Here is a 49,604-nt window from a genome sequence, read left to right as displayed (position 1 = left end):
ACACACAGCAGTGCGCAAGGGTCGCCTCCACGACGGTAAGGTCATGGTCATGCGCTCGAACCTGCGCTGGTGCTCGGATGGCCTGGAGTTCACCTGCTGGAACGGTGAGATTATCCGGCTCGCCTTCATTATCGACGCCTTCGACCGTGAGATCATCGCCTGGGCGGCTGTCGCTAATGCCGGAATATCCGGCTCCGATGTCCGTGACATGATGCTGGAGGCTGTTGAGAAGCGCTTCGGCGTAGCCCGAGCGCCGCATGCCATCGAGCATTTGTCTGATAACGGTTCGCCTTATACCGCGCGGGAAACTCGGCTGTTCGCCCAGGCTCTTAATCTGACGCCATGCTTCACACCCGTCGCCAGTCCACAGTCAAACGGCATGTCCGAAGCCTTCGTCAAAACCCTGAAGCGGGACTATGTCCGCATCTCAACCCTTCCGGACGCGGAAACTGCGCTCCGGCAGATCGATGGATGGATCGAGGACTATAATGAAATCCATCCCCATTCCGCTCTGAAAATGGCTTCCCCTCGCCAGTTCATCAGGGCTATCTCAACCTAAGCCGACTGTCCGGTGAAACGGGGAGCACTCCACCTTCCGGTAAACGCCATAGATCGTCAGAGCCACGATGATCGCGGCGATGGCGATCCGGGTCCAATCGCCGCTCGAAAGCTCGTCCTGTTGGCCGCTGACCACATCGACAATCTCGGGAATAGCAGGACCGATCGTTGYGCCGGCACCAGCCGCACCGGTACCGCCGACCACTGCAACATCGGTCGCAGGAGCCTTCGTCTTTGCCTCAACGGTATTGCTCGAGACGAACTCACCCTTTGCCCAAAGACCGGCTTCGGCGGCACGGCGATTGACGAGCCCCTTCACCTTCTTGCCACCGGCATGAACCCACTTCATCAGCTCGACCGGAACGGCGTCATAGTCGCCCTTGTTGAGCTTCTTCAGCAGCGTGGACTTGTCGAGCTTGCTGGTGTTGAAATCGAAGAAGACCAGGACCGCAAACTGGTTGTCGGTCAGAGGCACCTTCACGAAGCGTTCGACGCGCTCCTCGAACTTCCGGAGATCCGCCATGAGAGTCTTCTTCATGCCTTCCCTCACCACCGGGGCCCTGGCGGCGGAGGTGTGGCCGTACCCGATCGTCAGAATGCCGGCTACGTCTCGATAGGCGCGGGTCTTGAGGCCTTCCTACTGCTTGATGTGCGAAAGCCCCGCCGCGTTGATGCGTCGTGTCATGATGATTTTCTCCGATGTTGAAGGGAACGTTGAACAGGATGCGGTGTTAGAGTGACATCGCACCCCACATCACTCGCTATGGTGCGCCGCTGCGAAGCTCGTCTCCTGGAACAGGCATGGTCGCAGCTAGAGGCCTGGGGAGGAGCAGTCGCCAGGCCTCTTTCATTTGATATTTACCTGATCCAGAGGAACAGATTGCTTGGAAGCAATTGCCGTTCTACGGCAGGTCTTGCCGTGAAAGCCCCCCCGACCCGCTGCGGTAGAGAGGTCAGGGAGGGAGATCGCAGCCCGACCGGGCCTCTCCTTTTACCCCTCAATTCCTAGGGATATCTCCGACATGGCGGCGTGTAGAATTGGCTCGCCGCGAAGAGTTTCCCACTCCCTAGCGGCGGGGCTCGACATAGGACCGTGATCTATGTCGGGCCTCTTTGTCTCCCACTTGGAACTTGCCCCGAGACGGCGAGTTTGGCTGTTGTCGCGGTCTCCCTGGATCGTGTCTCCTCCGCGGCGGTAGGACCGGTGGTAGTGGCATGTCGCCGGTCCTATGTCCTACTCCCAAAGGAGTAGGAACCGTTGCCACCGCCCTTTGTTTGAGAAGGTCGCGGCTAAGCTGCCATCGACCTCCACCGCGACCGCAGGACCGGCAGGTGTCCAAACTTGCCGGTCCTAAGCTTGTTTTGATGGCTCGTTCCCATCGATTTTGAAGGATTGTCACAGTTACATTTTTAAACGAGCATGTTGTTGCCGCACCCCAATGCCAACCCGTGCGGCATGAGAGGCCCGAATCCTGCTTGGCAGCCTGGTCGGGTCTCTTTCTATTTTGGCAAGCGCGAGCGCAGAACCGTCGCAGAAGCTGATCAGGCCGAGTTCATCCAGCCGGTCGCGCATCTCGCGCGCCGCCGCGACGACCGTCGAGAACGGCACGTCGGGACCCGGAACGAGATCGAAGACCAGGCGGCCGGGAACCTCCGGCTGCCCGGGCTCGCAATTCCAAGGATGTAGCTCAAGGGCGGCGATCTGGGCGACGGCCGCCAATCCCTCGATGCGGTCGATCTGCAGATACGGCTTCTTGTCGCCGAATACCTTCACCAATTCGAGCAGGTTCGATTGCCCCGGCATGGCATGGCGCTGGAAGAACTGCTCGCCGGCAATCCCGTCCGGCGCCCGGATGATGGAGCACGGCCTTCCCTTTATATGATCGATTATCCAGGAACCCACAGCCTCGTAGTAGCGGGCGAGCTCCTCCTTGGTGACGGGCTCGCCATCATTGGCATCGGGCCAGAGCGGCTTGTCCGGGCTGGAGATCAGCACGCCCATCACGTCGACCTTGGCGCCTTTGCGTCGGACAGGTCCTGCAGCCCGTGGGCGAGCCGCCGGCTCCGGCACGCCGGCCTTCGTCGGCTTCGCCGGCCGCTCCGCCTCGACTTCCTTCGCCGGTTTGTCCTGGCGCAGTCCCTTGAACGCGGCCTGACGAACGAGCCCGTCCGCCGTCCAGCCTGCGAACTCGATTTCCGCGACCAGCTCCGGCTTCAGCCAGGTGACCTCCGGCGTCTTCTTGGGCGCGCCGATTCCGGTGAACGGCGACTTCGTCGTCTCCAGTGCCTTCAGCTTCGGCAGCAGAGCCTTCACCTTGCTGGCGCCGTAGCCGGTCCCGACGCGGCCGACATAGACGAAATGATCGCCGCGGAAGACGCCCACGAGCAGCGAGCGGAATTTGCCATTGGTCGTGGCATAGGCGCCGATCACCACTTCATGGCCGGCGCGGCATTTCGATTTCGCCCAGGCCTCGGTACGCCCCGACTGATAAGGCGCATCCGCCTGCTTTGAGACGATCCCTTCCAGCGATAGCTTGCAGGCAGAACGAAGAACAGCATCGCCGCCGGTCTCGAAATGCTCGACATAGCGGATGCGCGGATCACTGCCGGCTTCGGCAAGCAGCGCCTGCAGCCTCGCCTTTCGCTCGACGAGCGGCATGGAACGCAGATCCTCACCGCCGTCGTAAAGAAGATCGAAGGCGAAGTAGACGAGATCGCCCGTCTTGCCCTCCGACAACGCTGCCTGCAGGGCCGCGAAATCCGGTGCGCCGTTCTCGTCGAGGGCGCAGATTTCGCCGTCGATGATGCAATCCGGCAGCGCGGAGGCAGCATCGGCGATCTCCAGATATTTGGCGGTCCAGTCGAGGCCCTTTCGGGTCTTCAGCGTCGCCTCGCCATTGAGCACGCGCATCTGGATGCGGTATCCGTCGAACTTGATTTCGTGGATCCAGCCGGCGCCGGCCGGCGGCCGCTCCAGCGTCTCGCAAAGCTGCGGCGGAATGAAATCCGGGAGGTCGACAGACGTGACGGTATCCGGTTCGTCGTCATTGCGAGCGGCGGCCTTCCGCTCGGCGGCGGCAAGACCGTGGTTACTGTCCCAGACCGCGTCGGCCTGGACATCGCCACCTTCGACCATGAACGGCTTGGGCTTCCGCCCCTTGCCGGTCGCGATTATCTCCATCGTGCGGCCAGAGGCGACCGAGGTTACGTTCTCTTCCAGGATCGCTGCGCCGTTGTCCTCGACGGAGAATTCGTCGTGATGCTTGATCAGCAGCCAATTGGTTCGCTTGCTGCGCTCGCGATCATTGCGCATCCGCACAAGCACGAAGCTGCCATGCAGGCGTTTCCCGTCGAGCGTGAACTTCAAATCGCCTTTCGCGAGAGCCTGTTCCGGACTCTTTTTGCCTTCAGGCTCCCAATAGCCCCGGTCCCAGAGCATCACCGTTCCGCCACCATATTGCCCTTTCGGGATCGTGCCCTCGAAATCGCCATAGTCGAGCGGATGGTCCTCGACTTCGACGGCAAGTCGTTTGTCGTGCGGGTCGAGCGACGGTCCCTTGGTCACCGCCCAGCTCTTGAAGACGCCGTCGAGCTCAAGGCGCAGATCGTAATGCAGGCGGGTGGCGTCATGTTTCTGGATGACGAAACGCCGGCGGTTGCTCGAGGCAATCTTCGTCTCGCCGCTCGGCTCCGCCGTCTTTTCAAAATCGCGTTTCGATCTGTAGGTGGATAACTTGTCGCTCGCCATCTGGGTGCCAGGTTGCCTTGAATTCTATGCTTAAGGGAGAGTCCTTCCGATCATTCCGAGCCGGTCCTTGACGCATCTTCCTGCTGCCTGACCTCTTTCAGCAGCTTTTCGCGCGGATCGTCGGAAAGTTTCTTCTTGCTTCGATTTTCGCGTCATCGATATCGACGGGCCGCCCGCTGTCATCGGGGAAGCCTTCCGYCGTCTGTCCAATCGAGGTGTCTTTCGGTCGGTCATTCAGACCTTGGGTGAGCTTTTTGTCTGCCATATCGAGGTCTCCTTTTTCTGAAAACTCCTGGGCAGCCCTTTTGTGCCGACCTGCAGGCGGAATGATAGGCGGGCGGGGCAACAATGGATGGAGACGCAGAGGAAAGCTTGCGTCTGCCGCAACCGGCCCCTTTCCGGGCTGTCGGAGATACGATCTGGTTCTGCTCTTTCTCGTCAAAAAGACGGTGTGAGAAACATGGAGGCGCCTGCGCTTCTCCGCCGACATCGTCAGCCGATTTCGCGGAACGTTACCGAATAGCGAAGCTGATCGACCGGCGGAATGGAATGCTCCCATTCGCTGCGCGCAGGCCCCGAGAGCAAGTAGACAGAGCCGGGTTCAGCAATCACCGAGGCGCGCTGCCATTTGTCGCCCGCACGGCGCCTCAGCCTGAAGGTGCATGGCGACAGTAACGAGATGCCGACAACCCTTCCGAAGACCTTCTTGTCCTTATGCCAGCCGATTGGTGCGCCTGGCGCATATTCGGTGACGAGAGCCTGCTGCAGTTGGTCTGGCGCGATGCCGGCAAAGGCTGCGGCGACGGATCGTACCGGCAGCAGGAACGACGGGATGTCGTCGATGCGACTGACCTTCTCGGTGTCAAAGTCGTACTTCCAGCCGTGGGAGATCACCCGACGCTTGCCTTCGAAGCCGTGGAAGTCGAACGGTTTCAGCGGCAGTTGCGGTATTTCATGCAGGAGGTCCGTTTGGACGTCTTCGGGAACGATATCGGGTTGGTAGCGGAAGCCCGGCGGCAGAGCCGGTTCCGCTTTCCCAAATAGATCTGCTTGCGCTGAGAAACCCATGGGCAATTCTCCGCCTCAGTGAACGCTCGGGATTTTAACGACCGCGGCAAAATCCTCTGCCACGAGTTCGCTGATCGCGATCAGCACCTCCTGGGCCGAAAAACCGGAGGCGATCGTCGTGCGAATTAGATCTTGCAGGTCTGGCTCGATGACATCGCGGCAATCTTCAAGCCGCTCGTCCGAAACCGTAATGCTGTGCAGTTCTTCCATCATGTGCCCTTTCAAATTATGCCGGCAGCTACCGCGCCGATGCCCTGCGATTGGTGGCGGGCAGAAGCCCTTCCCGCTGCATCTTCTTGCGGGTGGCCTTGCGCTGGCGGGCAATCGCCTGAGCCCTTTCGCGAACCCGACGGTCGGAAGGTTTCTCATAGGCCTGGCGGGCTCTCATCTCGCGAAACAGGCCCTCACGCTGCATCTTTTTCTTGAGCGCGCGCATGGCCTGTTCGACATTGTTGTCTCTGACGATGACCTGCATCTTGTTCTCCTTGTTCTTTTGTGGCTCAGCCCAGTTGCTCGGCGATGATGGCTTTGAGGTCCGCGCGGGTGAGCAGGCAGGGATATGGTTTGTGGTTCTTGTCCGGACGGTCGGTAACTTCGCCGCGCTCGCGCGGCTTCGGCGCCGCCGGCGTGGCGGCATGATGTGCTTTGCTCAATTGAAATCCTTCGCAAACACAGCGGGATGGCGCGGAAACGCGCCAGATCATGAACGTTCGAGACGTCGGCGTGGCTGTGTGAATATTTGAGTGATGTCTGAAAGATAAGAAGCGGGTGGGAGCATTACAAGGCGACCCGCCGCCAACAGGAACGTCGAACAATGGAAAAGGGCGCTCAACCCACGAGGGGAGCGCCCTTTTCTTCTCACCCGAACAGCCTCGAACGCCGGCGAGCAACGCCAGGCAGGAGGCCATCGATACGGGAGGTGCAGCGTAAATATGGGGCGCCGACCGCGATTTCAAGTGGACGTTCTGAGGCGATGCGTATGCAGTTACGAAGGTCAATCGCGGATCGTGTGATCGCCCGCGCTCGAAGACGCGGAATGCCGATCGATGACGATGCGGAGTATATGGCCCTCGTCGAGCAGTGGGTTGAAGGCGAGATTGAAATTGGGGAGATGCGTCAGCGCTACATCGACCTCCTTGCTCGCCGAGCCGCCGAACGAAAAGCACGACGGGAAGACCCCGCCTTTGCCGAAAGCTATCAATTTGCTGCGGCGCCAAGCCCTCTGGCGGATGCCAGCAACCGCACGACATCTACCGCCGACGATGAAGCAGCTGCTGTTTCGGGCGATGTTGCCGGAGGCCCGCCTCCAGAAAAGGCGAGCCCAAAAGCTTAGCGTCTATATGGAGGCCGCCCGCGCGGCTCGCAGCGTCTGCGGCTTCGGCGCGGCCTTCCAGGGCGCCATGACCGGCATCCCGGCTTCGAGGCAGGCGGCCATGAACGCCTCCCGCGCAATGACGGCCGGTACAATGCCATTCAGCGCGCCGCGGCAGGTTTTTATCGCGCGCTCGTGACGCTCGCCGTGCCGCAGAGGCCATTCGTTTTCCAGGAAATCAAGAGCATCATAGACGCCTGTGAAGGTGCGCTCCAGGCCACACTGCAGCCGGATCGTCACCGGACGCGTCCATGGAACATCGTTGAGCGGCATTTTCTTCCTCCTTCCAATGCCACCGGTCTTCTCCTCGGGGTGATATTGTAAGAGCAAGCAGACGCTTCAAGAGACGGTTTGCCGCGATCCTGCTCGCGCCGGCGGGGGTGAGGCTTGTCGGAGAAGAAAGAAAAAGACACGCTCGTCGCCCTCAACGACCATGGCGCCGATGACCGTGTGGTCATCGATCCGGCGGAAGTGATCTATGATCGGCTGGCGATCATAGATCATTGCTGTGCTGGTTTTGCCGCGGAACGATAACGGTTGAAGCGAGGCGACGGGCGCGCTAGCCCGCAGGACCTTCTGCAGATAGGTGAACCAGTTCCGCGCGATCCGGGTGCGGCCCAAGCGGCTCAACCGCAACGCCAGCCCGAGCGGGATCCGCGCCGGGTCGATGGCTACTAGCCGCCGCGGCCCCGCCTGAAACAGCAGCGCATCGGCTCGAAGGCCGGGATGGACGCGCTTGCCGTACCAGCCGAGGTTTTCAAGCACACCATCAAGAGGATGCCCGGTCGCGATGCCATGGCCTTGCCAGAGACCGATCATCTCATCGGGCATCACAGGCTGCAGTTCATCGAAGAAGCGCAGTGCCTCGTTCTGGGAGGCAAAGGCCGTCGGCGGCGGCTGAGAGCGCATATCGCCAGCTTCGTTCACCCCGCGCCTCCGACCGGCGTGATGACCTTGCCGCTTCCCTGGCAATCGGGGCATCTATTCCCGTCGACCTTGCCCGTTCCCTTGCATCGCCGGCAGGTATTCTCGGCGGCGAAGGGCGTATCTTCGGGTACAGCATCGGTGTTTTTCTCTTCATGAGCCTGATGGGTGGGGTCGGTCATCTTGCGCTCCGATCTACGAACATTGGTCAAGTCCAACAGTGCGTGGAAGGCGATGTTCCAGTTCTGACCAGCAGAGAACGACACGCCGAGAAACCTAAAATGCAAACGCTGCTTGCACGCGGCCGTCCGAGTGAGATGAGACCCTGAAACTTCCTGGCGGCAATGGCTGAAGGATTTCCGCTGCCGCGCGGGTCAGATCAAGCCATTCCATCCGCTGTTCACGCCGAAGCACGGCCATCTGCCGATCATGGAAAGGCGCGACATCGTCATTCGCGGTGGTCGTGAGGATCGCATAGGATTCCGGCCAATTGCGCGTCGCCGGTCGCCAAATCCCCGCAAAATAGAACCAGTCGCCGTCCGCAAGCGAAAAGCTGTAGTTCTTGCCGCGGCTCCTGTGGCGGAACACCGAGGCTGGCACGAGCGGCCGGTCTATAACTTTCATTCCGAAGGCCGCGAGTTCGAGTCGAACCGCTGTTTGATCGTCGCAGACGGGTTCTACGAATTCACCGATCCGAAGGACCCGAATAAAAAGCGGAAGGACAAGTGGCTTTTCAGAAAAGCCGACGAACCGATATTCTGCATCGCGGGTATTTGGCGCGAGACGGACGTCGGCGAGGCCTTCACTATGCTCACGATGGAGCGCGGACCCGACATCGCACCTTATCACGATCGTCAGATCGTCATTCTCGAACGTAGCGCCTGGGCCGACTGGCTTAATCCGGAAATATCAGCCAAGGCGCTGATCAAGCCGCTAGCTGCAGGAACGCTGCGTCGAACAAGTCGGTTGATACCGAAAGCCCGCTCGCAGGGCCGAGGAACCTGGGCGCCGATGCTGCGTTCGGCCATCTGAAAACATCTGGATGCCGATGTGGCGAGGTCGCCGTGCGCACCACTCATCATAGATCTGGTTCATGAGTTCCGGCACCGAATGCGAAACGTTCTGGCTGCAGGAGGATCTGGCCGGCGCCCGCCGACTGAACCGGATCCTGAGCTTKCTGCCGCGATATCGAACCGATCGCCGCTGGAACGCGCGGCTGCTGCAAGGCATAATCGAAAGCAGCCAACGGTGCATTCCTGACATCGCAGTCCTGCGTGGGCAGGCGAGCGTCCGCAGGATCGATACCGAAGCCGGTCCGATCAACATCCGGTTCACGGCTCCCCCACAACAACAAGCCTGCGGCCTCTACATCCATTTCCATGGCGGTGCATGGGTTATTGGAAACGCACGCCTTGAGGACCGATTGGCATGGCGGATCGCTCGAGACTGTGGAGTTCTTGTCGCTGCCATCGATTTCGAGAATGCACGTGACGACCGTCTTGATCGAACCGTTCTCCAGTGCGTTCGCGCAACGGAATGGCTTGTCGATCATCTTGGCGATTTCGGCGTCGAGCGCGCGGTGATCGGCGGGGAGTCCTCGGGTGCCCATCTCGGATGTGAGGGTCTCCTTCACTTGCGATCAGCGGGGAAGATCGGCCAAGTTTCCGGGTTTTATTCGATGTGCGGCGGTTTCAACCTGGACGGCTCACAAAGCCTGCACAACGCGTCTCCTGACAGCCTTGTCATCGACGCGCCGGCGGCAGTTGCGAACCTGCAGCGGCTGACGCCATCGCTTTCCAATGGCTTGAGCCACGGACCGATACATGCTGATCTCAGCGGCCTTCCGCCATCACTGTTCATCGCAGGATCGCTTGATCCCATCGTGGACGACAGTATCGAAATGAGCGCCAGATGGGCGCAACGGAACGGGAATTCGCGGTGCATCCTCGTCCCCGAGGCGCCGCATGGCTTCAACAGGTTCCCGACTTCTTTGGCTACGAAGGCCAACCGGTTCGGCCGTGATTGGATCAACAATGTCCTGTCGCAGCGAAAGGCCGAACAGGCTGGAGATGCTGGCGCCAAGCCCATGTAAGGCGTCATCGGACGATTGGGGCTGAATCGCCGCCATCGTCCGATCGGCTCTGCCTCGATGAGGTAAGCAACGTCTGGAGAGAGACGGGTCTCAGGCCGCGTGCATCGACGCCGACGTCGAACTGCCGGGGCATCGGTTTAAGCCTGCCGTGAGAATGGCCGTGCAGGTTGATCGACTTCTTGCCCATCTTGTTCCAAGTGCGGAATGGGTAATGACAAAGGACAAGCAGGCGGCCGTCAAGAAGGATCTCGGCGTAATGCTGCACGCTTGCCCAGCCCGCCGCGGTCGCAGTCGTCACGGGGTCGTTGTTGCCGATGACCAGATGCTTGCGCCCGTTCAGCCTCGACAGGAGCTGGTCGCAATCGCCTCCTCGCGCGGACATGAAGTCCCCCAGATGCCAGACCTCGTCCCCTTCGTCGACGATCGCATTCCAGTTCCGGATCAAAGCGGCGTCGTGGTCCACCATGTCGGGAAACCGCCGGCGGTCTATCCGCAGGACGCGCGGATCGGCAAAATGGGTGTCGCTGATGAAGTATATCATAGGCTTCCGATGTTACTCCCAGCCCCAATCAAATGACCTGTGTGAAGGGCGTCGGCGCAGGGAGACTACTCCGGACCCCACGTCCTGGCAGCGCTTTCGGATCTCTTCCCTGGCGATATGGCGCCAGCAGCTGATCTGGAAAGCGCCTTTCGATTTCTTCCTCGACCGATACGGTCCGTGACAGGGCCTCCTCGCGTTCCGCGCCTTCGCTCGCAGCTCCAGATCGATCATGGCTGAAAAAGCCTCGTCCTATGTCATCGCCTCAAGTCGGGCAGCAAGATCCGCGACGGGCACTTGGATCAAATCTGTCATGAAACCTCCCGAACTCCCAAAGCCATAAGTCCTGGTGCCGGCTCGAAGTTCCTCCTTGCCGGGAACCATAGCACGCGCCGGAGGTTTGCCCTTGGTCCAACAGAGGAGGTCGTCATGAGAGCATTTATCTACGCATCCATCATCCTTGCTACTGCAGGCTCCGCCGCTTTCGCGCAATCCGCCGCGGAAAAGTCCGGCGTCAACTCGGTCATGGGCGTCGCACCCAAGACGCAGGATTTCGTCACGGAAGCGACGAGCAGCGACATGTTCGAGATCGAGTCCAGCAAGCTGGCGGTCGAACGTTCGGACGACAAAACGAAGACCTTCGCACAGCAGATGCTGACGGATCATCAGAAGACGTCGGATGAACTGAAGGGGCTTGTTACCGGCGGCAAGGTTCAGGCGACTATTCCGACGGCGATGTCCTCCGCTCATCAGAGCATGCTGGACGATCTAAAGAAGCTGCAGGGCGACGACTTCACCAAGCAATACCATTCGGACCAGGAAAACGTCCACGAAGATGCGGTCGATCTCTTCAAGCGCTATGGCGAAGAGGGCGAGAACGCGGAACTGAAGGCGTGGGCGGCCAAGACCCGCCCGGCTCTGGAACATCACCTCCAGATGGCCGAGGATCTCAATGAGTAGCGAACCCGACCGGGATGAGGACGCGATGCTCGCCGCAGCCACGGCGGGCATTTAAAGATAGCAGGTTCCTTCATCGGATCTCAGTTCGCCTCGCGAAGCGATACAATCGGCAAGTATTGCGGGAGAAGGATTTTGGCTGACGCAATCGCAAATCCAGGACGGACATTCTCCAGGCGCTTTGAGCTGGCAGGATTTGCACTTGGCTTTGGTTTGGGCGGCTTCTTCGACGGCATTCTGTTGCATCAGATATTGCAGTGGCACCATCTGTTGAGCGGGATTGAGGAAGCGCGCCAGGATATCCGCGTCCTCATCCTGACAGACGGTCTCTTCCACATCCTGATGTACGCCATTACCGGCGTCGGCCTCTGGCTGCTGGTCTGCACGCGGGGAGAGTTCGCCGGCGTCGGCGCTGATCGTCGGCTGCTTGCGAATGCGATCTTCGGCTTCGGCATCTGGCACATCCTCGACGCCGTTCTGTCACACTGGATCCTCGGCATTCACCGCATCCGCATGGACGTTGACAACCCGCTGCTCTGGGATTTGCTGTGGTTCGCCGTTTTCGGGCTCGCCCCTCTGGCGATCGGCTGGATCATGCGTCGAGGTGACCCGGCGCCCAGACGGTGGATGGGTGGTTCACCTCTTTGCCTTGTGCTGGCGGTGATGGTTGCGGGGCCGCTTGCCGCACTGCCTGCTCCGAAAGAGACCACGGTCATGGTGCTGTTCCGGCCGGGTACAACCCCGGCCGAAGCTTATGCCGCGGTTCAAGCCGTCGATGGACGAATGGTTTGGGTCGATCAATCCGAGCAGCTCTGGGCGATCGATCTTTCGAATGGCGGGCGGGGGAGTGACCTTTATCGCCATGGCGCGTTGCTGGTCGGCAATTCGATCATCCCCGCCGGCTGTCTCAGCTGGATCAGGACATGATCCGCGCCGGCCATTCCAAAAGACGGCGCGACAGCGCAAAACTTCGTTGTAGCTGGAGGACACAGGCGGAACAAATGGTTGCCTCTGCTGTTTGGCGGTCCACATTACCGATTATCAGGAGCACCCGTGCGTTTCATTCCCACTCTGGCACATGGAATAGCCGACTACGTCGTCGGTTTGCTCGTGATTGCTCTTCCGTTTCTCCTGGGTCTCGATGGTGCCGTCCAAGCCACCATAGTTGTCTTCGGGGCGGTCGTTCTCCTCTACAGCGCGATCACCGACTATGAGCTGGGTCTCGTCCGTTTCCTGAGGATTCGGTTCCATCTGTTGCTCGATGCTCTCTTCGGCATCGTAATGCTGGTCCTGCCGACCACCTTCGGTATCCCGGCCGACGTCCGTTGGCCATTCTACGTGCTTGGTGTGCTGGCTCTGATGCTGACCATCACCACCAAAGTCAGGGCCGAAGGCACCGCCGCTTCCTGATCAATCGAGAGGAGACACTGATGAAAGCTTTGTGCTGGCACGGCAAGGGAGACATCCGTTGCGACAGCRTCCCGGATCCCGAGATCGAGGACGGCCGCGACGTCATCATCAAGATGACGTCCTGCGCGATATGTGGTTCCGACCTTCATCTCATGGACGGATATATTCCCTTCATGGAAAAGGGTGATGTCCTCGGGCACGAATTCATGGGTGAGGTCGTGGAAGTCGGCCGCGACAACAAGAAGCTCAAGGTTGGCGACCGCGTCGTAGTTCCCTTCACGATCTGCTGCGGCGAATGCCAGCAATGCCTCAAGGGCAACTGGTCAGTCTGCGAACGCACCAACCGAAACGCAGATAATGCGACCAAAGCGTTCGGTTATCCAACGGCGGGCCTCTTTGGCTATTCGCATCTCACCGGCGCCTATGCCGGCGGCCAGGCGGAATATGTTCGCGTGCCCTATGCCGATGTCTCGCCGATCGTTGTTCCAAACGGCATGACGGATGAACAGGCGCTTTTCCTTGGCGATATTWTCCCGACCGGCTGGATGGCGGCGACCAATTGCGAAATCGAGCCGACCGATATCATTGCCATCTGGGGCTGCGGCCCGGTTGGGCAATTCTGCATCAAGAGCGCGCTGATGCAGGGTGCGGCCCGCGTCATCGCGATCGACAACGTGCCGGAGCGGCTGGCGCTGGCGCAACAGGCCGGCGCCGAAACCATCAACTTCGACGAGGTCGATGGAACGATTCCGGATCGCATCAAGGAGATGACCGGCGGCCACGGCGCTGACAAATGCATCGATGCCGTCGGCGCGGAATCCCATGCCACTGCCTCTTTCGATGCCGTGGTCGACAAGGTCAAGGCGGYGGCCCTGCTTGGAACCGACCGGCCGCATGTTTTGAGAACCGCCATCATGGCCTGCCGGCCCGGCGGGATCGTATCGGTGCCGGGTGTCTATGGTGGCTTCCTGGACAAGATCCCTTTCGGCGCAGCGATGAACAAAGGGCTGACGATCCGTACCGGGCAAACCCATGTGAACCGTTACGCGCTCGACCTGTTGCGGCGGATCGAAGACGGGGAGATTGACCCGAGCTTCATCATCACCCACCGGGCAAAGCTGGAAGATGGTCCTGCCCTCTACGAGACTTTCCGCGACAAGAAGGACAACTGCATCAAGGTTGTGCTCACCCCTTGAGATGAAAGCGCAGCCCACGATCACCGACCGCCCGCCCCATGGTATCCTTGCCCACGGCCAACCCGTGGAGGACCGGCTTCGCTGCCAAGGCCGTCCAGAGATACGAGCGAGTCTTACCGCTCTATCGTACCCGTGCGCCTGATCTTCCGCTGCAAGAGAAGTATTCCGTAGAGAAGCGCTTCCGCCGTCGGCGGGCAGCCTGGAACATATACGTCCACGGGAACGACCCGATCACAGCCGCGAACGACGGAATAAGAGTAGTGATAGTAGCCCCCGCCGTTTGCACAGGAGCCCATCGAGATCACGTAACGCGGCTCGGGCATCTGATCGTAGACCTTGCGCAATGCAGGCGCCATCTTATTGCACAAGGTGCCGGCGACGATCATCAGGTCCGACTGCCTTGGGCTTCCCCGTGGAGCGACCCCGAACCGTTCGACATCATACCTGGGCATCGACATCTGCATCATTTCGATCGCACAGCATGCGAGGCCGAACGTCATCCACATCAACGACCCGGTTCTTGCCCAGGTGATGAGCTCGTCGGTGCTCGTGACAAGGAAGCCCTTGTCGGCGAGCTCCGCGTTGATCATTCCCATGGTGGGATCATTGCGCCGTTCTTCACCAGGAAATTGGAAGTTGGCTGGATCGGGTTGCGCGTTGTTGAAGCCGCCTGACATCTCGATCTCCGTCCGAAAAAGCTTCGAACAAGCAGACACGGTCATAGTTCTTGGAGGGATGAAGTGGTCAAACCCGCAGCTGCGTCAGATCAGCGGCCAGATGAGGCGCAATGGCAACCATCCCAATCTCGGGGCGGAGGCACCGGCCAATCTTCTCCCAAGAAGAACAGGAGGCCGGCGGGCAGTCGGCCTCCTGCCTGCGTTAGAGCTGCTCCGCCTGCGCGCCGCTGTTGGGTTTTGCAGGGCCAAGCACGGGCTTCTGTCCCAGCGCTTCCGTCATCGGCACGGGCTTGAACTCGCCCTTGCCATCCACGGATGTCCCTTGCGACCAGCGGCCAGCAACGGGATCACTGCCATCGGCCTGGAAGCCAAGGAAGGCATAGCTGAACTCCTGCTTTTCCTGCTCCTGCGGAAAGCTGTTCGGGATCGGGAAGGCACCTGCCGTTCCACCCAGTTCTTCCAGCGCCGCCAGCCACTGGTTTTGGTGCATGGTGTCGCGGGCGATCAGGAAGGACAGCATGTCCTTCATGCCTGCATCGTTCGTCATGTTATAGAGGCGTACGGCCAGCACCCGCCCCGTCGATTCCGCTGCGACATTGGCAGTCATGTCGGCGGYGATGTTGCCGCTCGCATAGATATGCGACATGTCAAAGGGCACGCCATCGGAATCGACTGGCATTGCCGACAACCCGGCTGAAAGCAGGTTCTTCATGTTGAGGCCGCCAAGCACCGCGCCGCCAACCGGATCGGCCGCGACCTCTTCCCGTATGCTGAGTGGGGCGCCCTCAAGGTTGAGCGCCACGGCCGTCGCCAGCATTTCGATGTGCCCCAGTTCCTCGGCGGCCGTGTTGATCAACAGGTCGCGGAACTTCGGATTGCCGCGGGCACCGCAGGCCTGGAAGAAATACTGCATGGCGACCCTGATCTCGCCTTCGACCCCGCCGATTGCCTGCTGCAATGCTCTTGCAAACAATGGATCAGGGGCCTCGACGCGAACCGGGTATTGCAACTTGCCGTCAGTGTAGAACATGGAAAGCCTCCTTCTGGATGGGAAGCCGCAAGAACAACTGATGGCTTTCGAAGTTCCAGGCGTCGCAATTTTAACCGTCCCGATCCGGGCGGCCGGATCGCGATCACCGCCTGCTCGACACCGCGAATCGAACGTTGCTAAACGGATCCTCAGCGAAGATCGCTTGCCTCTCCAAGTCGTTCACTGTTTGCATGCTCTGTTGGCCTCGATGACTTTAATCGCGCTGATGGCCGTCGACTGGTCTCGCCCGCCGAAGGCTCTTCCAACGTCGAAGAACGATAAGCCGAACTTCTCACGGACCTCCCACATCAGAAGCCGGYGGACTTCAACGACTGCTTTCAACGATGAACGACCGATGACTTCACGGTAAGGGATGCCGATCTGAACACATCTTTGCTTGATGTAGCTCACCTCCGGCCGCACCATCTTGTTGGCCAGATGGAATTGATACGCCTTCACATGAGCGTCGAAAGCGATGTTTGCGGTCYGCCAAACAGGAGGACGGCTCGTAATTTCCGTTTGAGCCGTGCCTCTCTTGGCACGTCGAGCGGCCGCTGCGTACTTAATTTGGCGGGTTCGATGGGCTTGCCTGAGCTGTGCTTGATATGGGGTCAATTTAGGGAGTGGGCCTGTCATCATGCGCCTAATAATTATCGTCTCCGAGAGCGCTTGGCTCGATCGGGAAGAGGAAGATGGTCTTTGATGAGGGCGTGCGGGGCTGTGAGCCGAAAAAGGCTCCCGCGATTCCTCAGTGTGGTGACGATCCAGCCGCGGGGGACTCTGTTGGTCCCGCAATCGTTGTCCAAAAGATGAGGATTTTCATATCATATTTCAAGGACAGTGACCCTGCTGCGCCGCCGATTAAATTTTGCGCCGATTGCAACTTTCTTTGGCACCAGTCGTTATTGGCGCCGGTGCAGGAGGCACTCCCAAAATGAACATGACCGTAAGATCCAGCGGGACCCGCTGGCTCACCCCTGTGTACGTGCGTATCGGGTATGGAATGCCGGAAGGTATCCGTAATTCTAAGGAAGCTCTTAACTATCTTCTCTTTCGCTGGCCGGCGATTAACGGGCCAGCCTACGAAAGAGCAAGAAGCCTTTGTACCACCATGCGAGTGTTCTACCATGCCGCGGCTTCAATTTACGACTGACACGTCACGGGGCTTCAACCACGTCAACCAGGCGGCACCTATCTTACCGCCTGCGGCCCGCTTACGCTCCGATACATCGCCGGCGATCTTGGAGGCACCGATGAGGCGRCCTTCGCAATCCCTGATCGGAAATATCGCGAGCGAAATTCCGACGACGGACGGTCTCGAAGTGGGCGACCCGCTCCCCCGCCCGGATGCGCGCGAGGGCGATGTCACGTTATCGAGGTCAGAACGCGATGAGACTTGCCGCTCTACTGTCAGTTGCCGATTGCCACGCCGTTCCATTCCGCCATGGCCTGCAGGCGGTGGCCACGAATGCCGAGAGCAGAGCGTTGTGAGCAGGACGGGACGAAAAGGTGGCGGGTGGCGGAGAAGATCGAGACAAAACGCTGCAGGCTTCCCGGCGACCGGAAGCCCTGCATTGCTCGCTCCCGTTTTCGCAGCGGCACATGGGAACTCTCCGCACGGTTGTTGAGGCCCTTGTGCGAACGGTGCTCTACCTGCGGCATCACCTGACGCTTTGCCGCTCCGTAGGAGCGCAACTTGTCGGTGATCATGCGCTTTGGTGCAACGCCCTGCTTCTTCAACAGGCGTGTCAACAATCGCCTGGCGGCCTTGGCGTTGCGACGGCGCTGGACGATTTCGTCGAGCACATAGCTGTCCTGATCGACGGCGCGCCACAGCCAATGCCTCTCGCCGGCGATCATGATGGCCATTTCATCAAGGTACCAGATGTCATCGCCGCTTGGCTGCTTGCGCCGCAGGCGGCGAGCATAGTCCGGCCCAAACTTCTTGCCCCAGCGACGGATCATTTCATAGGAGACCGCGACGCCGCGCTCCAGCAGCATTTCCTCGACGTGCCGCAGGCTCAGCGGAAACCGATAGTACAGCCACACCGCGTGGGCGATGATCTGCGGCGGAAAGCGATGATGTTTGTAGCTGATGGGAGAAGTGCTCATGCCCACCGCCGTATCCCGCAAAAGCCTCACCGCAAGTTAACGTGACTTCGCCTCATTGAGGTCGGCGGCGGCGCATGCCATGTGATTCCCGATATTCCAGCAGCGCGCGGCCAGGTAGGTCCACCCCTCACTGATGTCCGGTCCCGCACCATGATCGCGGGATATCTGCCGAATTCGATGAACAATCTGGTTCGCTGGATCGAGGCGCCAACGGAAGTCGTTCCGGGTACCGGAATGCCTGATCTGCAATTGTCGGCTGATCAAGCACGCTGCGTGGCAGCATATTTGCACTCGAGATCGCCGAGGTAGGGCTGTGACAATGATGCGGCATTCTTCAGATGCTCGGTTGCGTCGAGTCGATACTGCTACCACACTGGTCGCGTGATCATCAGCCATACGATCGCGAGGACCGAAGCAAAGGCCGGAAACCCGAAGAAAAACCACCGCCTGAACAGATCGTGGTATCGTTTTGGGAGCGGTTCGCCGGATTGCGCGGCTGCGACAGCAAGATTCCTCATTTCGATTTGCATAAGGACGACGGGCAACCAGAAGACACCGGTCAGAATGTAGAGAAGAATAGAGATAACGATCCATCCCTCGGTCAGCGAGTACCCTACGTTCCATGCAATGGCCACACCAGTAATGGGCTGAAGGACGACTGCTGTCGCTGTAAACAGGAAATCCGCCAGGACGACGATCCTGGCAACCGGTGCGATCGTTGAGGCCTTTCCGGTGAGATGAGCGGCGAGCATGAAGAAGGCGATACCCGCACCGGTTCCCAGAAGGACGCAGGCGCCTATAATGTGGATGAACTTCAGGACGAAATACAGCATCAACGTTCCTCCAGGATCGCCAGCGCCACAAGGTGAAGGACGAGGATCGGCCAGATCTTCAGTAGCGGACCAAGCGGTTCATTCCACAGCTCCGGAAGAAGTACAGTGCCCGCCGCCGCATAGAAAAGCGAAAGCAGCACCGCGCCCCATAAACCCAAGCGACTTGTTCGGCGCAGAGCGATAGTCGCTCCGATCAGAATGTCGGCGAGTGCTCCTGCAATGACGCTTGGTGCAGCGAACATTCCAGCGTTCGCCCTGTTCATCAGCGTCATTCCTTCGTCGTAGCCAGCCGTCAGCGAGATGATACCTGTCGAGATCCAGAAAAGCGGCAGGACGACGAAGATCATGGGCTTTAGGAAGAAAAGCTTTGCGAACCACCGCTCTTGAACGCTGGCCTGCCTGGCCTGCAGCGCCTCCCGCAGCGAGCGCGGTTCGATGCCGGTTGCCGCGCGCCATGCGGCGCCGTCGCCGGTGGCGCCGCGGAGGATTTCTTGTCGTGCCGTCGTGCGCATCGCTGGGCGCCAGCCAAGGCGGCCGGCGAAATCGCCGAGGGAGAAAAGCAAGAATGCAAGGATATTCGGTACCGGTACCGGCAGCGCCGGTCTCCAGCCGAACCACTGGCGGAACAGGGCAACCACCTCATGGAACGGGAGTTGCTCGGGGCCGGCCAATTCGAGAGCCAGTCTGGAGGGCGCCTCTGGACTGAGCATTTTCAGGACAGTCGTCACCACGTCATCCAGCTGTACGACTTGCAGCAATCCTGTTTGTGGCATTACCGGCAGCACAGGCAACGCCGCCAAGCCTCTGACGAGCGCGCTTGCTCCGAACGCAGGAAACCCGAGCACCACTGACGGCCGCAAGATGACCCAGGTCAAATCCCGCGCCGCCAGTACATCATCGCCGCGAAGCTTCGTTTTGGAGAATTCCGTAGGCTGCTCTCGGTCGACCCCGATCGCCGAGAAGTGAATCACGCGCTTGACGCCCAGTTGCTCACAGGCCTGGAACAGCGCCGCGGGGCCGGCCACATGAACACCTGCTACGTGCTCGCGGTGGCTTTGCTGAAGCGCGCCCGCACAATTGATGACGGCGTCGACTCCCTCAAGCAGAGCGGTCCAGTCGGAGATATCAACGGCAGCCGAAACGTCGAGGCGTACCGTCTCCGTCACGCCGAAGGGTGCAATCCCACCTGGACGGGTCACCGCCACGACGCTGTGACCTTCGTCGACGAGGCGAGCGCAGATGGATGAACCGATCAAGCCGCTCGCGCCGGTGATAAGGATTTTCATAGGCAGCAACCTCTCGTCTGCACCTTCGGGACGCAAGCATGCGCTTTTGGTCGGAATATTCTTTCTATGCGGGAGCTTGTAACGTGTCGTCCTGCATTTCCCGCAGCCGGTTATGAACGGCCACCGCTGCTATCTCTCCTTGCGCCATCGCCACACCAATCTGGTTGAGCCCCGTGACAACGTCCCCGACCGCGTAGAACCCGGGGATGCTGGTGGCAGAATGCGGATCAACCTGGATCCGCTTATCCTCTTCAAGTCTGACGCCGAGGCTGTCAGCCAACGCGGATCGAGGTCGGACCCCTAAAGCCGAATAAAGCACTACCCCATCCAGCGGCGACGATCCGTCCAGAACAAGATCCACGGTTGCTTCCTTCGCTCTTTGGCAACGGAGCAGGCCTTCATGCCGGATCACGATGCCATCTCTGGCGAGCCCCCTCATCGCACCCTCCTTCACCTGGAGCGGTTCACCCTGCGTCATGATCGTGATATCGCTCGTAAAGGATTTCAGGAACCTCGCCTCCGCTGCGGCGCGCTCTGTCGCTCCGATAACCACGGCCGGTCGTCCTGCTATTTCGTAGCCGTCGCAAATCGGGCACAACCGCAGGTGCCCGGATTGAACGAAATCGGCAACATTCTCAATGGCGGGCAGATTGTCTTCAACCCCGGTGGCTAAGATGATGTTATGGGCGCGAATTTCCTTCCCATCAAATTCAACGACGAAGGTGCCGTCGGACTRCCGCACCTGGGACACGACGCCTCTGATGAGCTCGACCCGCAGGTTCTGAAGTTGCAACTTCGCAGGAGTTCGCCGCCCTGGATCCCGTCAGGAAAGGCGGGATGATTGTGGGATCGCGGGATAAGCGAAGCCCGACTTTCACCTGAATCGACAATGACGATGCGGCGGTTCAAACGCGCCAGATAGATCGCCGCGGTCATGCCCCCCGGTCCCGCTCCGATCACGATGGCGTCCATGATTGGTGTTGGGATCTGCGTCAGCTGAGAACTCCGTTGACCGTTCGATGACAGGCGTGCACTGGTTGAGGACTGGAACAATCGACGGTGGCAATCGTTCCTTCCACTTCTTTGCAGGAGGAGGAATCCAATGTCTGACACATCCGAAACCCGTACCGTGTTCATCACCGGGCTCAAAAATGCCCACGCCATGGAAAACCAGGCTCTCTCGATCATGAAGCCGCAGGTCTCGCGCATCGAAAACTATCCTGCGGTAGCCCGTCGGCTCGAAGAGCATATTCGTGAGACGGAAGGCCAAATAGGCCGGCTGGAGACCCTTCTMGAAAGCTTAGGCGAAAGCCACTCCGGCCTCAAGGACATGGCGCTTTCGGTTGCCGGCGGTATGGCGGCCTTGGGTCACACAATGGCGGGCGACGAGATTCTCAAGAACTCTTTTGCAAACTTCGCTTTCGAGAATTTTGAAATCGCCGCCTACAAGTCGTTGTTGACCAACGCTGAGCTCGGTGRCATTCCGTCCGCCACTTCAGCACTGAAAGCAAATCTCGACGAGGAAATGGCGATGGCGCATTGGCTGGAGACAAACCTCCGAAGCGTCACGATCCAGTTCGCATCGCTCAAGGAAATGGGTGAAACGGCTAAGATTTGAGCATTGCCGGTACTGCGGCTCTTGAAAGGGGGCGAGTGGCACCGGCGCTATCTTGGCGAGAGCGCCTTTCGATCCGATCCGACCGATCCAGAACGCTCTTGCACAGCATGTAAGCGGGAGAACAGCATGGGAGACCATCGGGAAGAGTGGATAGCGAAACGGGCCTACGACCTGTGGGAGCTCGCTGGCCATCCAGATGGCCAGGATCATGAACATTGGAGTCAGGCGAGTTATGAATGGGAACTCAAGCAAGAACGAGCCGCAGCGGCGAGGGCTTCAGCAGAAGCGTGGGATGAGGAAAGCCAGTGGTGATCGCCAGACGCCAGCGGTCAGTTTACGGCTCACGAAACTTGGTCTCTTCGATCCCGATCAATGACCAGAGGCAATGCCTTGAGTTGCCTCGGCCGGTACGCCGGAAGCAGAGCCCGATGTCGAGAGCAGGAAAAGACGGATCTCGTCGCCTATCTGCTGACGCTGTGAAGGATGAAGGAGAATGGCCATGTATCGCCAACTTATCGCTCCGTTCGGCATGCTCGTGCTGCTCAGCGGCACAGCCTTCGCCCAGATCGGCAACCCGGCCGGGATGGGCGCCGACACGCGAATGACCGAGCCGGGCATTCCCGCACCGCATCAGACCAACAACCAGGACCGGTTGTTTGCCCAGCTCCTCGCTGCCGGCGGGCTGCCGGAAGTGGAATTCGGCAACATAGCCGGCGACAAGGCGAAGGCTGATGCCGTGAGGCAGTTCGCCGACATGATGGTGCGCGATCACACCGATGCGAACGCCAAGCTGAAGGATCTTGCCGAGGCCGCCAGGATCCCCCTTCCCACGGAGCTCGATCCCGATCATCAGGTGGTCCGCGACCGGCTGGACAAACTGACGGACGAGGCTTTCGACGAGGCCTATATCAAGGCGCAGATCGTCGACCACCAGAAGACTGCGCAACTGCTGGCTTGGGAGATTGCCTTCGGAGAGGATGCCGAGATGCAAAGGCAGGCAGCCGCCATGCTGCCGGTAGTGCTTGATCATTTGCGGCGCGCACAGGAAATCAATGCCATGTTGACCGGCGCCGGCGTCCGCATCCTGCCCGAGGCCATGGCGGTCAACGACCAAAAGCGGTAGCCGCCGACGCCGATCAGCATATTGAAGAGAGCGAAAAGGGCGCAAGCGGAGGTGACGCTTTCTTGGTGTCAGACCGGGAAATGGGGCAGAAAATCCCTCGCCGGTATTGTGAAGGAAAGCATGAACCGTCTTTCTTGTCCCCATCCAGATTTTCGCTCCACAAGGACCGTCATCGATAGCTATCGTAATGCGATTTGTTGATTGGAGAGCGAAATTAGAGAGCGGAGCTTCCCAGCTTTCCCGGAAGTGTGTCATTGAAAATTCCGGCTCTTGATCTTCAATGTGTCGATATGCCTGTCGGGTTCGAACATGTCCTTCGAGCGAACGGATGCCGGCGGTTTTCCGCGCGGATCAGGCGTTCCCGGAGCGCCGTGAACGAACTCGTCCCCGCGCCCCGTCGGTGGCCGGAATATGCCGTCGCGTTCCGCAAGACTGGAGAGATCCGCAGAGAGATCGAACAGTTGCTGGGCGACGAGGTGGACGACCTCCCCTTCCCGCTGGATCCTGCCGTTGATCGCGAGCATGCTGGACCCAAGCAGAACCCGTCGTGACCGCTCGAACAGTTTTGGCCAGACCACGACGTTCGCGACGCCCGTCTCGTCCTCGATCGTCACGAAGACGACGCCCTTGGCCGACCCCGGCATTTGCCGCACCAGCACTAGGCCCGCCGCCATCAGCCACTGGCCGTCTTGTGCCGTCATCGCTTCAGCGCACGTGACGATCCTTTTCTGCGCGAGATCCCGGCGCAGGAAGCTTAGCGGGTGATGCCTGAGCGTCAGCCCGGTGTGGCTGTAGTCCTCCACGACATTGTGCCCTTCGGTCATCTGCCGGAGTATCACCTCCGGCTCCTGCTGCTCGGCGATCGCGCGCGCTTCCCGCTCGGCGGCCGCGGCAAACAGGGGAAGCGGCTCGTTGCGTAGCGCTTCGATCGCCCAGAGCGCATCGCGCCGTTCAAGGCCGAGGGAGGAGCGGAAGGCGTCCGCCTCGGCCAGCCTGACGAGCGAAGCGGTCGGCACACCGCAGCGACGCCACATGTCGTCGATGGAAAAGAACGACTCGTCGGTCCGTGCGGCGACTATCCGGGCGGCATCGGCGACTGGAAGACTTTTCACAAGCCGCATTCCGAGCCGGACTGCATGCTTGCCGGTACGGCCGATTGGCTCCAGCGTGCAGTCCCACCGGGACCGGTTGATGCAAACCGGCCGGACCTCGACACCATGCTTCCTGGCATCGGCGACGATCTGCGCCGGCATGTAGAAGCCCATTGGCTGCGAGTTCAAAAGCGCTGCGCAGAAGACGTCGGGATAGTGGCATTTCACGTAGTTCGAAGCGTAGGCGATCAGCGCGAAGGAGGCGGCGTGGCTTTCAGGGAAACCATAGGATCCGAAGCCCTCCAATTGGCCAAACGTCCGCTCGGCAAATTCCGGCGAATAACCATTGCGGATCATGCCGGACACGAGCTTGTCCTTGAACTTGCTGACGCCACCGGTGAATTTGAACGTCGCCATGGCCCGGCGCAACTGGTCGGCTTCACCTGCCGAAAACCCGGCACAGACCATCGCCACCTTCATGGCGCTCTCCTGAAACAAGGGGACACCGAGCGTCTTGCTCAGCACAGCCTCGAGCTCCGGCGTCGGATAGTCGACCGGCTCCTTGCCTTCACGGCGACGGAGGTATGGATGGACCATATCGCCCTGGATCGRCCCTGGCCGGACGATCGCCACCTGGATGACGAGATCGTAGAATGTCTCGGGCTTCATGCGCGGCAGCATCGCCATCTGCGCCCGGCTCTCGATCTGGAAGGTACCAAGCGTATCGGCCTTGCTGATCATCGCGTAGGTCGCAGGATCCTCTTGCGGGATGGACGCCAGGTCGAGCGGGATATTCTTCTCCTGCTCCAGCAACGCGAAAGCCTTCGCCATGCAGGTCAGCATGCCGAGCGCCAGCACGTCAACCTTCATCATCTTCAAGGCTTCGACGTCATCCTTGTCCCATTCGATGACGTATCGGTCGGGCATGCTCGCCGGTTCGATCGGCACCAGGTGGTCCAATCGATCATGGGCCAGCACAAAACCGCCAGGATGCTGGCCGAGATGCCGGGGCGATCCCATCAGTTGCTGCGCCAGCTGCAGCGTCAGCGCCAGCCGATAATCCTGCGGGTTGAGCCCGAGGTCGCGGACCTGCTTTTCGCCAACCTCTTCCGACCAGGACCAGACGCCGGAGGACAGCGCCTTGATCAGGTCCTCCGACAGGTCGAAGGTCTTGCCGACATCGCGGATGGCGCCTTTTGCGCGATAGCGGGTAACGGTCGAGCAGAGGGCCGCTTTGTCATGGCCATAGGTGCGGTAGATCCACTGGATGACCTCTTCGCGCCTTTCGTGCTCAAAATCGACGTCGATATCGGGAGGCTCGTCACGCTCCTGACTGACAAACCGTTCGAACAGCAGATCATGGGTTTCGGGATCGATCGAGGTGATGCCGAGGACGTAACAGACCGCGGAATTGGCGGCAGAACCACGGCCCTGGCAGAGAATGCCTTGCGAGCGCGCGTACCTCACGATCGAAAAGACGGTCAGGAAGTAGGGGGCGTATTTCATGGTCTCGATCAGGGATAGTTCATGGCGGATCGTCTGTTCGACATGTGCCGGCAGGCCTTCCGGATAGCGGGCCTTCACGCCTTCCCAGGTATAATGCTCAAGCGACTGCTGCGCCGTCATTCCGGGCATCAACGCCTCCTCCGGATACTGGTAGACCAGTTCCTCGAGCGAAAACGTACAGCGCCTTACGATCTCCATCGTGYGCGCCAATGCCTCGGGATAGCGGGGGAACAAGCGGGCCATCTCCTCCGGCGGTTTCAGATGGCGATCGGCGAAACGTTCGCGATCAAAGCCGACGGAATCGATGGTCGTCTTCTCGCGAATGCAGGTGACGATGTCCTGAAGCTGTCGGCGCGACGGCTCGTGGAACAGCACATCGTTGGTGACGACCGTCCTGACCCGGTAGCGCGCCGCCATGTTGGAAAGCGTGTGCAGCCGCAGTTGGTCATTCGGCCGCCGCCGCAGACACAGCGACATGTAGGCTCGATCGCCGAAGATTTCGGCCATCTTCCTGAGCTGCATGGCGCAGGTCTCGTCCGGCATGTCCGGCACGAGGATGCCGATCAGGCCCTCGGCATAATGGGCGACATCGTCGAGATGCAGGATGCAGTTCGCTTTGCCGCCCCTGCCTTTTCCCAAAGTCAGCAACCGCGTCAAACGCGAATAGGCGGCGCGGTCGGTCGGATAGACAAGGATCGACATGCCGTCCGCCAGATCCAGCCGGCAGCCGACGACGAGGCGAAGGCCAGTCGCCCGTGAGGCTTCCAGCGCCCGGACGATCCCAGCGAGGCTATTGCGATCGACGATCCCGAGCGCCTCAACGCCCATCAGCTTCGCCGTTGCGAACAGTTCCTCCGCCGAACTGGCGCCCCGGAGAAACGAAAAATGGGTCGTGACCTGCAGCTCGGCGTATCTCATGCGAAAAGCCCGTGAAGGTACCACTTGTGCGACCCGGTTCCGGCATCGACGCCATCGCCCGAACGAAAAATCCAGAAACGCTCGCCGCTCTCGCTTTCGACAATGAAATAGTCCCTGACCGTCTGAAACTCCGATCGTCTCAGCCACCATTCCCCGAAAATGCGCTCCGGACCATCGGCGCGCGCCACCCGGTGACGCCTGCCCCGCCAGGTGATCGAGACCGGCGGATGGTCCGGCAGCAGTGCGATCACCTCGATCAGCTCGGGCCGGGCGAGCAGCCGCGGCGGCCGCTGCCATTGCGACGGCCAGGTCTCCCCCTTCTCTTCGGCTGTAGGATCAACAAGCCGGACGCTGCGTTCCGGCACGTCGCTCGCCACCGGTGCGGCCCGGTAGATCCGCTGGCCGCCGCGATTGCCGAGGATATCGATCAGCGGCGTGACATCCTTGACTTCCTCCTCGATGAGCGAGGTGGCATGCTGCTTTTCGGCCAAAGGCTCGACCATGATGGCGGCGAGCGTCAGCTTCTCGATGCCGAAACCGGGTTCGATCTTTTCGATGCGATCCCYGAACAGCTTTGTCAGCCAGGCGGCATCACGGACCGGCTTGGCCGTCCCTGCCCTCACGGCCTGAATGGTGTTGTCGACGCGATGGACGATGAGATCGGCACGCCGGACGCCGAGCCCGCGCTTCTGAAGCCCCAGGCAAAGCTGCCCGACAAGGCGGGTGATGTATTTTTCGATGGTTTCTGCGGCGCCGATCGGCTCGGCAAAGGAGCGATGGATTTCGACCAGTTCCGCCGGCCTTATCGGATCGATCGGCTCAGCCAGGCGGCCATACATCTGATCGAGGCGACGGGTGATTTCCGGGCCAAAGCGCAGCACCAGCGGCGCGCGCGGTGTGGCGGCCAATTCACCGACGGTGGCGAAGCCCAGGGTGCGAAGGCTGGCGACGATTTCCGCGGGCAGGCGCAGGGATGAAATCGGCAAGCGCTCGACGGCCTGGCCGATCTTTCCCGGCGGCACGATGATCGTCTCTTGACGGGTCGCCCGCGCCAGCGCATGGGCGGCGCCCCAGCTATCGGCGACGGCCGCGCGCGCGGTCAGCCCTCTGGCACGGAAGCGATTGACGAGACCGGACAGCATCCGTTCCTCGCCGCCCTGCAGGTGATCGGCGCCTTCGGTGTCCATGACGATGCCGTCCGGCGGGTCCATGGCGACGATCGGCGAATATTGCGTCAGCGCCCAGAGCGACAGGCGTTCCAATGTCTCACCATCGGCATGCCGATCCGCATCGAAGATCATCAGGCCCTGGATCAGCGCCTGCGCCTTTGCAGCTGGCATGCCGATATGCAGGCCGAGTTTCAGAGCCGCGGTGTCGGCGGCAGAAATCCACCGCTTCGAGCCGCTCCTGGCGACGACGACGAGCGGCTTGTCAGCCGGCAGCGAAGGATCGGCGCGTCTTATCCGATCCGTCGGCAGTGTCGGAAGAAAGACAGATACGACCCTGGCCATCACATGCACCTATGACAAATTCCGCGCGCTCCCCTGCCCTCACCCGCATCAGTTCGGCGAGCCAGCGTCCGCGGCCGACGCCCGGAACCGGAAGCGGCTCGGACGACAGGACAGAGACACGCCACCGCGTCATCGCTGCCGTCGGCATCCCGAAATCCGATGCTTCGGTCTGCCGGCGCCATCGCCGGATCGCGAGCCCGATCGTGCCGGAGCTTTCGGCGGCGAGCTGCAAGCGGCGGGAAGCGACCATCGGCAGGCGCACCAGTTCGGCGACGACGGCGCCGAGACCGCCATAGCGCAGCGCCTCCTCGAAACTTGCGAGCACATCCTCCTCGCGGCCGGCCTCGACATAGATCACCCGGTCCGGATGCAGCCCAACCTGCGCCAGAGCCGGGGCAAAGAGATCGGCGCGGGTGAAACACCAGACCACCTTGCCTTTCGTTCTTGCCGCGATGCCCCCGACGAATAGTGCGGCGGCCGCCCCATCCACCGCCCCATTGCCGCCGCCCGCCACCTCATGAATGGCGCCATAGGCCAGCCCGCCGCCCGGAAGACAGTCATCGATGTCGGATACGCCGAACGGCAGCACGGTCTTCTGGCGGCTGGCGGCACCTTCCAGATGTGCGATGCGCTCGCGCAATTCCGAAAGAACGGCAGTTAAGGCGGATTGGCTCATGATCTCCTTCTTCGCGGGAGCTGTTAGTGCTTGAGAGAAACGATTATGTTCTGTATTTGTTCTAAGCTGGAAAGTGAGTCAATGTGCATGTACGGCGGCTGTGCAGGGCTCGATCTGTGGAATCGTCGATTCAGCGAGCGGATTCAGAGCGATGACCGAAGGGGACTTTTTTTTGGGTGCCGAGCCGGCAAGTAACAATCGATGATCTCCCGACCCTTCGCCAGGTGCGGGAGTCGGTCATCGAACTCGATTGCCGGCTGTGCCGGCGTCGCGGCGGCCATGAGCGGAAACGGCTGATAAAAGCCTTCGGCGCCGGCGTCACCTTCGCGGAGCTCCGGCGACGGATGACGGTGGGGTGCGAGAGAATGCATACGRCTGAAGGCGACCGATGCGGCGCCTATTTCCCATGTCTGGTGGAGAGGGTATCTTCGCCGGACGAAGGCTGAGCCATGGACCGCAAAGAACGCACAGATCGGCCGCGCAAGGTCATCCATGTGGACATGGATGGTGCGCCGTGAAGGCGCGAGAGAGGGTGAAATATGACTTAGACATCATCTCTCAAGCTTGCTGATTTTCGACCGACGGCTGAAATGCCGTCTTGGCTGTAAGAGCAACAGCCGAAAGGGGCCGAGAAGCTCGACCGGGCGTCGCCGGTTGGGTGTCATAAGCAGATCGGCCTTTAAATGTACCGGGTGCGAGCCACCACTCGTAGGTCGGGCTACCGCAGTGTCTATGACGAGACAACGAAGTGAGCGCCGGAAGCCTCTGTATTTATCCATACCGCCTCCGCTGGTGTGATGGCACCGGAGGTAACGCGATCCGAAGCGGCAGGGTTCAGTCCATCTCTGCTGCTGGGCACGGATATCGTGCTCGGGACAGGAACGGCTCTCTCAGCCTGTCCTCAGCGTCGCCAGGGGTAGAGCTCGCCGTCTAACGGCACAAAGGTTGGAGATCGGAACACAGGAACTCGGATCGTCTGCCCGGAACGGAACCGGGCTAGCCTCGACGGCAGGAGACGGAYGACACCGAGGGCGGAGCTTTCGTAGTAGTCGGAGCGCGGGAAAACCGCGCACAGGGCGAAGGAAAGCAGGAAGACGGTAGGTTTGCACGACGGAGAAGCAATCTGTGGACATGGATTATCAGGCCGATGAGGCTTGGGTACTCGGCGTTCAACGCAAACTTTACCAGCAGAGCAAGGCAAATCCCGACGAAGCGTGGCGCGATCTCTGGGGGTGGCTTACAGACGCCCGCATGATCCGTCATGCCTGGCGGCGCGTTTCGACCAACAAAGGTAGGCGCTCCGCCGGAGTCGACGGGATCACCGTGGACCGCGTCCGGCAAAGGATCGGTGAACAAACGTTCCTTGATGGAATTCGGCGGGAATTGCGCTCTGGCGCATACCAACCGAGTCCATCACGGCGGAAGCTCATCCCCAAGCCGGGCAAACCGGGGCAATTCCGACCCTTGGGCATTCCCACGGTGAAGGATCGCGTCGTACAAGGCGCGGTCAAAGCAGTTCTCGAGCCAATCTTCGAGGCCCAATTCTGGCCTGTCTCCTACGGGTTTCGGCCCGGAAAAAGCACGCATGGGGCCTTGGAGCATATCCGGCTATCTCTCCAACCGCGCAAGCGGGAAGCGGATAGCCGACGGCACCAAATGCCATACAACTGGATAATCGAGGGCGACATAAAGGGCTGTTTCGACAACATCAATCACCATCATCTCATGGACAGACTGCGCGCTCGCGTGGCCGACCGGCGGGTGACGGGGTTGGTGGGGCAGTTCCTCAAGGCCGGTGTCCTAGCGGAGGACCAATTCCTGCGCACGGACAACGGCACGCCACAGGGAGGGATCATCTCCCCGTTGCTGGCCAACATCGCGCTGAGCGCGATCGAGGAACGCTACGAGAGATGGACCTATCACCGTTCGAAACTCCGGAACCGCCGCCTCGGCGACGGAGCAGCGGCGGCACTTGGCGCACGAGGACGGGATCGCCGGCTAGGACGCTGTGTGTTCTTCCCTATCCGATATGCCGATGACTTTGTCGTGTTGGTTTCAGGCTCGAAGGAAGATGCCATCGCGGAGAAGTCCGCACTGGCGGATTACCTTCGGCGGATGACCGGTCTCGAACTGTCACCGGAAAAGACCAGGATCACGGCTGTGACGGAAGGCTTCGAGTTTCTCGGATTTCACGTCGCCATGCGCTGGGACAAACGATACGGATATTTCCCCCGTATCGAGATACCCAAAGCAAAATCTGCTGATCTGCGCCACAAGATAAAGGTCCTCACCAAGATCGACAAGAACTTGGTGCCTCTTGGGCGGAAGCTCGATGAACTGAACTCTATCCTTCGAGGCTGGACTGGCTACTATCGCCACTGCGCCCGAGCCGGGAAAGTGTTTACGGCCATAGACTGGTTCGTGACACGCCGTATCTGGTGCTGGCTTCGCAAGAAGCGCCGAAAAGCTCGGGTACGCGACATAATGCGGTCCTTCGGGCCGAGCCGTCGCCGCCCGACAAGACGCGTCTGGCGAGAGGGTCTCCACGAGCAATATATTCTCGCTTGGACTCCTATCAGTCGGTTCCTGCTTGGATGGATGAAAACGCCTGCATTTGCCATGTCTTCTGGAGAGCCGGATGCGTAACGAAAGGCGCAAGTCCGGTTCGGCGAGAGGCGATGAGAGACCACCCGCTGCGAGGCGGGCTCGGCGCTCATCGCCTACTCTACCTTTCTACGCCTCGGTCGAGCAGCGCGACAATCCGGAACTCCGAGGAAAGCCGGTTGCCGTCGGCGGCTCGGTCGCCCGCGGCGTCGTAGCAGCGGCAAGCTACGAGGCGCGCAAGTTCGGCGTTCATTCCGCCATGCCGTCGGTCACCGCCAAGCGCAAATGCCCCGACCTGATCTTCGTCCGGCCGCGTCTCGACGTCTACCGTGCCGTTTCCAGGCAGATCCGCGAGATCTTCGCGGAATACACGCCGATGATCGAGCCGTTGTCCCTCGACGAAGCCTATCTCGACGTGACGGAAAACCTCAAGGGCATGGAGATCGCGACCGAGATCGCCACGGAAATCCGGGCGAAGATCAAGGCCGTGACCGGTCTGAATGCCTCAGCCGGCATCAGCTACAACAAGTTCCTGGCCAAGATGGCGAGCGATCTCAACAAGCCGAACGGCCAGGCGGTGATCACACCGAAGAACGGGCCCACCTTTGTGCAGGGCTTGCCGGTGAAGAAGTTTCATGGGGTGGGTCCGGCCACCGCCGAGAAGATGCACCGCCTTGGCATCGAGACGGGCGCCGATCTGTTCGACAAGGAGCTCGACTTTCTCGTTGAGCACTTCGGCAAGTCCGGACCTTACTTCTATGGCATCGCCAGGGGTATCGACAATCGTCAGGTCAAGCCGGACCGGGTCCGCAAGTCGGTCGGCGCCGAGGATACCTTTGCCGAGGACGTTCATGCCTACGAGCCGGCACGCGAGGGTATCCAGCCATTGATCGAGAAGGTCTGGGGTTATTGCGAGGCGAACGGCATCGGCGCCAAGACGGTCACTTTGAAGGTCAAGTATTCGGATTTTCAGCAGATCACTCGCAGCAAGACGGTGCCGGCGTCTCTGTCTTCGATTTCGGACCTGGAGGAGATTGTCGGTTTCCTGCTCCAGCCGATCTTTCCCCTGAGGAAGGGAATCCGGCTCCTCGGCGTCACCCTGTCTTCGCTGGAACGGGTAACTGACACGGTCGCCTCTCAGTTGGCCTTGCCGCTCGCGTAGTCATCGATTTAGTCGTCGCAACCACACGTGCTCGCTTGATGCCCAAATCAGTTTCCGGCTTTTGCTTTTCGTCTCGTCTATGTGCTCCACGTTGCGACTCTGCTAAATCGAAGCGATGAGCTACTCTGATTTTATTATCTACGTCGATGAGAGCGGCGACCACAGCCTGACCTCCATCGACGTCAACTATCCTATTTTTGTCCTATCATTCTGCATCTTCGAGAAATCCCGGTGTGAATAGCCCCGAGTTTCGTAGACACCCCCGGGTTAGATTTTCTGCTGCCTCTCGATGGGCGACAGCATTCCGTTTCTGACGTGCTTGCGTTTCGGGTTGTAGAACATCTCAATGTAGTCGAACACATCCTGACGAGCTTCATCGCGTGAACGGTAGACCCTGCGGCGTATCCTCTCCCGCTTCAGAAGATTGAAGAAGCTCTCGGCCACCGCATTGTCATGGCAGTTGCCGCGTCGGCTCATCGAGTGAACCAGATTGTGGTGCCTGAGGAACGAGGCCCAGTCCATGCTGGTGAACTGCGAACCCTGATCCGAATGAATCAGCACTTTGTCCTTCGGCTTTCGCCTCCACACCGCCATGAGCAGAGCCTGCAATACGACGTCCGTGGTCTGTCGGCTCTGCATCGCCCAGCCGATCACCCGGCGGGAATAGAGATCGATGACGACGGCGAGATACGCAAAGCCCTCGCAGGTCCGGATATAGGTGATGTCTGTGACCCACGCCGTGTCCGGAGCCGCTACGTCAAACTGCCGGTCGRGCGAGTTATCGACGACGACGGAAGGCCTGCCGCCGTAGATGCCGGGGCGGCGTTTGTAGCCAATCTGCGCCTTGATCCCTGCGAGACGCGTCAGGCGCGCGACCCGGTTCGGGCAGCACATCTCTCCCTGATCGAGAAGGTCGTCGTGCAGCTTGCGATAACCGTAGACCTTGCCGCTCTCTTCCCATGCCTTCAGGAGCAGATCGGTCTGTCGCTTGTCCTCGCTGGCTCGCCTGCTCAGCGGGTCCTTCAGCCAGGTGTAAAATCCACTCGGGTGAACCCGCAGGAGACGGCACATCGTCCGCACCGAAAACTGCGAGCGATGCAGGGCAATGAACGCGTACTTCACTTTGCATCCCTGGCGAAATACGCGGCCGCTTTTTTTAGGATATCGCGCTCCTCGGTGACGCGAGCCAGTTCCTTCTTCAGCCGCCTGATCTCCTCGGCCTCGTCGTTGCCCTTGGCGTTCGACGCTGCAAACTTCTTCTTCCATTCATAAAGGGAATGCTGGCTCACGCCGAGACGTTGCGAAACCTCCGCAACCGGATAGCCTCGCTCCGTGATCTGACGCACGGCGTCACGCTTAAATTCTTCGGTGAAATTCGATTTGCTCATGATGCTCTTCCTGCCTCAAAACTAGGAAAGAAGGCGTCTACAAATCTAGGGGCTATTCAGTGACGATCCAGCCGCGGGGGACGCCGTCGGTCCCGTAATCGTTATGCAAGAGATGACGATTCCCATATCATATTTCAAGGACAGTGACCTTGCTGCGCCGCTGATTAAATTTTGAGCCGACTGCAACTTTCTTTGGCACCAGTCGTTATTGGCGCCGGTGCAGGAGGCACTCCCTAAATGAACATGACCGTAAGAACCAGCGGGACCCGCTGGCTCACCCCTGTGTACGTGCGTATCGGGTATGGAATGCCGGAAGGTATCCGTAGTTCTAAGGAAGCTCTTAACTATCTTCTCTTTCGCTGGCCGGCGGTCAATGGGCCAGCCTACGAAAGAGCAAAAAGCCTTTGTAGCGCTGCTATTGGTCATGATGTGCCGTCCGACGATGCCCGTGAAGCTTTCGTGCGCGCCTGTATCGAGGCGAAGGTTCTGGATTAACGACATCCGAACAGCTTACGGAGGTGAATTGATCTTCCGATATAAGGCTGCTGGCCGATCGTGCGACGGTCCAGTGGATGTCATGACGGCCTTGGCGCATTTTCCTCCAGGTCCACCCAAGCTGGGACAATTTGGCTGCAGCGGTTTCCGGGTGATCTCACAGACGGGGCCGCTCTTCTCTCATGACCCCGGCGACGTCTTGCAAAAGCGGCACCTCCAGCAGGTCCTCCAGCGATACCGAGAGCTTTGGCTTCCAGTTCGGATAACTGTAGCTGGTCCCCGGGATGTTGGTCGGGTTCTTCTCGCTGGTCAGGTCGGCCAGGCGGACGGCCGCCAGCAGCGACGGCGTCTTTGCGATGAAGCGATGTGCGCTGACGACCAGATCGCTCAGCCTCCGCTCGTTGGCGGTGTTGGGCAGCCGTTCCGGAGGCTCAGCCCCCGCTTCCTCGAGTACCTCCTTGAGACCCTTGCGCTCGTGTTTCCGTTCTTCGACATGTTTCTCTGTCACGTCGGTCGGCACGATACCATGCTCTGCACGCACCTTGATATCAGCGCCCCGCCACCAGCCAGCCAGCGTCTGGTGATCGTGCGTGGAAATGCATGCAAGCGCCAAGGTTGGGTAAATCTCGGCCGGCTTGAAGCTGCCCTTGTCGCGTTCGTAAGAGAGGATGCGATAGGAGAGGATCTGCGCCTCGGCCAGATCGTCCTGCAGCCCTTCGGGCAGCATGCCGAGGTCCTCACCGATCACCAGGCATCGATGTTCGGCCGAAGCCCGCGAAAGAATCTGCAGGAGACTCTCCTGCGGATAGTCGACATAGGCCCCACTGTCGGGCCGGCTGTCCAGCGGCACCAGGAACAGTCGTCTCAGGGCTGCGGCATGGTCGATCCGGATTGCTCCGGCATAGCGCATCGCCGCCGTGACCATGCGCAGATAAGGCGCGTTTTTACCCGAAGCGATGGCCGCTGGATGGAAGGCAGCCAGATGCCAATCCTGGCCCTCCGTCGCGAACGGATCGGGAGGGCTCCCGACCGTGGCTTCGGCGATATAGACCTCCCGTTCACTCCAGGTCGCGGAACCATCAACGGCTTCGCCGACTGCCAGATCGAGATAGAGGCCAATCCTCAGGCCCGCTTGGCGCGCCCGCTCGGCAGCCTTCGTCAGTTGCCGATGTGCCAGCCACTGCAGCCACACGTGGAAGCGGATTTCCTCAGCATGGTCGGTGGCAAACTTGCTCACCGCCTTGCTACCACAATCCTGAAACTCCGCTGGCCAGGCCTGCCATCCGGTGCCGTGGCCGCGCTCTCCCATGAAGGCGGAAATGGTCTCAAACAATGCGTGGCGGCGCAGGCCTTCACCACCTTGCCTCATGAAGGCATCGAAGTCAGTTCGGGCATAGGCGGGATCGTTCTCCTTCGTCCTACCCCAAATCCTCCAGAGCTCCCGCAGCGCCCCCAGCTTGGCTTGCGCAACCCCGACATAGTCGACAAGCTCGGTCGCCCTGAGTTCGTTCAGGCGGCGGTCGAGCTCGGCGCTCGGCTGGAAGCCAGGCACCTTATCGACCGCGATGTAGAGCGGGTTGAGCCGCTGGCGGTTGGAGGGCTCATAAGGGCTGCAGCGGTCCGGCTCGGCGAGAAACGGGGCGTGCAGCGGATTGAGCCCGATAAAGTCAGCGCCGAGCGATCCGGCGAGCCCGGCTATGGAACAGAGATCCTCGAAGTCTCCAATCCCCCAGTTTCTGGYAGAGCGGAGTTCATAGAGCTGGAGGCTGATCCCCCAGACACGGCTATTTTTAAGAAAATCGGGGATGTAGGAGCGAGGGATCTTCTTTTTACGCGGCCTCTTGTTGTCGCCCTTAGGGGGCTGTCCCTCTTCCGCAATCGACGCCCGTACCTTTGCCTTTAGGTCCACGCCAAGCGCCTTCAGCACCTTTCTCTTGGTCTCATCGGAGATCGGAACTTCGCCGCTGTCCGGGCATGGTCTGGTAAGGCTGATCCTGTATTGGCGGGCGAGATCGTCGAGTTCCGAACGTTTCATGAGGCGGCCTTTTTCAAACCTTGCGCTGGTCGAGGGATTCCGATCGAGCCTGGGTGATGCTCCAGATCACGGACCATGGAGCAAGCGTGCCGCCAATGATGGAACCGAGCGAGAAAATCTCTTCGGCCCCCTTGGCTCGCTCGCCCACAGAGGCGGTCTCGTCGCAAAGGTTGGCCAGGAGGTGGAGCCTCGCGCCGCCGGCCAATCTCCAATCGACAGCGATCGCTGTTCCGTAACATTGAAACGTGCCGCTATGGCCGCCTATTCCCTTTAGGAGGGGCACGATCCTCTGGTGACGGATCGCGAGAAGCGTCCGGTAAAACTGAAGTGCTTGCCAGGTGGCGCTTTGACCAAGCTTCGACCAGTCCAGCTTGGATGATTCAAAGGTGGAGTGGGCAGTTGGATCGGGAAGGTCTTCGGCGTTGAAACCCGGCAGTCGCGAGAGCTCCTCTCGGCGGCCTTGCCTGACCTTCTCGTTCAGTTCCTCGTCAAAGTCGCAAAAATAGGGGAAGGGTTCGCGCGCGCCCCATTCCTCGCCCATGAACAGCATCGGTATCTGCGGAGCCAGGAGATAGAGGGCAGTGACCGCCTTGATCGGTTCCTGCGGCCGATAGGTGATCATCCGTTCGCCGAGCGCCCGATTGCCGATCTGGTCATGGTTCTGGATGAAGGAGATGAACGCGGTGGGCGGGAGATCCGCGCTCGGCTTTCCACGTGCTTCACCACGGTAGGGCATGTGCTCGCCCTGGAAGACGAAACCTTCGRCAAGCGCTCTGCCAACCTTGGCGGCATCGTCCGCATAATCGGCGTAATAGCCAAAGGTCTCTCGGGTGGCGGCGACATGGAGAACATGGTGCACGTCGTCGTTCCATTGTGCGGTGAAGAGTGGCGTCTTTCCCTGTTCGTTCCGCCTCAGAAGATCGCGGTTATTGTCCTCGTTCTCGACGATCAGGTGGACATGCCGTTCGCCCGCGGCCTCACGGACGCGGCGCGCAAGCTCGTGAAGAAGATGCTCCTGGCTGTCGTCCTTGATGGCGTGGACGGCGTCCAGCCGCAGCCCGTCCAGCTGGAACTGGGTGATCCAGTAGATCGCGTTCTGGATGACGTACTCTCGTACCGGCTTCGAGCTTTCGCCATCGTAGTTGATACCGTTGCCCCACGGCGTCTTATGCTGCTCAGTAAACAGCGGCGCATAGTTAGGCATATAGTTTCCGTCCGGGCCGAAGTGGTTGTAGACGACGTCGAGGAAAACGCAGATGCCGCGCGCATGTGCGGCGTCCACCAGCGCCATCAAGTCTTCTGGTCGGCCGTAGCTGCTGTCCGGCGCATACGGCAGCACGCCGTCATAGCCCCAGTTATACCTTCCGGGAAAGTCGCTGACTGGCATGATCTGAACGCCGGTAACCCCGAGTTCCTTTAGGTGGTCGAGGCGCTCGATGGCGGCGCGGAAGCCGCCTTCCCCAGTAAAGGAGCCCAGATGCAGCTCATAAAGAACGATTTCTTCCCACGGACGGCCTTGCCAGTCCTTGCTGTTCCAGCGGAAGGCGGAAAGGTCGACGACCTCGCTGGGGCCGTGCACGTCTTGCGGCTGGAAACGGGAGCCCGGGTCCGGCACTTCGAGGCCGTCGGGCAGTACGAAGCCGTAAAGTGTCCCGGCACAGGCACCGGCAACCTCGCAATGATGCCACCCCTCGCCAACCGGCAGCATCTCACGCCCTTCCAATCCATCGATCTTCAACTTCACCTGGGTGTGGAAGGGAGCCCAAAGACGAAACAGAACGCGGTCGGTGGAAAGCACAGGGCCGAAAGAAAAGGCGGGCAAAGGATACACTCCGGTAGGCAGGGCAGGAATGACAACAACCTGACCGATGACAAAAGGTTTCGCCCGCTTTTCGTTTTGCGGGCGAAAACCTACTAGCCGGGGGAACAAGGCGCGTCCGCCAAGGTTATAGCCGCGCCTCCCACGCTCATTATCCACGCCATCATTACCGGCGCTAATAGTGGCGCAGGGCGCCCGCATTATTTGCTAGATCGGGGTGACTCCTTGAACGGTCCGACCGCCACCTATCGCATCCAGTTCCGCAGCGGCATGACCTTCGACCGGGCAGCTGCGCTCGTGCCCTATCTGAAACGGCTCGGCATCAGCCATCTCTATGCCTCGCCGGTTTTTACCGCGACCTCCGGATCGACCCACGGCTACGACGTCACCGACGCCAACGAGATCGATCCCGCGATCGGCGGCCGCGACGGCTTCGAGCGGATGGTGAAGGCGCTGAAGATGGAAGGCCTCGGCCTCATCCTCGACATCGTGCCGAACCATATGGCCGCTTCGCTTGAAAACCCCTGGTGGCGCGACGTGGTAGAGAACGGCGGGAAGAGTCGTTACGCCCGCCATTTCGACATTGACTGGACCCGCCGCCTGACGCTCCCCTTCCTCGGCGATACGTTCGAAAAGGTGCTGGAGGCCGGCGAGATCGCGATAAGGCCCGATCCGGAGACCGGCAAGCCGTCGCTCGCCTACTATGAAATCTTCTATCCGCTCAATTCCGCGAGCTATGACGGGCGCGAAACGGAAACGCTGCAGATCACCAACAAGGGCGAGATTGCCCGGCTGCATGACGAGCAACCGTACCGGCTGACGTCCTGGCGCGACGCCCCCCGCGAGCTTTCCTATCGCCGCTTTTTCGAGATCACCGGTCTGGTGGGCGTCCGCGTCGAAGATCCGGCGGTCTTCGATGATACACACCGGCTGATCCTCGACCTCGTGCGAGGCGGCGTGGTCGACGGCCTGCGCGTCGATCATGTGGACGGCCTTGCCGATCCGAAAGCCTATCTCGAGCGCTTGCGGCAGGAAGCCGGCCCCGATTGCTACATCATCGTCGAAAAAATCCTCGGAGAAGACGAGCATATCCCCTCCGACTGGCCGATCTCAGGCACGACCGGCTACGAGTTCATCTCCACGATCAGCGATGCATTGGTCGACGCAGACAAGCTCGGCGGCCTGCGCACAGCCTATGAGACGATCACCGGAACGTCCACCGACATGGAAGCGGAACTGCGTGCTGCCAAGCTTCTGATGACCGACAACAATTTCGCCGGCGAGGTCGCCAGTCTCCTGAGGCTCGCCGTGCGGATTCAGCAGGCGGAAAATCTCCAACCGGCACTCTCTGAAGGCTCGCTGAAATCGGCCTTGCGGGAATTGCTTGTGGCCTTTCCGGTGTATCGGACCTACGGCACGATGGACGGTATGCCACCGGACAGCCGGAAGATGCTCGAAGGCGTTCTCGCGAAGCTGCGCGGGAGCCGACACGCCCCCGAAGAGACGGCCTTGGCCCTGCTCGAAAACGTCCTGCTCGGCCGCGTCGCAAAGCAGGCCGCCGGCTTGGCGGGCGAGTTCCGCATCCGCTTCCAGCAATTGACAGGCCCCTTGATGGCGAAGTCAGTGGAAGACACGCTCTTCTTCCGTCACCATATGCTGCTCGCGCTGAACGAGGTTGGAGCCGAACCGTTGCCCCGCCCGTTTGCCCTCGACCGCTTCCACAAGGAAATGCAGATCCGTCTTGAGCGGCAACCGGATGGCCTTTCCGGCACATCCACGCACGACACCAAGCGCGGCGAGGATGCTCGCGCCCGGCTCTATGCCTTGAGCGAGGGCCCCGAAGTCTGGGCCGAGGCGGTTGTCCGCTGGCGCGGGATGAACCGGGCCGCCGTCGCGTCGCTAGACGATGGGGCCGCTCCGGAACCGGCGGTGGAATGGATGCTCTACCAGGCCTTGGCAGGTGCCTGGCCGGTCGATCTTCGTCCGGAGGATCGGGACAGCTTAAGATCGTTGGAAGAGCGGTTTGTCGCCTATACCAAGAAAGCTCTCCGGGAAGCAAAGCTCAGGACGAACTGGAGTGAGGTCAACCAAGGTTACGAAGAGGCCGTTGCCTGTTATGCCCGGCATCTGCTCTCACCGGACAACAGCGTATTCCTCGCCGATTTTGTTCATACGCTTCGTCCCTTCATCCGCGCCGGTCTGGTGAACAGTCTTACCCAGACGATCGTCAAACTCACGGCGCCTGGAGTTCCCGATATCTACCAGGGAAGCGAGGGTCTCGACCTGAGCCTCGTCGATCCGGACAACCGYCGCCAACCGGATTTTGAAGCCTTGCGGGCCAGGCTGGCGGAAGAGGAAAAACTTACCTCCACGGAAATAGATGACTTGCAGAGCGGTTGGCTGAAGCAGCATATTGTAGGCGCCCTCCTGCGGCTGCGGCAGGATGCTCCGACGCTTTTCCGCAGGGGCGAATACCTGCCGCTTCAGCCCACGGGCAAGCACAAGGATAATATCGTCGCCTTCGCCCGCGCCGAGGCTGAGGACGCGCTGATCGTGATCGCCGCTCGCCGCGCCTTCCATGCGCTTTATACCGATATCGCCGAACCCCCGCCGCAGCAGTGGGCGCAAGCCAAGGTCATCCTGCCGAAAGAACTCTGCACCCGCCGCTACCGGGACATCTGCAGCGGCAGGACCTATGAAGTTGATCGCAGCGTTGATGTGAACCAAGCTCTTGCAGGACGGTACTTTGCCCTGTTGCGAAACCTTCGCTCGGAGTAGCTCGGGTTCGGCCTCTCCGCCGCAGGTGAAATAGTTTTCCAGCCCAACGAAAAGGCTTTGAAATGTCCCACTCCTCGTCCTTTGAGATTACCVCTGGGTTTGGCCCTCAGCTCGGCGCCAATTTCGACGGCGAAGGCGTCAATTTCGCGATCTTCTCGGCGCATGCCGAGCGCGCCGAGCTCTGCCTCTACGACAGCACCGGAAAGGTCGAGATCGCCCGGCTCCAGCTTCCGGAATATACGCACGAGATCTGGCATGGTTACGTTCCGGGCCTGAAGCCAGGCGCACTCTACGGCTACCGCGTCCACGGTCCCTACGATCCGGAGAACGGGCACCGGTTCAACCCGAACAAGCTGCTGATCGATCCCTATGCCCGCGAGCTCGTCGGCGACGTGCAGTGGAACGAGGCGCATTTCGCCTACGACCTCCTGCACGAGGACAAGGACCTGACTTTCGACGAGCGGGACAGCGCTCCCTACATGCCGAAGTGCCGTGTCATCAATCCCAACGAGTTCGACTGGCAGGACAAAAACCGGCCGGACATTCCCTGGCCCGCGGCGGTTATCTACGAGACCCATGTGAAGGGTTTCACCCAGCTCAATCCGGGCATCCCCGAGAATCTGCGCGGCACGTTCGAGGGCATGGGCCACAAGGCCTCCGTCGACTATATCAAGAGCCTCGGCATCACCTCGGTCGAATTGATGYCGGTGCATTATTTTCCGGACGACCAGCACCTGCTCGACAAGGGCCTGAAGAACTTCTGGGGCTACAACACGCTCGGATTTTTCGCGCCGGCCTCCCGTYACTACGGGCCGAAAGGCATCCAGGGGTTCCGCGATATGGTGCGGAGCTTCCACGATGCCGGCATCGAGGTCATCCTCGACGTGGTCTACAACCATACGGCGGAGGGCAACGAGCTCGGCCCCACGCTGTCCTTCAAGGGCATCGACAACTTCTCCTACTATAGGACGATGCCCGACCAGCATCGTTACTACATCAACGATACGGGCACGGGAAACACGGTCAACACGTCCCATCCGCGCGTGCTGCAGCTCATCATGGATTCCCTGCGGTACTGGACGGAATTCATGCATGTCGACGGTTTCCGCTTCGATCTCGGCACCATCCTCGGCCGCGAGCCGCAGGGTTTCGACCAGCGCGGCGGCTTCTTCGACGCGATGACACAGGATCCGGTTCTTTCGAAGGTCAAGCTGATCGGCGAGCCGTGGGATATCGGTCCGGGCGGCTATCAGGTCGGCGGCTTTCCGCCCGGCTGGGCCGAATGGAACGACAAGTATCGCGATACGGTGCGCGAATACTGGAAGGGCACCAATGTCTCTACGGATTTCGCCGCCCGCCTGCTCGGCTCCGGCGATCTCTACGACCAGCGCGGCCGCCGGCCCTGGGCGAGCGTCAACTTCATCGCCGCCCATGACGGTTTCACCCTCAACGACCTCGTCTCCTATAACGACAAGCACAACGAGGCGAACGGCGAAGACAACAACGACGGCCACAACGACAACCGCAGCTTCAATTACGGCGCCGAAGGCCCAACCGACGACGAAGGCATCAACGCCGTCCGCGACCGGCAGAAGCGCAATTTCCTGGCGACGCTCTTCTTCTCGCACGGCACTCCGATGCTGCTTTCCGGCGACGAGTTCGGCCGCAGCCAGATGGGCAACAACAACGGCTACTGCCAGGATAGCGAGATTTCCTGGGCGCATTGGGAAGACCTGCCGGAGAGCTGCGAGGAGCTGCGCAAGTTCACGCGTCACATCATCAAGCTCCGGCAGGAGCAACCTCTCCTGCGGCGGGAAAACTGGCGCGACGGCATGGACATCAAATGGTTCAACGCCGGAGGCGGCTTCCAGCAGCCGGAGCATTGGGACGAGGGATCGACGCTCGGTCTCTATATCGGGCGTCCGGACCTCCAGGAGGAAGAGGGCATCTGGCACGACGTCCTGCTGCTCTTCAATCCGTTCGAAGGCAATGTACCCTTCCGCATCCCGCAGTTCGGCGAATGCGGCTGGGTGCTGGAGCTCACCACGTCCGACATCGCGAAACGCGGGCTGGTGATCACCAAGGAAAAGGATTTCGAGCTCGAAGGCCGAAGCCTGGCGCTTTTCAGGAGGCCGTGAAAGGCGGAGTGCTGAGCATCCACAGAAAAAGTTCCTTTCTATAGTCCCAGCATAAAATTCCTGACAGTCCCGACGCGCGCCGCTTCACTCACTGGTCCGGACCGGCACCGGCGCGAATGGCATAGCTTGTCGGCGCCATTCTCCCGATAACGTTGTTCGATGGGCGCTCGGTGACCTGCATTCTTCAATATCTGCTTCGATCGGGAAAAACTGTGGGACTTCAGACTTACATTATGCCCTTGTCGGATGCGCCATGGAACGTTGAAGCAGAGGAAGTCGAAAGGGCCGGACCGGCGAGGTGAGAACCCGCGACCGACCGTCTGATACGCATTTTGGGGATTTTCCGACCCTCTGCTCCCTCGGCGCCCCGGCTGTCAACCGGGACGATAGAAACAGCGTTGATCAAGCACCCATGTGCCGACTTTCGATCATGTCGGTAATCTTGTTGGCCAGTTCCGTCATCACAAACGGTTTGGTGATCACCTCCATGCCCGCCTCAAGATGTCCGTTTCCGACAGCGGCGTTCTCCGCGAAACCGGTGATGAACAGCACCTTCAGGTCCGGCCGGGTGAGTCGGGCAGCGTCAGCGACCTGACGACCGTTCAGCCCCCCCGGTAATCCGACATCGGTGATAAGCAGATCGATCCTGACGTCAGACTGAAGGATTTTTAGTCCAGATGGACCGTCTTCCGCTTCGAGCGCAACATATCCGGCCTCCTGGAGCACTTCCACAATGAGCATGCGAACAGTCGGTTCGTCATCAATCACGAGCACGGTTTCGCCGGCGCCCATTTCCGGGATCGACGCGTCCACCGACTCGGCATCGTCGGTGATCTCGCCAGTATAGCGGGGGAGATAGAGGCACATCGTCGTTCCGTGACCAGGCTCGCTGTAGACGCGGATCTGGCCGCCGGACTGCCGCACGAAACCGTGGATCATGGAAAGACCCAGACCTGTGCCCTGACCGATTGGTTTGGTCGTGAAGAACGGATCGAAGATCCGGTCGGCGATGTCTTTCGGGATGCCTGTCCCCGTGTCGGTCACGCACACCGAGATATATTGGCCGGGTGGCAAGTCGCGCTCCTGTCCGGCGCGGTTGTCCAGCCACTTGTTCGCAGTCTCGATCGTCAGTTTGCCGCCTTCCGGCATAGCATCGCGAGCGTTGATGGCGAGGTTGAGGAGCGCGCTTTCGAGTTGGGCGGTGTCGATCAGGGTCGGCCAGAGGCCCGCGGCACCGACGACCTCAACCTTGATGGCGGGACCAACGGTGCGCGTAATGAGATCCTCCATACCGAAGACGAGGCGGTTCACATCGGTCGGTTTGGGATCGAGGGTCTGACGACGGGAAAATGCCAGGAGCCGCTGGGTTAACGCTGCGGCGCGCTGCGCGGAGGTCTGCGCACCTCTGATGAAGCGATCGATGCCATCGCTCCGGCCTTGCGACAGGCGTCTTTCGATGACTTCGAGGCTCCCGCTGATCCCGGCTAGAAGGTTGTTGAAGTCGTGCGCGATACCGCCAGTCAATTGTCCGACGGCCTCCATCTTCTGCGCCTGGCGGAGCGCCTCTTCAGCCTCAGCGCGTTTGGCGATCTCGGCTTCCACCTGTTCTTCAAGACGCTCGTTCAGCTGGTGCAGCCGCTCTTCGGTCACCTTTCGCTCGGTGATGTCAATCACGGTACCGACAAAGCGCGTACCGTGGACCGTATTGAAGAAGGCGCGTCCGCTAGCGGCAATCCACCGTTGCTTTCCGTCCTCGATGCCAATCGTGCGATATTCGATGTTGTAGTGACCTGAACCCTGCGGATCGATCGCCCGCTGCACGGCCTCATGCGCTCGCTCGCGGTCGTCCGGATGAATGCCCGCGAGGAAGGAGCCCTCATAGGTGACYGTCGCCTCCGCCGACAAACCGAAAAGCTGCTTGCACCGGACGTCCCATCGAAGCGCGTTCGAGGCGGGATCGTAGTCCCAGGTGCCGATTTCCGCTGCCTCGGTTGCCAGTCGCAAGCGAGCTTCGCTGTCGGCTAGTTCGCTCTCAGCTTTCCGCCTCTGCGCAAGTTCGCGTTCGAGGGCCCGGAACAGCCTCGAGTTATCGATTGCCACAGCTGCTTCGGCTGCCAGGCCTTCCAGGCCCCGCTCGGAACGGTCGTCGAAAACGCCAACGTCGGCGTGCCCGAAGAACAGCCCGCCGATCACCGCTCCGCTGCGCGAGACGACCGGCACCGCCAGATAGCTACGGACGGGAAGATGTCCCTCCGGCATGCCCTTGCGCGGTGCATTCTGACCGTAACGCGGGTCCTTGGTGATATCGTCGGAGCGAACGATACCTTCACCCCCGAAAGTCGGCGCGAACACGGCGGTGTTGCGCGGCATGGGGAATTTGGAGAATGCTTCGGCCGGCACCCCGGACAAGGTGTAGAGCATGTAGCTCTCCCCGACTTCATTCTCGACATTGTAGAAGAAGGCCCCAAACTGTGCCCCCGTGAGCTCCACGCCCGCGTCGGTCACGATCTGCACGAGTTCCTGAAGATCTGTCTTGGCCGCTAGGGCGGAGCTGGCCCGATTGAGTATTTCGAGGGCGCGACGTTCTTCCGAAATCGCCTCCTCGGCTTCTCGCTCCTCCGTGCGATCCCGCAGAATCTTCGTGAATCCGATCACGGTACCAGCTTGATCGCGGATCGGCGACATCTCGCCTACAGCCCAAACTTGCGATCCGTCGCGGCGGATGCGCCATCCTTCCGTTCCGCCACCACGGCCGACAGTCAGCGCATCGTCTATCTCTCGTCGGAGCGCCGCGGCGCCCTCTCCAGGAGGGAACAAGCGCTCCAGCGTTTCGCCAAGAACGTCGGGGGCTGTCCACCCCAGCATCCGGGAGGCACCCTCGCTCCAACTGGTGACCCGGCCTTCAAGATCAGTGGTAATGATCGCCGTGCCGACGGCGCTATCTACGATCTGACGCCATTCGTCAGCGCTTATTGCGCGCGACGCATCTGGCTTGGTCATGAATCCCCCGAAAGAACTAGCCCTAGATTTCGGGCCCAAACGCGAACGCATCGAAATTGTTCCGCCAGCTGGTGGCTTAATAGCAATCCCTTTCGCGGGCAATTCTGTCCATTAGCTTTCTGGCGCGGCGAACAGCACGGGTCCATTTAGGTATCAGCCAAAGGTTACGCGTCGAGGGACTAACACCACGGAGCTTTGCCCTCTTGTGGATGAGCGCCGAATCGGGACCCCAATCAACTTCGAAGTCTATCAACGGAATTAAGGGGTTAAGTCGTTCCCAGCTAGGGTCCCGCTTCGGCGCTTATTCACACTTTATATTTTAATCGCGCTCTATGGCATCCTCGCGGGTGCATAATCGCCCCTCGGAATCGTCAGCTTTGTTGAGGCGGTTCAGGCTATTGCAGCCGGACGTATTTCGCTGTCACCAACAGAGCATATCAACCCGCACTCTCTGGCTGCGGATGACTCGTAGCAGGGTGTCGTTGCTGACTGGAAGCATCAGCTGTTGGGCAAAACGGGCCGCCGGGCGTCCTCCAAGCGCAAGCGCCAACTGGTGGACGAGATGCTCCAGACGCCCGGTTCGCCTGGCGTAGGGTGGCAGCACATCGCCGACCGCTCGGAGAATGTCTGCCTGCCGCAGAGCACTGCGTCACAGATGAACCTCCGTGTGCGGACGAGAAGTCGGACACGCCTTCCAGACAGAGGCAGGTCCGCGACCTGGCGGCAATAGCGGCTTCGAACCGTTCGAGACATTCGTCCGCATACCGGACATGATGCGGGAGCGCCGGCTCGGGAAAGCAGAATGCAAGTCCCATCGCCAACGTGGGTGATGCGTTCGGCGATGAAGCCAGCCGGTACCAAATCGGAGGGGCGAAACTTGGTGTTCATCAGGCTGATTCCTTTTGTGAAACCAGCAAGGCAGCATCCTCAAACTGCATCAAAACTAGTCAGAGCCAATATTGGATGCCGATATGGAGTGAACCCCTGGAGCTGGACCACGGGATACGGAAAAACTGATACGCTCTGCGGGCCTCAATCGGAGAAGGCTCACGAAATCCAGACGTCCATATCGGCGGCACTCGACGCCATTCAAATTGCAGCTTTGCCAGGATATTCGAAACGGTGTCATCGGGCGGCGCGACTACGCACCTTCGGCGTCTCGGCCAACCTCATCCAGTTGTGGCTGACGCAATTCGATCGCGGCGAACTGAACGATGAAGAGGCGGAAGCGAGCGTCATTGCCGAGTATGAGGCGCAAATCGCGGCGCTTGAGCGCAAGGTCGGCCAGCTCACGATGGAACTGGACCTGGTTAAAAAACACCGCGCCCGCCGATCGCCGACGGCAACGAGAAATCCTCCATCGTCACCGGCCCGCGCCTGCTCCGTCAGACGGGGGTGCAAAATGATCGATCTCCCGAGAAGCACGTTCTACTACCGATCCACGGCACGGCCTTTGCATCTCGACGATGCTGAACTCGCGGCTCTTATCGAGGACATCCAGGATGAGTTGCCCTGTTATGGATATCGTCGTGTGACGCATGAGCTTCACCGACGAAGGCATCCCGTCAATCACAAGCGCGTGGCGCGAGTGATGCGGGCGAATGAATTGGGGATCAAACCTCGCAGGCGCTATGTTCGCGCGACGGATAGCAGCCACACTTCACCGATCTATCCCAACCTCTATCGCAATCTGATCCCGGATCAACCCAACATGGTCTGGGTCGCCGATTTTACATACATTCGCATTGCCGCCGGCTTCTGCTACCTGGCCGTTATTCTCGATGCCTGCAGTCGGAAGGTCGTCGGCTATGCTCTTTCAAGACGCCTGGACACGCCGTTAGCGCTGGCGGCGTTGCATTCGGCAATCGAGAACAGGAAGCCTCCACCGGGCTGCATCCACCACACCGACCGCGGATGCCAATATGCAAGTGAGACCTACCGGCGAGCGCTTGATGCTGCCGGCCTACGAGGTTCCATGAGCGCCATTGGCAACCCTTATCACAATGCGCAGGCGGAGAGCTTCATGAAGACGTTGAAAGTGGAAGACGTCTATTAGGCCAGCTACGCGACCTTCGCGGACGTCGCCGAACGGTTACCGACGTTCATCGAACGGGTCTACAATTCCAGACGTCTACACTCGGCGCTCGGATATCGATCACCAGAGGAATTTGAAACTCAACTTGTCCAGCAGGCGGCTTAGTTTAAAGCGCCTCGTGGTCCAGCTCCAGGGGTTCACTCCAAAACCGGCTCAGTTCCGCGTGGAAACCAACATACCGGAAAGGCGACAATCTTGACATGCGCGTAGCGGAGCACTCGATGAACGACGATCCGTAGATCACAGCGCGAGCATGACCGCCGGATCTGCTATATCACCGAGAGATACCTGATGGACCACAATGCCATGATCAGGGTGCCGATCATCGAAGCCAATGCCGTGGTGATGATCAGTGAATGGATATTCATGCCTGTGGCAGACAGGATTGCAGGATTGACGGCCAGGATATAGCTCATCGCGTTAAAGGTCGTCAGTCCGGCAACCTCGCGCCAAACCGTCGAATTCCGCTCGGTAATCTGGAAGAAGTCTTTGGGCTCCCGCAATCTCCCTCCATTGTGAGGTTCTGAAACAGGCGAATGCGTCATCGTACTTGCTTCCTGACGGCCGGTTAACATAGGCACCGATCCAGCCAGGCAGCGATGAGGGTTGAGAACGCTCCTTGCGGCCCGGCCGAATCTAATGTCACGGGATACCGTTACCAAGAGCTGCCGCCTGTGCCAGCCACATAAGAGAGTTGTCCACCATATTGGCTCTGACCACCTCTGGCATGCACCTCCGCCGGACAGGATCTCGATAAAAGGGTGAACGCGCCTCAGCGTCATGTGCATCGTCGACAAGACATTTGACAGTCCCGGAGTTTGGGAAACAATCAGCTGGATTGGTGCTGGAACGTGGGGGCATGGTCACTTAAAACGACTTCTTTAAATGACTCCTTTGCCACCAATCCCACTATCTTACGGGAGTCGCGCCAGGCAGATCGCAACCTCTACCAGTTGTCGCTATTCGTCAGGTTGCCGGGAATATTCTCTTAGACATGGAACAAACCGAGAGGTTATGCGTTTGAAGGTGTTGCGGTTCGGCGGGGGAGCCGTGGCGGGGCCGTCTGCACATGATATCGGCGCTTTGTCTCATTCACTGTCCCCGCTCAATCGCGACGAGAAGATCAAAGAGATTAAACCGCCGATGTCGAATATCGAGGAATTACCCCTCCCCTCGCGAAAACTGAGCGAATACGATGCGCTCCTCGCGGCAGCGCCGAGCGTGCTCGACGCTATCCCGGGAGCTGTCTATCTCTGCGATCATGACGGCTGGCTCGTCCGTTTTAACAGGGAAGCCGCCGAACTCTGGGGAAGAGCGCCGCCGCTTGAAGACAAGCGCGAACGCTTCTGCGGCTCACATGCGCTTTTCCTGCCGGACGGCACGCCGCTCGCACACGAACTCTGCCCGATGGCAACGGCTGTGTTCACCGGTAAGGAGAGCCGCAGTGCCGAGGTCGTCATCGAAAGACCGGATGGCTCGCGCTTCGTTGCGCTGGTGAATATCCGCCCGCTGAAAGATCACGACGGGAGAATTCAAGGAGCGATAAACTGCTTCCAGGACATCTCCGCGCATAAGGCCATAGAGGAGGAGGTCCACCGTAAAAAAGCCGATCTTGAGGATTTCTTCGAAAACAGTGCGATAGGACTTCACATTGTCGGTGGAGACGGGATCATCCAGCGCGCCAACAAGGCGGAGCTGGCTCTTCTCGGTTATACCGTCGAAGAGTATGTCGGACGGCATATCGCRGAATTTCACGCGGATGCGCCGGTGATCGGCGATATTCTCCACAAATTGTCGTGCGGCGAGAAGCTGGACCGTTATCCTGCTCGCCTTCGCGCCAGGGATG

46 protein-coding genes and 5 pseudogenes are annotated in these 49,604 nt (G+C 60.1%); 21 read left to right on the top strand and 30 right to left on the bottom strand.

The genetic code is table 11. The features are described from left to right. A partial coding sequence (locus LCM4573_RS17580) for a DDE-type integrase/transposase/recombinase (protein ID WP_071007689.1) occupies positions 1–559 on the top strand: 559 nt, incomplete at its 5' end. Here LCM4573_RS17580 and LCM4573_RS28950 read toward each other — a convergent pair. From LCM4573_RS28950 to LCM4573_RS28340, 7 genes and pseudogenes are all read right to left on the bottom strand, one after another. Beyond that, a pseudogene (locus LCM4573_RS28950) lies at positions 551–1,243 on the bottom strand (lysozyme). The gene LCM4573_RS17580 and the pseudogene LCM4573_RS28950 overlap by 9 nt on opposite strands. 846 nt (positions 1,244–2,089) lie before the next feature. Then, positions 2,090–4,306, bottom strand: a pseudogene (ligD, locus tag LCM4573_RS17570) (DNA ligase D); the annotation flags it as partial. Between the two features lie 97 nt (positions 4,307–4,403). Continuing rightward, positions 4,404–4,571, bottom strand: a complete 168-nt coding sequence (locus LCM4573_RS28345) for a hypothetical protein (protein WP_198539750.1) — start codon at positions 4,569–4,571, stop codon at positions 4,404–4,406. A 227-nt stretch (positions 4,572–4,798) separates the two neighbouring features. Next, positions 4,799–5,374 (bottom strand): alpha-ketoglutarate-dependent dioxygenase AlkB, encoded by a 576-nt coding sequence (locus LCM4573_RS17565; protein ID WP_071007684.1) that lies wholly within the window; start codon positions 5,372–5,374, stop codon positions 4,799–4,801. Positions 5,375–5,389: 15 nt separating this feature from the next. Next, entirely contained in the window at positions 5,390–5,584 is a 195-nt protein-coding gene (locus LCM4573_RS17560; RefSeq protein ID WP_071007688.1) for a hypothetical protein, read from the bottom strand. A 28-nt stretch (positions 5,585–5,612) separates the two neighbouring features. Further along, on the bottom strand, positions 5,613–5,849 hold the full coding sequence (gene rpsU, locus LCM4573_RS17555) for a 30S ribosomal protein S21 (protein WP_071007683.1): 237 nt from the start codon (positions 5,847–5,849) through the stop codon (positions 5,613–5,615). Between the two features lie 25 nt (positions 5,850–5,874). Then, positions 5,875–6,027, bottom strand: coding sequence for a hypothetical protein (locus LCM4573_RS28340; RefSeq protein ID WP_198539749.1), 153 nt, complete (start codon positions 6,025–6,027; stop codon positions 5,875–5,877). Positions 6,028–6,410: 383 nt separating this feature from the next. On the opposite strand from LCM4573_RS28340, the gene LCM4573_RS27940 reads away from it, so the two are divergent. Continuing rightward, on the top strand, positions 6,411–6,707 hold the full coding sequence (locus LCM4573_RS27940) for a hypothetical protein (protein ID WP_131818974.1): 297 nt from the start codon (positions 6,411–6,413) through the stop codon (positions 6,705–6,707). Positions 6,708–6,710: 3 nt separating this feature from the next. Here LCM4573_RS27940 and LCM4573_RS17545 read toward each other — a convergent pair whose 3' ends face one another. From LCM4573_RS17545 to LCM4573_RS27760, 4 genes are all read right to left on the bottom strand, one after another. Beyond that, complete coding sequence (locus LCM4573_RS17545) at positions 6,711–7,019, bottom strand: DUF982 domain-containing protein (RefSeq protein ID WP_071007681.1); 309 nt, start codon at positions 7,017–7,019, stop codon at positions 6,711–6,713. Positions 7,020–7,085: 66 nt separating this feature from the next. Then, positions 7,086–7,655: a DUF4334 domain-containing protein gene (locus LCM4573_RS17540; protein WP_071007687.1), complete on the bottom strand. Its 570-nt coding sequence runs from the start codon at positions 7,653–7,655 to the stop codon at positions 7,086–7,088. A 14-nt stretch (positions 7,656–7,669) separates the two neighbouring features. Next, positions 7,670–7,852, bottom strand: coding sequence for a hypothetical protein (locus LCM4573_RS17535; RefSeq protein ID WP_071007680.1), 183 nt, complete (start codon positions 7,850–7,852; stop codon positions 7,670–7,672). Between the two features lie 94 nt (positions 7,853–7,946). After that, the gene (locus LCM4573_RS27760; RefSeq protein ID WP_407071750.1) at positions 7,947–8,363 is read right to left on the bottom strand and encodes an SOS response-associated peptidase family protein; all 417 of its coding nucleotides are present in this window, start codon (positions 8,361–8,363) and stop codon (positions 7,947–7,949) included. On the opposite strand from LCM4573_RS27760, the pseudogene LCM4573_RS17525 reads away from it, so the two are divergent. Continuing rightward, a pseudogene (locus LCM4573_RS17525) lies at positions 8,262–8,640 on the top strand (SOS response-associated peptidase family protein); the annotation flags it as partial. The gene LCM4573_RS27760 and the pseudogene LCM4573_RS17525 sit on opposite strands and share 102 nt — an antisense overlap. A gap of 123 nt (positions 8,641–8,763) precedes the next feature. Continuing rightward, a complete protein-coding gene (locus LCM4573_RS17520) occupies positions 8,764–9,762 on the top strand; it encodes an alpha/beta hydrolase (RefSeq protein WP_071007678.1) in 999 nt (332 codons plus the stop codon). A gap of 4 nt (positions 9,763–9,766) precedes the next feature. On the opposite strand, the gene LCM4573_RS17515 is transcribed toward LCM4573_RS17520, so the two are convergent. Next, complete coding sequence (locus LCM4573_RS17515; RefSeq protein ID WP_071007677.1) at positions 9,767–10,303, bottom strand: metallophosphoesterase family protein; 537 nt, start codon at positions 10,301–10,303, stop codon at positions 9,767–9,769. A gap of 426 nt (positions 10,304–10,729) precedes the next feature. On the opposite strand from LCM4573_RS17515, the gene LCM4573_RS17510 reads away from it, so the two are divergent. The 4 genes from LCM4573_RS17510 (at position 10,730) to LCM4573_RS17495 (ending at position 13,863) form a co-directional block, all read left to right on the top strand. Next, complete coding sequence (locus LCM4573_RS17510; RefSeq protein WP_071007676.1) at positions 10,730–11,260, top strand: DUF4142 domain-containing protein; 531 nt, start codon at positions 10,730–10,732, stop codon at positions 11,258–11,260. A gap of 132 nt (positions 11,261–11,392) precedes the next feature. Beyond that, positions 11,393–12,184, top strand: a complete 792-nt coding sequence (locus LCM4573_RS17505) for a DUF2243 domain-containing protein (RefSeq protein ID WP_071007675.1) — start codon at positions 11,393–11,395, stop codon at positions 12,182–12,184. Between the two features lie 126 nt (positions 12,185–12,310). Next, complete coding sequence (locus LCM4573_RS17500; protein WP_071007674.1) at positions 12,311–12,667, top strand: hypothetical protein; 357 nt, start codon at positions 12,311–12,313, stop codon at positions 12,665–12,667. Between the two features lie 20 nt (positions 12,668–12,687). After that, positions 12,688–13,863, top strand: a complete 1,176-nt coding sequence (locus LCM4573_RS17495) for a zinc-dependent alcohol dehydrogenase (protein ID WP_071007673.1) — start codon at positions 12,688–12,690, stop codon at positions 13,861–13,863. A 113-nt stretch (positions 13,864–13,976) separates the two neighbouring features. Here the strand turns inward: LCM4573_RS17495 and LCM4573_RS17490 are convergent, their stop codons facing one another. From LCM4573_RS17490 to LCM4573_RS28120, 3 genes are all read right to left on the bottom strand, one after another. Continuing rightward, entirely contained in the window at positions 13,977–14,540 is a 564-nt protein-coding gene (locus LCM4573_RS17490) for an NADH-quinone oxidoreductase subunit B family protein (protein WP_071007672.1), read from the bottom strand. A 202-nt stretch (positions 14,541–14,742) separates the two neighbouring features. Continuing rightward, positions 14,743–15,570, bottom strand: coding sequence for a manganese catalase family protein (locus tag LCM4573_RS17485; protein ID WP_071007671.1), 828 nt, complete (start codon positions 15,568–15,570; stop codon positions 14,743–14,745). A gap of 180 nt (positions 15,571–15,750) precedes the next feature. Further along, a complete protein-coding gene (locus tag LCM4573_RS28120; RefSeq protein ID WP_157895520.1) occupies positions 15,751–16,029 on the bottom strand; it encodes a helix-turn-helix domain-containing protein in 279 nt (92 codons plus the stop codon). 475 nt (positions 16,030–16,504) lie between these two features. Between LCM4573_RS28120 and LCM4573_RS28945 the strand changes: the two genes are divergently transcribed. Then, positions 16,505–16,723, top strand: coding sequence for a DUF982 domain-containing protein (locus LCM4573_RS28945; RefSeq protein ID WP_083347505.1), 219 nt, complete (start codon positions 16,505–16,507; stop codon positions 16,721–16,723). A gap of 51 nt (positions 16,724–16,774) precedes the next feature. Here the strand turns inward: LCM4573_RS28945 and LCM4573_RS28655 are convergent. The 6 genes and pseudogenes from LCM4573_RS28655 to LCM4573_RS28650 form a co-directional block, all read right to left on the bottom strand. Further along, positions 16,775–16,928 (bottom strand): annotated as a pseudogene (locus LCM4573_RS28655) (histidine kinase); the annotation flags it as partial. A gap of 52 nt (positions 16,929–16,980) precedes the next feature. Beyond that, positions 16,981–17,682, bottom strand: coding sequence for an IS6 family transposase (locus LCM4573_RS17470; protein WP_071007668.1), 702 nt, complete (start codon positions 17,680–17,682; stop codon positions 16,981–16,983). Between the two features lie 365 nt (positions 17,683–18,047). Continuing rightward, the gene (locus LCM4573_RS17465) at positions 18,048–18,515 is read right to left on the bottom strand and encodes a DUF2269 domain-containing protein (RefSeq protein WP_071007667.1); all 468 of its coding nucleotides are present in this window, start codon (positions 18,513–18,515) and stop codon (positions 18,048–18,050) included. Beyond that, positions 18,515–19,801 (bottom strand): SDR family oxidoreductase, encoded by a 1,287-nt coding sequence (locus LCM4573_RS17460; RefSeq protein ID WP_071007666.1) that lies wholly within the window; start codon positions 19,799–19,801, stop codon positions 18,515–18,517. The genes LCM4573_RS17465 and LCM4573_RS17460 overlap by 1 nt, the downstream gene beginning before the upstream one ends. Before the next feature lie 64 nt (positions 19,802–19,865). After that, a complete protein-coding gene (locus LCM4573_RS17455; RefSeq protein ID WP_244505350.1) occupies positions 19,866–20,543 on the bottom strand; it encodes an NAD(P)/FAD-dependent oxidoreductase in 678 nt (225 codons plus the stop codon). Next, positions 20,471–20,737, bottom strand: coding sequence for a hypothetical protein (locus LCM4573_RS28650; protein ID WP_244505349.1), 267 nt, complete (start codon positions 20,735–20,737; stop codon positions 20,471–20,473). Before LCM4573_RS28650 ends, LCM4573_RS17455 begins: the two co-directional genes overlap by 73 nt. Before the next feature lie 166 nt (positions 20,738–20,903). On the opposite strand from LCM4573_RS28650, the gene LCM4573_RS17450 reads away from it, so the two are divergent. The 3 genes from LCM4573_RS17450 to LCM4573_RS17440 all read left to right on the top strand — a co-directional run bounded on the left by LCM4573_RS17450 (position 20,904) and on the right by LCM4573_RS17440 (position 22,542). Further along, the gene (locus LCM4573_RS17450; protein ID WP_071007665.1) at positions 20,904–21,419 is read left to right on the top strand and encodes a ferritin-like domain-containing protein; all 516 of its coding nucleotides are present in this window, start codon (positions 20,904–20,906) and stop codon (positions 21,417–21,419) included. Positions 21,420–21,545: 126 nt separating this feature from the next. Then, the gene (locus LCM4573_RS17445; protein WP_071007664.1) at positions 21,546–21,731 is read left to right on the top strand and encodes a DUF2934 domain-containing protein; all 186 of its coding nucleotides are present in this window, start codon (positions 21,546–21,548) and stop codon (positions 21,729–21,731) included. Positions 21,732–21,918: 187 nt separating this feature from the next. Continuing rightward, positions 21,919–22,542, top strand: a complete 624-nt coding sequence (locus LCM4573_RS17440; protein WP_071007663.1) for a DUF4142 domain-containing protein — start codon at positions 21,919–21,921, stop codon at positions 22,540–22,542. A gap of 251 nt (positions 22,543–22,793) precedes the next feature. Here LCM4573_RS17440 and LCM4573_RS17435 read toward each other — a convergent pair whose 3' ends face one another. From LCM4573_RS17435 to LCM4573_RS17425, 3 genes are read right to left on the bottom strand one after another with little or no spacing between them, the layout of a single operon-like run. After that, the gene (locus LCM4573_RS17435; RefSeq protein WP_071007662.1) at positions 22,794–26,057 is read right to left on the bottom strand and encodes an error-prone DNA polymerase; all 3,264 of its coding nucleotides are present in this window, start codon (positions 26,055–26,057) and stop codon (positions 22,794–22,796) included. Then, entirely contained in the window at positions 26,054–27,568 is a 1,515-nt protein-coding gene (locus tag LCM4573_RS17430) for a DNA polymerase Y family protein (protein ID WP_071007661.1), read from the bottom strand. Before LCM4573_RS17430 ends, LCM4573_RS17435 begins: the two co-directional genes overlap by 4 nt. Continuing rightward, positions 27,489–28,244, bottom strand: a complete 756-nt coding sequence (locus tag LCM4573_RS17425) for an ImuA family protein (RefSeq protein ID WP_071007660.1) — start codon at positions 28,242–28,244, stop codon at positions 27,489–27,491. Before LCM4573_RS17425 ends, LCM4573_RS17430 begins: the two co-directional genes overlap by 80 nt. Before the next feature lie 1,131 nt (positions 28,245–29,375). On the opposite strand from LCM4573_RS17425, the gene ltrA reads away from it, so the two are divergent. From ltrA to LCM4573_RS28875, 3 genes are all read left to right on the top strand, one after another. Beyond that, complete coding sequence (gene ltrA / locus LCM4573_RS17415) at positions 29,376–30,890, top strand: group II intron reverse transcriptase/maturase (RefSeq protein ID WP_244505353.1); 1,515 nt, start codon at positions 29,376–29,378, stop codon at positions 30,888–30,890. After that, positions 30,883–32,010 carry a DNA polymerase IV gene (gene dinB, locus LCM4573_RS17410; RefSeq protein WP_083347503.1) on the top strand — a complete coding sequence of 376 codons (1,128 nt, stop codon included), beginning with the start codon at positions 30,883–30,885 and terminating at the stop codon, positions 32,008–32,010. Before ltrA ends, dinB begins: the two co-directional genes overlap by 8 nt. Before the next feature lie 115 nt (positions 32,011–32,125). Continuing rightward, positions 32,126–32,251: a DUF3800 domain-containing protein gene (locus LCM4573_RS28875; protein ID WP_338012591.1), complete on the top strand. Its 126-nt coding sequence runs from the start codon at positions 32,126–32,128 to the stop codon at positions 32,249–32,251. A 26-nt stretch (positions 32,252–32,277) separates the two neighbouring features. Here the strand turns inward: LCM4573_RS28875 and LCM4573_RS17405 are convergent. Continuing rightward, positions 32,278–33,398 (bottom strand): IS3 family transposase gene (locus LCM4573_RS17405; RefSeq protein ID WP_407071749.1). Its coding sequence is split into 2 segments (ribosomal slippage): positions 32,278–33,170 and positions 33,170–33,398, totalling 1,122 coding nucleotides; the frame shifts between segments, so codons are not numbered across the junction. A 237-nt stretch (positions 33,399–33,635) separates the two neighbouring features. Here LCM4573_RS17405 and LCM4573_RS27390 point away from each other — a divergent pair. Then, on the top strand, positions 33,636–33,893 hold the full coding sequence (locus LCM4573_RS27390) for a DUF982 domain-containing protein (RefSeq protein ID WP_083347502.1): 258 nt from the start codon (positions 33,636–33,638) through the stop codon (positions 33,891–33,893). 157 nt (positions 33,894–34,050) lie between these two features. On the opposite strand, the gene malQ is transcribed toward LCM4573_RS27390, so the two are convergent. Beyond that, the gene (gene malQ, locus LCM4573_RS17395; protein WP_071007656.1) at positions 34,051–35,928 is read right to left on the bottom strand and encodes a 4-alpha-glucanotransferase; all 1,878 of its coding nucleotides are present in this window, start codon (positions 35,926–35,928) and stop codon (positions 34,051–34,053) included. A gap of 13 nt (positions 35,929–35,941) precedes the next feature. Next, the gene (gene treZ, locus LCM4573_RS17390) at positions 35,942–37,750 is read right to left on the bottom strand and encodes a malto-oligosyltrehalose trehalohydrolase (protein ID WP_244505348.1); all 1,809 of its coding nucleotides are present in this window, start codon (positions 37,748–37,750) and stop codon (positions 35,942–35,944) included. Positions 37,751–37,972: 222 nt separating this feature from the next. Between treZ and treY the strand changes: the two genes are divergently transcribed. Beyond that, positions 37,973–40,525, top strand: coding sequence for a malto-oligosyltrehalose synthase (gene treY / locus LCM4573_RS17385; protein ID WP_071007655.1), 2,553 nt, complete (start codon positions 37,973–37,975; stop codon positions 40,523–40,525). A gap of 62 nt (positions 40,526–40,587) precedes the next feature. Further along, positions 40,588–42,663, top strand: a complete 2,076-nt coding sequence (gene glgX, locus LCM4573_RS17380) for a glycogen debranching protein GlgX (RefSeq protein ID WP_071007654.1) — start codon at positions 40,588–40,590, stop codon at positions 42,661–42,663. 402 nt (positions 42,664–43,065) lie between these two features. On the opposite strand, the gene LCM4573_RS17375 is transcribed toward glgX, so the two are convergent. Together LCM4573_RS17375 and LCM4573_RS28640 are read right to left on the bottom strand one after the other, a co-directional pair. Further along, positions 43,066–45,702, bottom strand: a complete 2,637-nt coding sequence (locus LCM4573_RS17375) for a PAS domain S-box protein (RefSeq protein ID WP_198539747.1) — start codon at positions 45,700–45,702, stop codon at positions 43,066–43,068. 459 nt (positions 45,703–46,161) lie between these two features. Then, positions 46,162–46,416 (bottom strand): transposase family protein, encoded by a 255-nt coding sequence (locus LCM4573_RS28640; protein ID WP_244505352.1) that lies wholly within the window; start codon positions 46,414–46,416, stop codon positions 46,162–46,164. 127 nt (positions 46,417–46,543) lie between these two features. On the opposite strand from LCM4573_RS28640, the gene LCM4573_RS27745 reads away from it, so the two are divergent. Together LCM4573_RS27745 and LCM4573_RS28870 are read left to right on the top strand one after the other, a co-directional pair. Continuing rightward, on the top strand, positions 46,544–47,719 hold the full coding sequence (locus LCM4573_RS27745; protein WP_244505351.1) for an IS3 family transposase: 1,176 nt from the start codon (positions 46,544–46,546) through the stop codon (positions 47,717–47,719). 18 nt (positions 47,720–47,737) lie between these two features. Further along, a pseudogene (locus tag LCM4573_RS28870) lies at positions 47,738–47,863 on the top strand (IS3 family transposase); the annotation flags it as partial. A 164-nt stretch (positions 47,864–48,027) separates the two neighbouring features. On the opposite strand, the gene LCM4573_RS17360 reads toward LCM4573_RS28870, so the two are convergent. Then, positions 48,028–48,261 (bottom strand): hypothetical protein, encoded by a 234-nt coding sequence (locus LCM4573_RS17360; RefSeq protein ID WP_071007651.1) that lies wholly within the window; start codon positions 48,259–48,261, stop codon positions 48,028–48,030. A 640-nt stretch (positions 48,262–48,901) separates the two neighbouring features. Between LCM4573_RS17360 and LCM4573_RS17355 the strand changes: the two genes are divergently transcribed. Then, the coding region (locus LCM4573_RS17355; RefSeq protein ID WP_116285580.1) for a PAS domain-containing protein at positions 48,902–49,604 on the top strand (703 nt) is incomplete at its 3' end.

Source organism: Rhizobium sp. LCM 4573 (assembly GCF_001854865.1).
Classification (GTDB): domain Bacteria; phylum Pseudomonadota; class Alphaproteobacteria; order Rhizobiales; family Rhizobiaceae; genus Neorhizobium.
The sequence above is the reverse complement of the archived record's forward strand: the minus strand, read 5'-3'. Positions and strand labels throughout refer to the sequence as shown.

What these genes read in the sequence shown, in the direction of transcription:
- LCM4573_RS27390 (WP_083347502.1), top strand. Translation starts at nt 33,636, where the DNA reads ATGAACATGACCGTAAGAACCAGCGGGACCCGCTGGCTCACCCCTGTG.
- dinB (WP_083347503.1), top strand. Translation starts at nt 30,883, where the DNA reads ATGCGTAACGAAAGGCGCAAGTCCGGTTCGGCGAGAGGCGATGAGAGA.
- LCM4573_RS17465 (WP_071007667.1), bottom strand. Translation starts at nt 18,515, where the DNA reads ATGCTGTATTTCGTCCTGAAGTTCATCCACATTATAGGCGCCTGCGTC.
- LCM4573_RS17560 (WP_071007688.1), bottom strand. Translation starts at nt 5,584, where the DNA reads ATGGAAGAACTGCACAGCATTACGGTTTCGGACGAGCGGCTTGAAGAT.
- LCM4573_RS28640 (WP_244505352.1), bottom strand. Translation starts at nt 46,416, where the DNA reads ATGTCTCGAACGGTTCGAAGCCGCTATTGCCGCCAGGTCGCGGACCTG.
- LCM4573_RS17440 (WP_071007663.1), top strand. Translation starts at nt 21,919, where the DNA reads ATGTATCGCCAACTTATCGCTCCGTTCGGCATGCTCGTGCTGCTCAGC.
- LCM4573_RS17425 (WP_071007660.1), bottom strand. Translation starts at nt 28,244, where the DNA reads ATGAGCCAATCCGCCTTAACTGCCGTTCTTTCGGAATTGCGCGAGCGC.
- LCM4573_RS28875 (WP_338012591.1), top strand. Translation starts at nt 32,126, where the DNA reads ATGAGCTACTCTGATTTTATTATCTACGTCGATGAGAGCGGCGACCAC.
- LCM4573_RS17545 (WP_071007681.1), bottom strand. Translation starts at nt 7,019, where the DNA reads ATGCCGCTCAACGATGTTCCATGGACGCGTCCGGTGACGATCCGGCTG.
- ltrA (WP_244505353.1), top strand. Translation starts at nt 29,376, where the DNA reads ATGGATTATCAGGCCGATGAGGCTTGGGTACTCGGCGTTCAACGCAAA.
- LCM4573_RS28945 (WP_083347505.1), top strand. Translation starts at nt 16,505, where the DNA reads ATGAACATGACCGTAAGATCCAGCGGGACCCGCTGGCTCACCCCTGTG.
- LCM4573_RS17535 (WP_071007680.1), bottom strand. Translation starts at nt 7,852, where the DNA reads ATGACCGACCCCACCCATCAGGCTCATGAAGAGAAAAACACCGATGCT.
- LCM4573_RS17565 (WP_071007684.1), bottom strand. Translation starts at nt 5,374, where the DNA reads ATGGGTTTCTCAGCGCAAGCAGATCTATTTGGGAAAGCGGAACCGGCT.
- LCM4573_RS17470 (WP_071007668.1), bottom strand. Translation starts at nt 17,682, where the DNA reads ATGAGCACTTCTCCCATCAGCTACAAACATCATCGCTTTCCGCCGCAG.
- LCM4573_RS17510 (WP_071007676.1), top strand. Translation starts at nt 10,730, where the DNA reads ATGAGAGCATTTATCTACGCATCCATCATCCTTGCTACTGCAGGCTCC.
- LCM4573_RS17460 (WP_071007666.1), bottom strand. Translation starts at nt 19,801, where the DNA reads ATGAAAATCCTTATCACCGGCGCGAGCGGCTTGATCGGTTCATCCATC.
- LCM4573_RS27940 (WP_131818974.1), top strand. Translation starts at nt 6,411, where the DNA reads ATGCCGATCGATGACGATGCGGAGTATATGGCCCTCGTCGAGCAGTGG.
- LCM4573_RS17515 (WP_071007677.1), bottom strand. Translation starts at nt 10,303, where the DNA reads ATGATATACTTCATCAGCGACACCCATTTTGCCGATCCGCGCGTCCTG.
- LCM4573_RS17445 (WP_071007664.1), top strand. Translation starts at nt 21,546, where the DNA reads ATGGGAGACCATCGGGAAGAGTGGATAGCGAAACGGGCCTACGACCTG.
- LCM4573_RS17540 (WP_071007687.1), bottom strand. Translation starts at nt 7,655, where the DNA reads ATGCGCTCTCAGCCGCCGCCGACGGCCTTTGCCTCCCAGAACGAGGCA.
- LCM4573_RS17490 (WP_071007672.1), bottom strand. Translation starts at nt 14,540, where the DNA reads ATGTCAGGCGGCTTCAACAACGCGCAACCCGATCCAGCCAACTTCCAA.
- rpsU (WP_071007683.1), bottom strand. Translation starts at nt 5,849, where the DNA reads ATGCAGGTCATCGTCAGAGACAACAATGTCGAACAGGCCATGCGCGCG.